This is a genomic window from Leifsonia sp. 10N434 (assembly GCF_056394405.1).
Genome location: NZ_JBFTHV010000004.1, coordinates 57,230 through 113,251, shown reverse-complemented (window position 1 = coordinate 113,251; position 56,022 = coordinate 57,230). Strand labels below are relative to the sequence as shown.

Here is a 56,022-nt window from a genome sequence, read left to right as displayed (position 1 = left end):
ACCCCCATGCCGGCCGTCTACATCGTGAACGACCCCGCGCCGAATGCGTTCGCCACCGGCCGTGACCCTCAGCACGCCTCGGTCGCCGCGACGACCGGCCTGCTCGACATCATGACCGACGCCGAGCTCGAGGGCGTGATGGCCCACGAGCTGGGGCACGTGCGCAACTACGACATCCGGCTGTCGATGATCGTCTTCGGGCTGACCGTCGCCATCGGCTTCATCGCCGACATCTTCTTGCGCATGGCCTTCTTCGGCGGCATGGGCGGCGGACGCGACAACAACAACAGCGGTGGTGGGGGCGGCGGAAACCCGATCATCATCGTGTTCGGGCTCGTCGCCGCGATCATCGCGCCGCTCGTCGCGACCCTGGTGCAGCTGGCGGTCTCTCGGCAGCGCGAGTACCTCGCCGACGCGACGGGCGCGATGACCACCCGCCACCCGGATGCCCTGGCGAGCGCCCTGCTCAAGCTGGAGGCCTACGGTCGTCCCATGCGCAAGCAGAACACCTCGATGGCGCACCTCTGGATCGCCAACCCGCTCCGGCCCAGCCTGATGAGCCGCCTGTTCAGCACGCACCCGCCCATCCCGGAGCGCGTCGAGCGCCTCGAGAAGATGGGCAGCACCTTCTAGGCGACCAGCCGGAGCACGACGAACATCGCCCGCCTCCCTGTTGGGGAAGGCGGGCGATGTCGTGCCGGTCTGGTCAGCTGATCTTGCGCCGGTAGATCGCGATCGCGAACGCGTACGCGATGACCAGGATGCCGACGAGCCAGGCGAGAGCGACCCAGATGTCGCTGCCGACGGGCTGTTCGGCGAACAGGGCGCGGATGGTGTTCACGATCGAGGTCACCGGCTGGTTCTCGGCGAACCAGGCGACCGGCCCCGGCATCGAGTCGGTGGGGACGAACGCCGAGCTGATGAACGGCAGGAAGATCAGCGGGTAGCTGAAGGCGCTCGCGCCGTCCACCGTCTTCGCCGAGAGGCCGGCGATCACGGCGAGCCAGGTCAGGGCCAGGGTGAACAGGATCAGGATGCCGGCGACCGCGAGCCAGGCGCCGACGGATGCCCCGGTGCGGAACCCCATGATCAGCGCGACGCCGATGACGATCGCCACGGAGACGATGTTCGCCACGAGCGAGGTGAGCACGTGACCCCAGAGCACGCTCGATCGTGCGATCGGCATGCTCTGGAACCGCTCGAAGATGCCGCCCTGCAGATCGAGGAAGAGCCGGTACGAGGTGTACGCGACGCCGGACGCGATCGTGATGAGCAGGATGCCCGGGAGCAGGTAGTTGACGTACGACTCGCTGCTTCCCGTGTTGATCGCGCCGCCGAGCACGTAGACGAACAGCAGCATCAGCGCGATCGGGGTGACCGCGGTGGTGATGATCGTGTCGGGACTGCGGAGGATGTGTCGCAGCGAACGGCCGGTCAGCACGCCGGTGTCGCCGAGGACGTGGGTGGTCATCATGATTCCTTTCGTGCGGGGGCCGCGCCTGCGTCCACGCTGTCGGTGCCGGTCGGATCGGTCTGGGTCTCGGAGCCGCCGGTCTCGCCGGTCTCGCCGACGAGGGCGAGGAAGACGTCTTCGAGGGAGGGCTGCTTCTCGACGTACTCCACCTGAGCGGGCGGGAGGAGCTGCTTGAGTTCGCTGAGGGTGCCGTTCTGGATGATCGTGCCCTTGTGCAGGATCGCGATGCGGTCGGCGAGCTGCTCGGCCTCGTCGAGGTACTGCGTCGTGAGCAGCACCGTCGTGCCCTGGCCGGCGAGCTTCTTGACCGTCTGCCACACCTCGATGCGCGCCTGCGGGTCGAGGCCGGTCGTCGGTTCGTCGAGGAAGATGATCGGCGGGTTGCCGATCAGGCTCATCGCGATGTCGAGCCGGCGGCGCATGCCGCCCGAGTACGTCGCCGCCTTGCGGTTGCCCGCGTCCGTGAGCGAGAAGCGGGCGAGCAGCTCGTCCGCGATCGCGCCGGGGTTCTTCAGGTGGCGCAGCCGGGCGACGAGCACCAGGTTCTCGCGACCGGTGAGCACCTCGTCGACGGCGGCGAACTGACCGGTGAGGCTGATCGACTCGCGCACATCGCCGGGCTTGGCGGCGACATCGAAGCCGTGCACGGTGGCCGTGCCGTCATCCGCCTTGAGCAGCGTCGACAGGATGCGCACCAGGGTGGTCTTGCCCGCTCCGTTCGAACCGAGCAGGGCGAAGATGCTCCCCGGCGTGACTTCGAAGTCGACACCCTGCAGCACCTGCAGGTCTTTGAACGACTTCCGGATGCCCTGCACCCGGATCGCGGCGTCGGTGGTCATTTCCGTTCCTCCTTCTCGGCGTCGGCGATCGCCTTGTTCAGGCGGGCGCGCTCCTTGTCGATCCACTGCGTGCCCAGGTAGGCCTGAGCGAATGTCTCGGCGAACTCGACCGGGTCGTCGCCGACGATCTCGCGCACCGGTGTGCCGTCGACCGCCGCCCGCTCCCACAGGTCGGCCAGGTCGCCGAACATCGTCACGAGGGTGTCCCCGTCGGTGATGCCCCCGAAGTACATCAGGTACCGGTGCACGGCTTTCGCCGCGGCGCCGTAGGGCTCGGGGAGCGCGTCGATGCGCGCCTTGTCCTGCTTGTACTGCTTCTTCTGCTCGAGCGACCCGGTGAGGGTCTCGATCCATTTCCCTGCCATGATTACTCTCCGTCTCTCTGCGGGTGTTCGATGTTGCGGTGGAGCTGGTCGATCCGCTCGGCGAGGAAGCTCCAGGAACCCCAGAACTCCTCGAGGTACTCGCTGCCCGTTGCGTTGAGCGAGTAGACCTTGCGCGGCGGGCCTTTCTCGGACGGGACCTTCGCGACGTCGACGAGGCCGCGCTGCTCGATCCTGATCAGCAGCGCATAGACGGTTCCCTCGACGATGTCGGAGAACCCCTGCTCGCGCAGTCGCGCCGTGATCTCGTATCCGTATGCCGGCTGCAAAGCCAGGATCGCGAGCGCCGTGCGCACCAGGCGCACGGCACTTCCCTCGAGTCCTACGGCACGCTCAGGTGCCGGATGCTCATTCCTCCAGTTCGCCCGTCCCCACGTAGCGGTAGGGCACGCGCCCGTCGACCGGGTCGCCGTCGGGGCGCCACACGCTCTCGACGTTCTGGCCGCCGACCGTCGTGACATCGCGGATCGGGTCGGCCGGCCTGCCGTCGACCAGGCTCTGCACCACCTCGGTGTAGACCGAGCCGTCGGGGTTCACGAGCACGGCCGTGTAGTGATCTTCAGGAATCTCATCAGTCATGCTCCGGATCGTACTCCGGGCGTGCCGGGCCCGTCAGGCTCAGCGGAGGGCGAGCGCCAGCGCCGGTGCCAGATCGCCCCGGTCGGCGACCGTCACGTCGCCGAGACCCTGCCAGGCGGCGGCCTCCCGAAGGACGGGGATCAGCCGTTCGACCGTCTCCGCCGGCGCACCCGGCTCGCTCCACGCCGACTGCACCCGGAGCACGCCGGCCTGCCGGTCGCTCTTCAGGTCGACACGGCCGACCACGCGGTCGTCGATGAGCAGCGGCAGCGTGTAATAGCCGAAGATGCGCTTCTCGGCCGGGGTGTAGATCTCGATGCGGTAGTGGAAGTCGAACATGCGCAGGGCGCGATCCCGGTACCAGACCACGGGGTCGAACGGCGAGAGCAGCGCGGTGGCCTCGATGCGCCGAGGGAGGCGCGCATCCCGGTGCAGCCACACCTTCTCCGGCCGGCCGCCTCGCTCCCAGCCGGGCACCGTGACCGGGATGAGCTCTCCCGCGTCTTCGAGGTCGCGGATGGCCGCCAGGGCCGGCGCGCGCTGGATGCGATAGTAGTCGCCCAGGTCGCCCGCCGTGCCGATGCCGTGGGCGACGGCCGATCGGCGGATCAGCTCGCGGACCGCATCCGGGGTCTCGATGCGCGTCTGGAGGATGTTCGCCGGGAGCACGTCGTCGACCAGCGCGTACCGCCGCTGGAAGCGCGTGCGGCCGGCGATCGCGACCTCGCCGAAGATGAACATGAGCTCCAGCGCCCGCTTCACGTCGGACCAGCCCCACCACGGACCGGTGCGCGTGTTCGCATCGTGCTCGATCTCGCCCGCCGTCAGCGGGCCGTTGGCGGCGAGCTCGGCGCGCAGCCAGTCGACCGTCGTGAGGTTCTGCGGAAACCAGGTGCCCGGCTTCGTGTACCGCTTCCGCTGGGCATCCATGCGCCACTGGAAGAGCGGCCAGTCCTCGCGCCGCATGAACGCCGCCTCGTGCGCCCAGTACTCGGTGTGCGGCGCTCGGGGCGTCATGGTGATGTTGTCGAGCAGGGTCTTGTCGTAGCTGCCAAGCCGTGCGAAGGCCGGCAGATAGTGGCTGCGCTCGAAGACGTTGACGGAGTCGATCTGCAGCAGATTGATGCGGTCGATCAGCCCGTTCAGCTGGCGGGTGCCGACCGTGGCGGCGCGCGGGCGGCCGAAGCCCTGAGCGGCGAGCGCGATGCGCCGCGCGAGCGCCGGAGAGACCTTTTCAACCACGATGACGACCCTAGCGTGAGCCTCGGACAGCGGTTCCGCGAGCGTTCACCTCGCGTCCATCTGTCGCTCCTATCGCGGTCGCCGCCGCTGCTTAGCGTGAGCGTTGGTCCGGACGGGAATCCGAAGCCGCCCACCGATCGGGCGACGACCATCCGGGACACCCCACACTGGAGGAACCTTGACCATGAAGCGCACACGCGTCGCCGGCCTGGCCGCCGCGGCCACCGTCGTCGCCCTGTCGCTGGCCGCCTGCTCGGGCGGCGCCAACGCAGCAGACTCCTCGGGCGGCTCGTCCGCCGACGCGGCAACCGCCACCAGCGTCTCCGACTTCGGTTCGATGGACGCGCTCGTCGCGGCCGCGAAGAAGGAGGGGACCCTCAACATCATCGCCACGCCCGGCGACTGGGCGAACTACCAGCAGATCTTCGACGGCTTCACCAAGAAGTACGGGATCACGATCAACCCCAGCCAGGACAGCGCGTCCAGCCAGGAGGAGATCGACGCGGCCAAGAAGCTCAAGGGCCAGGACACCGCTCCGGACACGTTCGACATCGGCAGCTCCGTCGCGCTGGCGAACACCCAGTACTTCGCCCCGTACAAGCCCACCGGCTGGGATGACATCCCCGCCGAGCAGAAGGAGCCGTCCGGTCTCTGGAAGGTCGGCTACTACGGTGTGATGTCGGTCGGCTACGACGCCAACAAGATCAAGACCGCTCCGACGTCGTTCGACGACCTGCTGGGCTCCGCGTACAAGGGCGCGGTCGCGCTCAACGGCAACCCGACCCAGGCCGCTGCCGCCGCCGGGGCCGTGGCCTACGCCGACCTGCAGGCCGGCGGGACCCTCGACGACCTCACTCCGGGCATCGACTGGTTCTCGAAGCTCAAGAAGGCTGGCAACTGGAACGCCGCCGACGGCAAGCCGAACACCATCGCCTCGGGCGAGACCCCGGTGCTGCTCGACTGGTCGTTCAACCAGAAGGGCTACTCGACCTCCGACACGATCAAGGGCGGCGGCATCGACTGGAAGTACGTCGTGCTCCCCGGCACCGCGTATGTCGGCTACTACAACCAGGCGATCAACAAGGACGCGCCGCACCCGGCCGCCGCTCGCCTCTGGGAGGAGTACCTCTACAGCGACGACGCTCAGAACGCGTGGCTGAAGGGCGGCGCTTACCCGGCCCGCGTCGACGCCATGGAGAAGGCCGGAACGCTCGATGAGGCCGAGTTCCCGGGCAAGCTCGACACGGTGGCCGTCATGACGGACAAGCAGGCGACGGATGCCGGAACCCTGCTGAACGCCAAGTGGGCCAACGCGGTCGGCTAGTGACCTCCTCAGCTGACGCACTCGCGCCGGCGATCGACGCGAATGCCGCCGGGGCTGACACCCGGCGGCATTCGCTGTCGCGCGCGGCCGCTGCTCCCCGTCGTCGCCGGCGCGGGATGCCCGCGATCCTCGGGCTCACGCCGTTCGCCTTCTACGTGGTCGTGTTCCTCGCCATCCCGACGGTGGTCGCCGTCGGGAGCGGGTTCTTCGACGGCACCGGCCGTCTCACCTGGGCGAACATCACCGGGCTCGCCGAACCGGCGGTCGCCGGATCGTTCTTCGGCGCGTTCTTCCTCTCGGCGGTGACCGCCGTCGTCGGGGCGATCGCCGGTGCCGCGCTCTGCTTCGCCATGCTGCGTTCACGGCCGGGCGGCGTCGCGCGTTCCCTGGTCGACTCGGCCAGCAGCGTGCTCGCGCAGTTCGGCGGCGTCATGCTGGCGTTCGCGTTCATCGCGACGATCGGCGCCCAGGGACTGGTCACCGTGCTGCTCCGCAACCAGTTCCACATCAACATCTACGAGAACGGAGTCTGGCTGTACACCGTTCCCGGCCTCATCCTGCCGTACCTCTACTTCCAGATCCCGCTGATGGTGATCACGTTCATGCCCGCCCTGGAGGGCCTCAAGCCGCAATGGCTCGAGGCCAACGCGACCCTGGGCGGATCGCGCGCGACCTACTGGTTGCGAGTGGGCATCCCGGTGCTGCTGCCGTCGTTCCTCGGCAGCCTGCTGCTGCTCTTCGCGAACGCCTTCTCGTCGTACGCGACCGCGGCCGCGCTGGTCGGCCAGGCCAACAACATCGTGTCGCTGCAGATCCGCCAGGCGCTGATCAGCGAGACCGTGCTCGGCCGCGCGAACCTCGCCGGCTCGATGGCGCTCGGGATGCTCGTGGTGATGATCGTCGTGATGCTCGGCTACTCGGCCCTGGTGTCGCGCACCGCGCGGTGGCAGCGATGAGCCGCGGCCGCGAGACGCTGCGCTTCGGGCCGGGACCGGTGACCCGCGCCGTGATCTGGAGCGTCTTCGGGCTGTTCTTCCTCATCCCGCTCTTCTCGATGCTCGAGTTCACGCTGCGCACCGCGAAGCCCGGCGTCTACGATTTCAGCCGCTGGATCCTCGTCTTCAGCGGCACCACGACGCGGTACGACCGCATCTACCAGGGGCTCGGCAACTCGCTCGTGCTCGCACTGGTCACGGTGCTCATCGTGCTGCTCGTGCTGCTGCCGACAATGGTGCTCGTCGAGCTGCGCCTGCCGCGGCTGCGCCGCCTGCTCGAGGTGGTCTGCCTGCTGCCGATCATGATCCCGGCGATCGTGCTCGTCGTCGGCCTGGCGCCGACGTACGCCGTCGTCACCCAGATCTTCGGCTCCGGCACCTGGACGCTCGCGTTCGCGTACGGCATCACGGTGCTCCCGTACGCCTACCGCGCGATCCAGAGCAACATCGCCGCGATCGACATCATCACCCTCAGCGAGGCCGGCCGCTCGCTCGGAGCCGGCTGGTTCAGCGTGCTCACGCGCATCCTGGTGCCCAACCTCCGGCGCGGCATCCTGGCGGCGAGCGTGCTGTCGGTCGCCGTGGTCCTCGGCGAGTTCACGATCGCCTCCCTGCTCAGCCGCGTCAACCTGCAGACGTCGCTGCTGCTGGTGTCGCAGTCCGATCCGTTCGTCGCGGTCATCTTCGCTCTGCTCGCGCTGGTGTTCGCATTCCTCCTCCTCGTCGTCGTCGACCGCCTTGTCGCGGCACGACGGCGCCCGGCGAAAGGCAGCCCGTCATGACCCAGACCGAAACCGTGGCGCTCGGCGCCACCGACCTCGGCTCCACCGTCGAACTGCGCGACGTAGTGCGCGACTTCGGCGGGGGAGTCGGCCTGAACGGCATCCGGCTCGCCGCTGCGCCGGGCGAGCTCATCGCCCTGCTCGGGCCGAGCGGCTGCGGCAAGACCACCGCTCTGCGCGCGCTCGCCGGGCTCGAGCGGGTGGATGCCGGCAGCATCCTGATCGACGGCGTCGACGTGACCGACGAGCCGACCAACCGACGCGACCTCGGCATGGTGTTCCAGTCGTACTCGCTGTTCCCGCACCTCACAGCGGGCGCGAACGTCGAGTTCGGGCTCCGGATGCGCAAGGTTCCCGCGGCCGTGCGGCGGGAACGCGCGCTGGAGGCCCTCGAGCTGGTCGGCCTCGGCCAGCACGCCGAGCGGTACGCGCACCAGCTCAGCGGCGGGCAGCAGCAGCGTGTCGCCCTCGCCCGCGCGCTGGTCACCCGGCCGCGCGTGCTGCTGCTCGACGAGCCGCTCTCCGCCCTCGACGCCAAGGTGCGCGTGCAGCTGCGCGAGGAGATCCGGCGCATCCAGAGCGAGCTCGGCATCACGACGTTCTTCGTCACCCACGACCAGGAGGAGGCGCTCGCCATCGCCGATCGTGTCGCGGTGATGCGGGCGGGCGACATCGAGCAGATCGGGACACCAGAGGAGCTCTACCGCCGGCCGGCGACGCCGTTCGTCGCCGAGTTCGTCGGGCTGAACAACCGGGTGGCGGGGAACTTGTCGGCCGGAGCGCTGACGGTCCTGGGCCGTCGGCTGCCGCTGGTGAACAGCGGGCTCGCCGACGGGGAGGTGCTCGCCTACCTGCGTCCCGAGGACGTGCTGCTCGCGTCCGACGGCATCCCGGCCACGGTCGTCTCCACGAGCTTCCTCGGCGCGCTGCGGCGCACACGGGTGCAGCTGGACGACGGCACGGAGCTCGCGCTGCAGCACGCGGCGCACGAGACGCCAGAGGCCGGTTCGCGGGTGCACCTCGAACTGGCGGGGACGCCGGTGACCGCCACACCGGCGCCTGCTGCACGGTAGGTGCGGGGCGGTCGCGCATGTCCGGCTCCCGGCTGAGCGCGCACTGAGCATCTTGCCCAACCGCCGTCAACCCCGGTGCGACGAACGAGCACGCCCATAAACTGGCGAGCATGGCAGACACGGATGCGACTGAGCCGGTTCCCCCGCCCCTCCCGGCAGAGAACCGGGCGCCGGCCCGCGGCTGGTTCCTGAACCGGCGGCGACGCGACGCCGGCGAGGTGCTCGAACCGATCGACGAGGCGCTGCCGCGGGGCATGCGCATCGCCGGGGCGTGGTCGTGGCGGCTGCTGGTGATCGGCGCGGTCATCGCCGTGGTGGTGTTCCTCGTCATCCAATTGCGACTGATCATCATCCCGCTCCTGATCGCCGTACTGATCTCGGCACTGCTCGTTCCGTTCGTCGACGTGCTGCACCGGCACAAGTGGCCGCGCTGGCTGGCGATCGTCGCGGCGATGGTGAGCGTTCTCGTGGTCGTCGGGGGACTCCTCTACCTCGCCGTCTGGCAGGTCACCCGGCAGAGCCACGAGCTCAGCACGCAGTCGGTCGCCGCCTATGACCAGTTCCGCTCCTGGCTGACCACGGGTCCTCTCGGACTGACAGAAGCGCAGATCACCAGCGGCCTCGACTCGATCTGGAACTCCGTGCAGCAGGACAGCCAGGTGTTCATCTCGGGAGCCCTGTCGCTCGGGTCGACCCTGGGTCACGTGCTCACCGGTCTGCTGCTCACGGTGTTCAGCACCCTGTTCATCCTGATCGACGGCAAGAGCATCTGGGGCTGGATCGTGCGGATCTTCCCGCGGCGTGCACGCCCGGCCGTCGACGGCGCCGGTCAGGCCGGCTGGACGACCCTGCGCAACTTCGTCAAGGTTCAGATCGTCGTGGCCTCGATCGACGCGGTCGGCATCGGACTCGGGGCGTTCATCCTCGGCCTGCCGCTCGTGGCGCCGATCGCCGTGCTCGTGTTTCTGGGCTCGTTCATCCCGATCGTCGGCGCGGTGATCACCGGCGCGCTCGCCGTGCTCATCGCCCTCATCTTCAAGGGCTGGGTGTTCGCTCTCATCATGCTCGGCGTCGTGCTGCTCGTGCAGCAGATCGAGGGCCACGTGCTGCAGCCGTTCATCATGGGCACCGCCGTCAAGGTTCACCCGCTCGCGGTGGTGCTGGTGGTCGCTGCCGGTTCGCTCCTCGCCGGCATCCCGGGAGCCCTCTTCGCGGTGCCGTTCGCGGCGGTGCTCAACGTGATGGTGCACTACGTCTCGAGCGGCGTCTGGCGCTCGCAGCCACCCGGCGCGTACAGCGAGCCGACCACCGTGCTCTGGCAGACGGTGCCACGACCCGTACGCAAGCCGAGGGTGTGACGGGAATCCGTTCACATTCGGTTTCCGGAATACGGGCGCGAGTAGGCTGATCGCGTGGCTACGCTGACTGACACGACGCGCACACCTTTCGCAGGGCCCAGCCTCGACGAGATCGAGTCGGCGCGCGCGATCGTGGGCCGCGTCGCAGAGCCCACGCCCATCGAGACGTCGCGGTATCTCACCGATGTGCTCGGCGCCCCGGTCCTCCTCAAGTGCGAGAACCTGCAGCGCACCGGGTCGTACAAGATCCGCGGCGCCTACAACCGGCTCGCCAAGTTGACCGCTGAGGAGCGAGAACGCGGCGTCGTCGCCGCCTCGGCCGGCAACCACGCGCAGGGCGTGGCGTTCGCCGCCCGAGAGCTCGGCATCCACGCCACGATCTTCATGCCCGTCGGCGTCGCCATCCCCAAGTTCCAGGCCACCCGCGCGTACGGCGCCGACGTGGTGCTCAGCGGAAGCATCGTCGACGAGACGCTCCGCGCCGCCGCCGACTTCGCGGCCGAGACCGGCGCCGTGCTCATCCCGCCCTTCGACCACCTCGACGTGATCACCGGGCAGGCGACGCTGGGTCTCGAGATCCTCGACGCCGTGCCGGATGCCGCGACCGTGATCATCCCGATCGGCGGCGGCGGCCTGATCTCCGGCGTCGCCAGCGCGGTCAAGCAGCGTGCCGCCCGTGACGGGCGCGAGATCCGCGTGATCGGCGTGCAGGCGGCCAATGCGGCGTCCTACCCTGTTTCGCTCACCGCGGGGGAGCCCACCGAGATCTCGCTCGTCGCGACGATCGCCGACGGCATCGCGGTCAGCAAGCCCGGCGCCCTGAACTTCGAGATCATCCGCGACATCGTCGACGAGGTCGTCACGGTCAGCGAAGACGACATCGCGCGCGCCATGCTCGTGCTGCTCGAGCGCGCCAAGATGGTCGTCGAGCCCGCCGGCGCCGTCTCGGTGGCGGCGATCCTGGCCGGCAAGGTCGCGCCGAACGGCACGACGGTCGCGATCCTCTCCGGCGGCAACATCGACCCCCTGCTGATGCAGCGGGTGATCAGCCATGGGCTCGCCGCGTCCGACCGCTATCTCAAGCTCACGATCATGCTGCCCGACCGCCCCGGTCAGCTCGCGCGCATCTCCGAGATCCTCGCCGGCGCCAACGCCAACGTGGTCGAGGTGCTGCACACCCGGCACGGTCGCGGGCTCCAGATCAGCCAGGTCGAGCTCGACGTGAGCGTCGAGACGCGCGGCACCGATCACCGCAAGCAGGTCATCGAAGCGCTGCGCTCGGCCGGATACGACCCGGTGGTCGACGACGAGTAGCCACGCGCCCGGCGACGGGCCGCGAGCGACGAAGCGGGCCGGCACCCAGGGTGCCGGCCCGCTTCGTTCGTGCAAGCGTCGGGCTACTGCCCCGCGTAGGTCTCGACCTTGTCGACCGTGACCGCGATCTCCTTGCCGTTGGGCGCGGTGTACTTCGTCGAGTCGCCGACGGTCAGGCCGAGGATGGCCGCGCCGAGCGGGCTCTGCTCGCTGTAGACAGGAAGGTCGCTGCCCGCGGCCATCTCGCGGTTTCCGATCAGGAAGACGCTCTCGTCGCCGGCGATCGTCGCGGTGATGACCGTGCCCGGCTCGACGACGCCGTGGCTCTCGGGCGCCGCGCCGACGGTGGCGTGCCGCAGGAGCAGCGTGAGCTGCACGATGCGCGACTCGATCTTGCCCTGCTCGTCCTTGGCCGCGTGGTAGCCGCCGTTCTCCTTGAGGTCGCCCTCTTCGCGGGCGGCCTCGATGCGCTTGGCGATCTCATTGCGACCGTTGACGCTGAGCTCCTCGAGCTCCGCGGCGAGGCGGTCGTAAGCATCCTGGGTCAAGAACGTGACCTGAGAATCCTGAGACATGATGAACTCCTTTGCGCCACCGGCGTGCGGCCGGTTGTGCAGATCCTGGCCGGTCGGGTGACCGGCGACATAAAGTCGACGCCCTGACGACTCGTCAGGGCGTATCGAAACAGCCTAGGTCAGCCAGCAGCTCGAAATCAATCCCGTGTTGCTCTGCTCCGTGGTGCGGATGGTCTCGGTGTGCGTCGTCAGCCGAGCATCCGATGCCGGGTAGCTGATGATGCGCCAGCCGACGATCGCGAACGATTCGTTGAGCGCCTGCACCGCGCAGGTCACCGGGGTGCCCTCGGGCGTGTTGATGGTGAAGCTGATGTTCACGTGGTGCGCATCGGTGATGGTGAACGCGGTGTCGGTCGCTTCCAGGTTCGCCTGGTCGCCGTCCCAGCCCGCCCAGAAGGTCCAGGCGGTGAAGACGGCGACGAACGCCACCGCCGCTCCGATGATCCACCAGCGCGCGCGCCGCTTGCGATCGGGGGTTCGCCCGTAGCGCTGATCGAGGGTCTCGGTCACCGCCATGCTTGCTCCAGCACTGCTCACTCCTGTGAAATGGTCCGTCGTACGACGACGGTAGGCTTGAACTCCAAGACTAGGAGACGAATCTGAGAATCGTGCTCCAGGCCAGGCAGAAGGAAACGGTACGGTGACGCGGCGATTGATGGCGGTCCACGCCCATCCCGACGACGAGTCGAGCAAGGGTGCGGCGACCTACGCCTACTACACCAGCCTCGGCGACGAGGTCATGGTCGTCTCGTGCACCGGCGGCGAGCGCGGTGACGTGCTCAACGAGGCACTGGCGGACTCCGCGGCCGCGATGGCCCGACGCGATCTGCCGGGGCTGCGACGACGCGAGATGGCGGCCGCCCGGCAGGCGATGGGCATCCGGCACCGCTGGCTCGGCTACGTCGACTCCGGCATGGCGCGCGCCGACGGCACCCTGCCCGTGAACTCGTTCGCGTCCATTCCGCTCGAGACCTCGGCGGCGCCGCTGGTGGCGCTGGTGCGCGACTTCAAGCCGCACGTGATGATCACGTACGACGAGAACGGCGGGTATCCGCACCCGGACCACATCCGGGCGCATGTCGTCGGCGTCGAGGCCTACGAGGCCGCGGGGGACCCGGATCGCTACCCCGAAGGGGGTGCGCCGTGGCAGGTCTCGAAGCTCTACTACGACCGCACCATGAACTCCGCCCGGTTGAACGCCGTGCTCGACGAGCTCGTCGCGTCGGAGCCGGAGTCGCCGCTCATCGCGCAGCTGACCGGCATGCGTGAGTGGATGGGTGAACGCCCGTACGAGGCGACGACCCGCGTACCGGTCGCCGACTTCTTCGACACCCGTGACAGGGCGCTGCGCTCGCACGCCAGCCAGGTCGCCCCCGACAGCCCCTTCTTCTTCTGGCCGAACGACATTCAGCGCCGCGCCTGGCCGACCGAAGACTTCCAGCTCATCGACTCGAAAGTGGAGACGCAGATGCCCGAAACCGACCTTTTCGCAGGACTCGAGGGAGCCGCGTGATCGCCGATGCGCTGCTGCGCGCGTCCCTGAGACTGGACGCAGCCACCCCGAGCCCGACGCCGACCTCCGGCGCGGACCCCAACGACGTCACGCCCGGAGTCTGGGGCTTCGTCGTCATCTTCGTCATCGCCGTGATCGTGGTGCTGCTGGTGATCGACATGGTGCGCCGCATCCGGCGGGTGCGCTACCGCGCCGAGATCGCGGAGAAGCTGGACGCGGAGCAGGCCGAGGCGGAGCGTCGCCCGGACGACCGGGACGACGACGACCGCCCGTAGGGCTCAGCCCGCGTTGTACACGGGATGCATCGCGATGATCAGCGTCGCAGCCCAGTGGCAGAGGAAGGCCAGCACCGTCAGGGTGTGGAAGATCTCGTGGAAGCCGAACCGGCCCGGGAACGGGTTCGGCTTCTTCATGCCGTAGATCACCGCGCCGATCGTGTAGAGCACGCCGCCGACGAGCACCAGCACCATCATCGCGACGTTCGCATCCAGCAGGTCGACGATGTAGCCGAGCGCGCCCCAGCCCATCCCGATGTAGATGGGGACGTAGAGCCAGCGCGGCGCGTTGATCCAGAACACGCGGAAGCCGATGCCGAGCAGAGCGGCGCCCCAGACCAGCGAGAGCAGCAGGATGCCCTTCTGCGACGGCAGCGCGAGCACGGCGAGCGGCGTGTACGTGCCCGCGATCAGCAGGAAGATGTTGGCGTGGTCGATGCGCTTGAGGATGACCTTGGTGCGCGGCTTCCAGTTGAAGCGGTGGTAAAGCGCCGAGTTGCCGAACAGCAGCATCGAGGTCAGCATGAACACCGCGGACGCCCACTTGGCGGGGGCGCCGTGAGCCAGCGTGATGAGCACGATGCCGGCCGCGATCGTGACGGGGAACGTGCCCGCGTGGATCCAGCCGCGCCAGGTCGGCTTGACCTCGGCGACGTTCGCCGGTGACGCGTCGAGGAGCGGGATGTTCGGGAGGTCCGGCCCCTCGGTCTCGTCGGCCTTGACCGCCGCGTCAGCGGGGCCGAGGGTGTCGGCCGGCTCATGGAGCAGCTCGGCGACGTCTTCGGTCTCATGGCGTTTGCGGGGCGTCATGCTGCAAGGGTACTGGCCCGCCGGTGCCCGGATGCTGTGAGTTCAGCCCTGCTGGTCGCGGTAACGTACCTCTGTGAGCAAACGGAGTTTCCCCCTCGGGCGCGGCCTCCTCTACGGGCTCTACCAGACCCGCCTGAAGCGGGGTCTCACCAAAGACGCCATGCCTCGCCATGTCGCGATGATCATCGACGGCAACCGGCGCTGGGCGCGACAGCTCGGTCTCAAGACCGTGGCGCACGGTCATCGCGCCGGCGCCGCCAAGATGCGCGAATTCCTCGAGTGGTGCGACGATCTCGGCATCTCGGTGGTCACCCTGTACCTTCTCTCGTCGGACAACCTCACCAACCGCAACAGCGACGAGCTCACCGCATTGATGGAGATCATCGCCGAGCTCGCCGACGATCTCTCCCGCTTCCGCGACTGGCGCGTGCAGCACGTCGGTTCCACCGCAGGCCTGCCGGAGCATCTCGTCACCTCGCTCGCCGAGGCCGAGAAGCGCACGGCGACCAAGACCGGCATGCACGTGAACCTCGCGATCGGCTACGGCGGGCGCACCGAGATCACGGATGCGATGCGCAGCATCGTCGCCGCCCACGAGGCCGACGGCGGGAGCCTGGACACGCTGGCCGAACTGCTGACGCCCGACATGATCGGCGAGCACCTCTACACCGGCGGTCAGCCCGACCCCGACCTGGTCATCCGCACCTCGGGGGAGCAGCGGCTCAGCGACTTCATGCTGTGGCAGAGCGCGCACAGCGAGTTCTACTTCGTGGAGGCCCTCGGCCCCGACCTGCGCGAGGTCGACTTCCTGCGCGCCGTACGCGACTACTCGCGCCGTCAGCGGCGATACGGCAGTTGAGAGCCGATGACCGCTCCAGCGGCATGGCAGCCCGGCGACGACAGCCCGACGACGACACCAGATGAGGACCACCAGATGACGACGATCGACGAGTTCGCAGCCGGCTTCCGCGAGGAGCCGGGCTACCTCGACTACGGCAAGGTCGGTCCGATCTCGGCGAGCGTGCTCGCCGAGGCGATCGGGCAGTACGAGATCCTGGCGAAGGGCCGCTTCGGCAGCATCGACGGGATGACGCGCGAAGGCGAGCGCGCCCGCGAGGCGGTCTCCGCCGTCACCGGTTTCGACGCGGATCGCATCGTCTTCCAGCCGAACGCCTCATCCGGGCTCATGCACGCGCTGTTCGGCATCACCGGTGGCGAGGTGCTCCTCTCCGCGGCCGAGTTCCCCAGCGTCACCTACGCGGCCGTGCGCGCCGCCCAGGCGATGCACGTGATCACGCCGGCGTGGCTGGAGACCGATCACGGTCGCGTCACGCCGGGCCAGCTGCGCGAGCAGCTCACCCCGAACACGAGCGCCGTGGCCGTGAGCCTGGTCGACTCGCGCACGGGCTACCTCGCAGACATCGACGGCATCCGGCAGGTCATCGGCGACCGCCTGCTGATCGTCGACGCGATCCAGGGCTTCGGCGTGGCCGACGTTCCGTACGAGGTGGCGGACGTCGTGGCATCCGGTGGGCAGAAGTGGACGCGCGCCGGCTGGGGCACCGGCTTCCTCGCGCTGAGCGAGCGTGCTGTCGAGCACCTGACGCCCGTCTTCAGCGGGTGGACGGGGACCGACGCCGGCGCTTCGTGGGACGAGGTCGCCGACCCCGCGAACGGCGCGCGCGCCTTCAGCGTGAGCAACCCCGACCGCGTGGCGGAGGCCCGGTTCGCCGCGGCCCTCGAGGAGATCGCCGCCGTCGGTGTCGCGGCGGTCAGCGACGCCATCTCCGATCGGGTCGAGCAGGTGCTCGAGCTCGCGGACGAGTACGCCATCCCGGTCGCGTCGTCGCGCAACGCCGACGAGCGCGCGGGCATCGTCGTGCTCGAGCCGCGCCCGGAGCAGTTGACGGTGCTCAGCGCGTCGCTCTTCAACCACGGGGTGAGCGCTTCCGCACGGGCGACGAACGTGCGACTCAGCGTCCACGCCGGAACGACGGACGAGACGCTCGGGATGCTCCGCGGCGCGTTCACGTCATACGCCTCCGCGAGCTGACGCGCCACCTCCTCAACTGGGGGCGAGAGTTCACCTGACCGAAACACGACACGCGCGCATTTCGGAGCCGACTGTCGGATGTGCGGCGTAGCTTCGCAGTATCGGGCACGGCGCCCGATCGAGACGGCCACGTAAGTTCGTTTCTATACCCACCGGCCGACTCGCCAAATGGATCCGCGAGCTCTCAGAGCGAGCGGGGTGGGAGTGGTTGTGACCGAACACGTAACCCGACAGCCGGCGTACACGGACCAGACGACGCACCTCATCGAACAGGACGAGCGCACGTACGTGCTCGACACCTCGGTGCTGTTGTCCGATCCGAAGGCGATCTTCCGATTCGCCGAGCACGCCGTCGTCATCCCCGTCATCGTCATCAGCGAACTGGAGGGCAAACGCAACGACCCCGAGATCGGCTACTTCGCGCGGCAGGCACTGCGCAATCTCGACGAGCTCCGGGTCCTCCACGAACGCCTCGACTTCCCGATCCCGGTCGGTGACGGAGGTTCGCTCCGGGTCGAGCTCAACCACTCCAACATGTCCGTGCTGCCGAGCGGGCTCCAGCTGAACGACAACGATTCCCGCATCCTGGCGGTGGCCCAGAACCTGGCCAACGACGGACTCGCCGTGACGGTGGTCTCCAAAGACCTGCCGCTGCGGGTGAAGGCGGCATCGATCGGCCTCGCCGCCGAGGAGTACCGGCACGAGCTCGCCGTCGACTCCGGCTGGACGGGGCTGTCGGAGCTCACCCTCGGCTCCGAGGCGATGAGCGACCTCTATGAGAACGAGTGGATGCAGACCTCGCTGGTCGAGGACCTCCCGGCCAACACCGGGCTGATCATCCACTCCGACCGTGGTTCGGCACTGGGACGAGTGACCGGGGAAGGGTCATTCAAGCTGGTGCGCGGCGACCGGGACGTGTTCGGACTGCACGGCCGGTCGGCGGAGCAGCGGTTGGCGATCGACATGCTGCTCGACCCGGAGGTCGGCATCCTGTCACTGGGAGGCCGTGCCGGAACCGGCAAGTCGGCGCTGGCGCTGTGCGCCGGTCTCGAGGCCGTGCTCGAGCGCAACCAGCACAAGAAGATCATGGTGTTCCGCCCGCTCTACGCGGTCGGGGGCCAAGAACTCGGCTACCTGCCCGGCGACCAGGGCGAGAAGATGAACCCGTGGGGCCAGGCCGTGTTCGACACGCTCGGGGCGCTGGTGTCGCAGAACGTGCTCGACGAGGTACTGGACCGCGGGATCCTCGAGGTGCTGCCGCTCACGCACATCCGGGGCCGTTCGCTGCACGACGCGTTCGTGATCGTGGACGAGGCGCAGTCGCTGGAGCGCAATGTGCTGCTGACGGTGCTCAGCCGCGTCGGCCAGAACTCGCGCGTGGTGCTGACGCACGACGTGGCGCAGCGCGACAACCTGCGCGTCGGGCGGCACGACGGCGTCGCCTCGGTGATCGAGACGCTGAAGGGCCACCCGCTCTTCGGCCACATCACGCTCACCCGCTCGGAACGGTCGGCGATCGCGGCGCTCGTCACCGAGATGCTCGAGGGCAACGAGCTGGCGTAGGACGGACTTCCGAAAGCGCGCGCGGCGCCTGCACCCCGCTCCGGGGGCGGGCGCCGTGGTGCGTGTGTGCTCCGGGTCCGGGTGTTCGGGGTTCGGGCGATGGCGGCGTTCGTGCCCGGTGTGGAGAGGCTATGGGCTGCGGATAACCGGTGGGGCCGCACCGGACGTGGCTAGCGTTGCTGCGTGGGGGGAACGACGGGGGAGCGCAGGCGGCCGGCGCGCAGGGGGCCGGCGGCCGCCTGGACGCGGCGGCGGGCACGGGCACGGGGGAGGCTCGCCGCCGCGCGCGCTCGCGCCGGGGCGGCCGATCCGGTCGGTTCCCGCGGGCTGCTCGGTCTGAGCTGTCTGTGCGGGTTGCTCGGGCTGCTCACGATCACGCGCATCGGTGCCGATCCGCTCGCGATCGCCGGCGCCGGCTACCTGGCGGCGGCGACAGGCCCGCTCTGGGTGGCCGACCGTCGCGAACAACGGCTCCCGAACGCGTGGGTTCTCCCCGGGTATGCGTTCGCTGGTGTGGGACTGGCCTGGGCGGCGCTCGGGATGGGCAGGTCCCCCGGGGAGGCCGTCGTCACGGCCGGAGTGACCGTCACGGTGTTCCTCGCGCTCGGGGCGGCCGGAGGGGTGGGCCTGGGCGACGTGAAGCTGGCCGGCGTGCTCGCCCTCGTGCTGGGAGGGCTGCACGGAGCGCCGGCCGCCGCCACATCTTTCGTCGTGGCGTTCGTCGCAGCCGGCGCCGTCGCCTTTGCAGCGATGGCGGCCGGCCGCGACGGGTGGGCAGGTCGGATCGCGTTCGGTCCGTACCTGCTGTGCGGGTTCTGGGTGGTTCTGCTGCTCTGGTGAGGAGGATCAGCCGGGGTGCGTCATGCTCAGCACATCGAGCGCCGAGTCGAGCTGTTCGAGCGTCACTTCGCCGCGCTCCACGAACCCGAGGTCGATGACGGCCTCGCGCACGGTCATGCCCTGCGCCACGGAGTGCTTGGCGACCTTCGCGGCGGCCTCGTAGCCGATCACCCGGTTCAGCGGCGTGACGATCGACGGGGAGGACTCGGCGAGGGCGCGGGCGCGGTCGAGGTTGGCCTCGAGCCCGGCGACCGTCTTGTCGGCGAGCACACGGCTGCCCTGCGTGAGCAGGCGGATCGACTCGAGCAGCGCGGTCCCCATCACCGGGATGGCCACGTTGAGCTCGAACATCCCGGATGCCCCGCTCCAGGCGATGGTGGCGTCGTTTCCGATGACCCGCGACGCGACCATCAGCACGGCCTCGGGGATGACGGGGTTGACCTTGCCCGGCATGATCGACGAGCCCGGCTGCAGGTCGGGGATGTGGAGCTCACCGAGTCCGGTGTTCGGGCCGGAGCCCATCCAGCGGAGGTCGTTGCAGATCTTGGTGAGGCTGACCGCGATGGTGCGCAGAGCACCGGACGCCTCCACCAGGGCGTCCCGGTTCGCCTGCGCTTCGAAGTGGTTGCGCGCCTCGGTGATCGGCAGCTCGGTCTCCTCGGTGAGCAGCTGGATGACGAGCTGCGGGAAGCCGATCGGCGTGTTGATGCCGGTGCCGACCGCGGTGCCGCCGAGCGGCACCTCGGCCACGCGGTGGAGGGCCGACTGCACCCGCTCGATGCCCAGGCGGATCTGCGCGGCGTATCCGCCGAATTCCTGACCGAGCGTGACGGGCGTCGCATCCATGAGGTGCGTGCGGCCGGCCTTGACTGCGGTCGCCCAGAGCTCGGCCTTCTCCTCGAGCGCGACGGCGAGGTGGTCGAGCGCCGGGATGAGGTTGTCGATCAGCGCGCCGGTGACGGCGATGTGCACCGAGGTCGGGAAGACGTCGTTCGACGACTGGGACGCGTTGACGTGATCGTTCGGGTGGACCGCTCGTCCGAGGCGACGGGACGCGAGCGTCGCGAGCACCTCGTTCATGTTCATGTTCGACGACGTGCCCGAGCCGGTCTGGTAGACGTCGATCGGGAACTCGCCGTCGTGCGTACCGCTGACGACCTCGTCAGCCGCGGTGGCGATCGCATCGGCGATCTCCTGGTCGAGAACGCCGAGACGGGCGTTGGCGAGGGCCGCCGACTTCTTGATGCGGGCGAGCGCGGCGATCTGCGCCGGCTCCAGCACCGACCCCGAGATGGGGAAGTTCTCGACCGCGCGCTGCGTCTGCGCGCCGTAGAGCGCGGCCGCGGGAACGCGGACCTCGCCCATCGTGTCGTGTTCGATGCGGTAGTCGGTGTCCGCCTGGGTGTCCACCACGGTGTGTTTTCCTTTCTGGGGCGTTCGGGCGCCGGCGTCGTGTGCCGGTGTCGTCGCGCGTTCTCTAATCGGTGGCCGGGTCGGCCAGTCCGACGACGACGTCGGGCACGACCCTGCCTTCTTGAAGCCGGTAGTTCGCACCAACGATAGCCAACGATCCGTCGGCGACAGCAGCGCTGATCAACTCGGAGCTCTCGAGGAGCTCGGCGACGGTGTCGCGCAGGTGTTCGCGGCCCACTTCGCCGGCGTCGACCGTCGCGAGATCGATCGGCTGGTCGGCGCGGGTGTGCGTGACCCGGTGCACGGCGGGGACGATCGGCCGGATGAGGCTCGCGATGTGCGGCGGCAGCGGGTCGGCGTCGGCGGCCTGGGAATCGATCGCGGCACGCACCGCCCCGCACTCGTCGTGGCCGAGCACCAGGATCAGCGGGACGTGCAGCACTCCGACGGCGTACTCGAGCGAGCCGAGCACGGACTCGGACATCACCTGGCCCGCGTTGCGCACGACGAAGGCGTCGCCGAGTCCGAGGTCGAAGATGATCTCGGCGGCCAGGCGGGAGTCGCTGCAGCCGAAGATCGCCGCCAGCGGCGCCTGCGCGGCCGCGAGGGTCTCGCGTCGCTCGACGTCCTGACGCGGATGCTCCGGGTCGCCGTCGACGAAGCGCGCGTTCCCGCGCAGCATCTCATCCCATACCCGAGACGGTCGTGGCATACCCATCAGGAGCCTCCCAGCTGCCGGATCTGCGGGGCGAGCGCGCTCGCCACCGTGTGGAACTCATCATTCTCGGCGCTGCCGAAGACGATGATCGAACTCTTGCCGGCGTGCGTGACGTAAGCGAAGTCGACGTTGCCGTTGTCATTGCCGGAGTCGCGGTTGTCGTACACATCCCACGTGACGCCGTCGATGGTCGTCGTGCCCTTGATCATGGTCTTGTTGACCTGCGACGCGACCCACGTGTCGTTGGCGTCGAAACCCTGTGTGATGCCGATGAACTGCTTCTTCGGCGTCAGCAGCCCGATGTACCAGGAATCGACGTTGTCGGGCGTCTTGGTGCGCAGCTCCGCGTTGTTGGACTTCCAGGGCGACGGGAGGTCGGGAACGAGCAGCCGGTCGGGCTCGGATCCCTGCGCCTCGGCGGCGATGGACTGATACGGCACGGGTGCCGAGACGTCGACCGGGGTGCCGCGCGGGACGGCGAGGACGATGATGATGACGAGCCCCACGGTCGCGAGCAACGAGAAGACGAGGTTGTTCACCGTCTGCCGGTTGCGGTGGTTCGCCGAGTTCTCGGCCTTGCGGGCCGCGGTCTCCTCCGGAGTCTCCGGGCGGCCGAGTTCGGCGACGACCGCCGGAGGTTTGGTGCGCGGGGTCATTCGGGGTCAGCAGCTCCCGCGGCCCCGGCCTGCGCTCCCGCGCGGGCGGCATCGAGCCGGGCCTTGGCGCCGATCAGCCATTCCTCGCAGCGGCGGGCGAGGGCCTCGCCGCGCTCCCAGAGCGCGATCGACTGCTCCAGCGTGGACGAGCCCTGCTCGAGCTCGGCCACGACGCGCACGAGCTCGTCGCGCGCCTCCTCGTAGCTGAGGGAGTCGGTGCGCAGGCGCGTGTCCTCGTTGGTGGGCATAGCATCCATTCTATTTGTCGATCTGATCGGCGGCTGAGTCCGAGACGGCGCCGAGCGCTCCGCCGGCGACGGTCACGGTCAGGCGCGTGCCGTGCGGCGCCTCGTCCGGCGACCGCAGTACCGCGCCGCCGGGCAGCTGCACGATGGCGTAGCCGCGGTCGAGGGTGCCCTGGGGCGAGAGCGCACGCAGCTGACCGCGGAGTTCGGCCGTGCGGTTCGCCTCGCGATCGATCGCCCGCTCGACCAGTTCGGCGCCGCGGGAGACGAACCGGGTGAGCTCCTCGGCCCTGGTGTCCACGATCCACGACGATGATGCGAGGGACGGCCGGGAGCGCAGGTGCCCGATGCGGTCGATCTCGGCGCTGATCAGGTGGGTGAGGCGCATGCCGATCCTGACCCGCGCCTGGTGCACGCGCACCATCTCCTCGGCGACATCGGGCACGACCCGCTTGGCGGCGTCCGTCGGTGTCGAGGCGCGCAGGTCGGCCACCTCGTCGAGGAGCGGGCGGTCGGCCTCGTGGCCGATCGCGCTGACGATGGGCGTGGTCGCTGCGGCCGCCGCGCGCACGAGGATCTCGTCGCTGAACCCGAGGAGGTTCTGGAAGTCGCCGCCGCCGCGGGCGATGATGATGACCTCGACTTCGGGGTCGGCATCGAGGGTGCGGATGGCGGCCGTCACATCGGCGACGGTGCGGTCGCCCTGCACCGCGGTGTGGATGGTGCGGAAGTTCACCTGAGGCCACCGCAGCTGGGCGTTGCGCAGCACATCCTTCTCGGCGTCGGAGTCCTTGCCCGTGATGAGACCGATGCGGTGCGGCAGGAAGGGGAGCGGCCGTTTGCGCTCCGGCGCGAACAGGCCCTCCGCCGTGAGCTGCTGGCGCAGGCGCTCCAGGCGCTCCAGCAGGTCGCCGAGGCCGACGTGCCGCATGTCGTACACCTGCATGGTGAGCGTGCCGCCCTTGACCCAGTAGTTGGGCTTGATCAGCACGATGACGCGGTCGCCCTGCTTGAGGTCGGCCGGGATGCGGCCGCGCACCGACGACCAGATCGTGAAGCTGATCGTGGCGTCTTCGTTGAGGTCTTTCAGCTTGCCGTAGACGTTGCCGCCGGAGATTCCCCACTGCGTGATCTCGCCCTCGACCCAGGCGGTGCCGAGGCGTTCGATCCATCCACGGATCTTGCTCGACAGCGTGGCGACGGGCCAGGGCGCGTCGGCTGTGGGTGGTCCCACCTCCATCGAGGGTGCGCTCGCGGTCTCCGTCACCGGTGCCTCCCATCGAGTCCTCAGCGCACTCACCTAGAATCAAGGGGTGAGCGACGCAACCATCAGCCTTCCGATGCCGAGGATTCCCGGCGCGCGAGGCCGGCTCAAGGATACCCCGGTCGTCGGACACAAGAGGGTGCTGCTGGCAGCACCCCGTGGATACTGCGCGGGTGTGGACAGAGCGGTCATCGCGGTCGAGAAGGCCATCGAGCATTACGGCGCGCCCGTTTACGTGCGCAAGCAGATCGTGCACAACGTGCACGTCGTCTCGACCCTCGAGCAGCAGGGCGCCATCTTCGTCGACGAGGTCGACGAGGTGCCGCAGGGCGCTCATGTCGTGTTCAGTGCCCATGGTGTCTCGCCCGCCGTCGTGCAGTCCGCCGCCGACCGCGGGCTGCAGGCCATCGACGCCACGTGCCCGCTCGTCACCAAGGTGCACCGCGAGGCGGTGCGCTTCGCGCGCGACGACTTCGAGATCCTGCTGATCGGACACGAAGGACACGAAGAGGTCGAAGGCACGGCCGGCGAGGCGCCCGATCACGTCACTCTGGTCAACGGTCCCGACGATGTCGACCGCATCACGGTGAAGGATCCGGACAAGGTCGTGTGGCTGTCGCAGACCACGCTGTCCGTCGACGAGACCATGGAGACCGTCCGCCGGCTCCGCGAGCGCTTCCCGAAGCTGCAGGATCCGCCGAGCGACGACATCTGCTACGCCACGCAGAACCGCCAGGTCGCCATCAAGAAGGTGGCGGAAGACGCCGACCTCGTGATCGTGGTCGGATCCGCCAACTCGTCCAACTCGGTGCGCCTGGTCGAGGTCGCCCTCGAATACGGGGCGAAGGCCGCGTATCGCGTGGACTACGCCAGCGAGATCCAGCAGCACTGGCTCGACGGCGTCGAGACGGTCGGTGTGACCAGCGGAGCATCCGTGCCCGAGGTTCTCGTGCAGGAGGTCCTCGACGACCTGCGCGGTGCCGGCTACGGCGATGTCCAGGAAGTGAAGACGGCGGAGGAGGACCTCATGTTCTCCCTGCCGAAGGAGCTGCGCAAAGACCTGACGGGCAAGCAGGACACCCGGGCGCGCGGCGGCCGCGGCCGCTGAGCCGCGTCGCGCCACCGCCTGGTCCGCCCGCCGCGCTAGAAGAACCGGCGCAGCCCGGGCACGCGCCGCGCGCCGAGACTGACCGCGAACGACACCACGACGATCGACGCCCACATCGCGAACGCGACGGCCAGATTGCTGGAGCGTGCGGCATTGAGCCAGGGCAGCAGGGTGATTGCGAGCACGAGGAAGAAGAAGTGCACCAGGAAGACGCCGAAAGCGGCGTCGGAGAGCTGGGCGAGCATCCGGGATGCGCGGGCGCGGAGCCTGACCCGGGCGAACAGGCTCTGACCGACGACGAAGACGCCGATCGAGGCGATCCCGACGATCGCGCCGATGTAGGTGGTGGGTGAGATGGCCTGCAGCAGCGCCGGCCGGGAGAGGTCGGCGAACTGCCAGATCGTCTCGGCCAGGAGGAGAGCGGTGATCACCGCGGTCAGCAGCGTCCATCTCAGGTCGAGCACGACACTGCGCAGCGCCCAGCCGGCGACGAAGTAGCCGACATAGGGCATCCACTGCGTGAGCGCGTTCAGAGCGATCGGATGCGGGTCGCCGTAGAGGCCCGACAGGCCGGAGAGCGCGACGACGCTGAACGTGAAGGCGAGAAGCGACGCCGCGAGGATCACGGCGCGCCGGGGTCCGCCGGCGGCCAGGAACGCAGCCAGGATCGGCGCGACGAGGTACAGGCCGACGATGAGCCAGAGGAAGTACAGGTGGGTGTACGACTGCGCGTCTGCCACCAGACCGAGGATCTGGATGAGGGTGAGCTGCTGGTGGCTCATCACCAGGCGCACGACGATGATGTAGAAGAGCTGCCACGCGACGAATGCGGGACCCAGCCGCAGAAGCCGCTTGCGGTAGAAGACCGCGGGACCCGCAGCGTGTGCGCGCGGCCCGAGGAGCAGCGCTCCGCTGACCATCACGAAGACGGGGATCACCCAGACGTTTCCCACATCGATGATGGTCGCCGCCCACCAGGTGCCCGATCCGCGGATGGCCTGGTTGTTGACGATGCCGGCGAAGACGTGGATGGCGACCACGCCGAGGATCGCGACCACCCGGAGCACATCCAGCGAAACGGAACGGGTGCGGGGCCCCTCGGCGCTGGGAGTCGGCGTCGTCGGAGCGTCGGCGGTCATCCGTTCAGGGTACCAATGCGGCCGAGTCCGTCGCGGTGCCGCCGGTCGCGGCGCTGTCCGGCGTCAGGATGTCGTCGGCATTTGCGGCGATCCAGCCCATCAGCGGCAGCAGGTGCTCGGTGAGATCGCGGCCGCGCGCGGTCAGGCTGTAGTCGACGCGCGGCGGAATCGTCGGCTGTGCCGTGCGGAGCACGAAGCCGTCCTTTTCGAGCGTGCGCAGCGTCTGTGCGAGCATCTTCTCGCTGATGCCCTGCACGGTGCGGCGCAGCTCGCCCCAGCGGTGATCCCGCTGGGAGAGGGCGACGAGCACGAGCACACCCCACGTGCTGGTGACGTGATTCAGAACGATCCGCGACGGGCAGGCCGACGGTAGCACGCCATCGGTGAAGCCGAAGCCGTTCACGGGCGCAAAACTGGTGTCCACGTCAGTAACTTACCAAAAAGTGGGTACCTTCCGTTGGGAAGTATCCCGGGACGGTCGAGGTTGGACCCGATGACCGACCGAAAGGAAACACCACCATGACCATCGTCGTCACCGGAGCAACCGGCCACCTCGGACGCCTCGTCGTCGAATCCCTGATCGAGCGCGGGGTCGCCCCTCAGGACATCCGGGCCCTCGGCCGCACCGAGGAGAGGCTCAGCGCTCTCGCGTCGCTGGGTGTTCAGACCGCCGTCATCGACTTCGAGCAGCCGGAGACGCTCGACCCCGCGTTCGCCGGCGCCGATGCCCTGCTGCTCGTCTCCGGCAGCGAGGTCGGCAAGCGCATGCAGCAGCACGCCAATGCGATCGATGCCGCCGTACGGGCCGGGGTGGGCCGGATCGTCTACACGAGCGCGCCGCACGCGGACGACACCGCACTCGTGCTCGCCCCCGAGCACGCGGCCACCGAGAAGCTGCTGGCGGACTCCGGACTGACCACGACCATCCTCCGCAACAACTGGTACACCGAGAACTACGTGGGTCAGCTCGACACGGCCGCGCAGACGGGCGCGCTGGTCTCCAGCACGGCCGACGGCCGGGTCGCGAGCGCGACACGGGCCGACTATGCCGACGCCGCCGCCGTCGTGCTGACGACGCCAGGGCACGAGGGCGCGGTCTACGAACTGGCCGGCGACGTTGCCTGGACCTTCACCGATCTCGCCGCTGCGGTCGGAGCGATCGTCGGCCGTGAGGTCGAGTACCGTGCCGTGTCGCCCGACGAGCACCGCGCCATCCTGATCGACGCCGGTCTCGACACCGGCACCGCGGACTTCGTGGTCGCCCTCGACGGAAACATCCGCGACGGTGCCCTGGCCGATGCGCCGGGCACGCTGAGCCGGCTCATCGGACGCCCGACCACCTCGCTGGAGGACGGCTTGCGCGCAGCGCAGACCGCCGTCTCGGCGTAGGCCACCCGCAGAATCCGAGCCGGGGCCGCGCAGTCAGGTGCGCGGCCCCGCGTGCCTTCGGCGACCGGCGGCCGGCGTCCGTCACGGAGGTTCTAGCGTGCTTCCATGCAGAATCCGCACGGACCCTCCACGAACCCGGTTGTGCGTCGGCCGGCGGCGGTCGTCCTCCTGATCGTCTCGGGATCCGGCTCCATCCTCGTGGCGTGCATCGTGGGGAGCTGGGCCGCCGCGCTCCTGCGCGACACGGCCGATGGTTTCGCGGTAATCGGGACGCTGATCGCAATCGTCTACCTCGCGCTCGGTTTCATCGCGCTGTTCTGCGCACGTGCGGCGGCGAACGGCGCGCCGAACCGGCGGACTCTCGCCGGGGTGTCCATCGTGGCCGGGCTCTTCTGCGGCGTTCCCATGCTGGGGCTGGCGATCGCGTTCCCCGGTGGAATCTTCGTGTTCGGTCCGCTGCTCGCGCTGCCGGCCGTCGTGGTCGTCGGCGCGGTGCTGGCCTACCGGCAGCCGGTCACGGCGTCGGTGTCGACGACGGGGTGACACCGCTGTAGAAGCTCAGCAGCGCCGGGTCCGTTGCCAGAGCCACGGAGAGGAAGACGATCATGGCGACGAGCGCGAGGGCTCCCGCGATCAACGGCACGTAGAAGGCGAGCCGCCGCTGAGTGAGCAGCCAGATCGAGAGGGCGGCCGAGCCGGCCCAGAGCACCACCATCACGATCGATCCCGTGATCAGGATGCCCGGCACAGCGGGATCGGGCGTGTAGTCGCCGAGGTTCTCCGTGGAGTGCACCAGCTGGATCGCCGACGGGAACGCGTTGATCACGCCGATCGAGTACGACATGCCGAGGAAGCCGACGATGAGCAGGGAGAGCGTCCAGCCCAGGTTCCAGCGCGGCGCATCCCGTCGAAGCTGAGGCGGACGCAGCGCCGGATCGGTCGGAGGCGGGTAGTCGCCGGGGCGGGGGAGGCGCTGCACCGGCTCGGGATGCTCGGCCACGACCGGCTCCGGCTTCCGCGCGGTGTCGAGGCGGTCGGCATCCGCCGGCGGTCGCCAGACCCAGCCCTCGGGCGCCAGCTCGCCGAACTGGGGTCGCGGGCGCTCGTCGGGTCGCTGTTCCTCGTCGGCCATGGTGGCCGTCCTCCCTGAAAAGTGAAGCGGCGGCCGGAGCGCTCGGCCCCGACCGCCGCCGGATGCTACTTGCCGGAGTGTCCGGCCGAGCCGAGCTGCTGGGTGGCCTCGACCACGCGTGCGGCCATGCCGGTCTCGGCGACCTTACCCCAGGCGCGCGGGTCGTAGACCTTCTTGTTGCCGACCTCGCCGTCGACCTTCAGCACTCCGTCGTAGTTCTTGAACATGTAGTCGGCGATGGTGCTCGTGAACGCGTACTGCGTGTCGGTGTCGATGTTCATCTTCACCACACCGTTGGCGACGGCTTCGGCGATCTCCGCGTCGGTCGAGCCCGAGCCGCCGTGGAAGACGAGGTCGAGCGGCTTCGGCCCGTGGCCGTACTTGGCGGCGAGGCCGTCCTGGATGGTCTTGAGCAGCTCGGGCCGCAGCTTGACATTGCCCGGCTTGTAGACGCCGTGTACGTTGCCGAAGGTGAGGGCGGCCATGTAGCGGCCCTGCTCGCCGAGGCCGAGGGCTTCGACCGTCTTGATGGCGTCGTCGAGCGTCGTGTAGAGGTGCTCGTTGATGTCGTGGCTGACGCCGTCTTCTTCGCCGCCGACGACGCCGATCTCGACCTCGAGGATGGCGTTGATGGCCTTGGTGCGCTTGAGCATGTCTTCTGCGATGCGGAGGTTCTCGTCGAGGGGCACGGCCGAGCCGTCCCACATGTGCGACTGGAAGATCGGGTTGCGGCCGGCCTTGACCTCTTCTTCGCTCGCCGCGATCAGCGGGAGCACGAAGCCGTCGAGGGCGTCCTTGGGGCAGTGGTCGGTGTGCAGGGCGACGGTGATGGGGTAGTTCTTCGCAACCTCGGTGGCGAACTTCGCGAAGGCGAGGGCTCCGGATGCGCGGTTCTTGACCGTCTGACCGGCGAAGTAGTCGGCGCCGCCGGTGGTGACCTGGATGATGCCGTCGCTGCCCGCCTCGGTGAGGCCCTGGAGAACCGCGTTGATCGTCTGCGACGACGACACGTTGAATGCGGGATAGGCGAACCCACCGGCCTTCGCCTTGTCGAGCATTTCGGCGTATTGATCCGGCGTGGCGATGGGCATTGCGGCTCCTTGAAGTCGGGGTGCTGAACAGGTCTCATCATACCGAGCCGTCGTCGAGCGCCCTCCCCGGCCGAACCCTGCGTGCGGGCTCTGCGACGCGGTCCGCGTGCGAGTGACCGCGCGTGTGCAGTCCGGATGAACGTTCGTGCGCTTTCCGGCCGTGAACTGATACTCGCGGATACACTGGCAGCGCCGCCGCACGCGGCGCTGACACCGCCGTCCGATTCCGTCCGGGAGGACCCATCATGACCAGCACAGACACTGCTTCGCTCTTTCTCCATCCGGATCGCAACCTGGCCATGGAGCTGGTGCGGGCGACGGAGGCGGCGGCGATCCGAGCGACGCCGTGGATCGGCCGCGGCGAGAAGAACCTCGCCGACGGCGCGGCGGTGGACGCCATGCGCAAGTTTCTGGGCACGGTGAATTTCGACGGCCTGATCGTGATCGGCGAAGGCGAGAAGGACAACGCGCCGATGCTGTTCAACGGCGAGCACGTGGGCAACGGCCGCGGGCCCGCCTGCGACATCGCCGTCGACCCCATCGACGGCACCTCCTTGACGGCGGCCGGTCGTCAGAACGCGCTCTCAGTGATCGCCGTGTCCGATCGCGGAACGATGCTCGACGCGTCGAGCGTGTTCTACATGTCGAAGATCGTGACCGGGCCGGAGGGACGCGGGGTCGTGGACCTGTCGCAGCCCATTGGTGACAACATCCGTGAACTGGCGAAGGCGAAGGGCAAGCCGGTCGGCGAGATCCGGGTCGCGGTGCTCGACCGACCGCGGCACGAGGGGCTGATCGAGGAGATCCGTGCGGCGGGCGCAGGAACGCGGCTGATGCTCGACGGCGACGTGGCCGGCGGGATCAACGCGGCCCGGTACGAATCGCGGATCGACATGTGCGTCGGCATCGGCGGGAGCCCGGAGGGCATCACGACGGCGTGCGCCATCAAGGCGATCGGCGGCTTCATGCAGGGGCAGCTCGCGCCGAAGGACGACGCCGAACGTGCCGCCGGCATCGCGGCCGGCCTGGACATGGACCGTGTGTACGACGCCGATGACCTCGTGAAGGGGGACAACACGTTCTTCGTCGCGACCGGCGTGACCGACGGTGGTCTGGTGGAAGGCGTGCGGCGCAAGGGGCCGATCATCCGGACCGAGTCGATCGTGCTGCGCAGCAAGTCGGGAACGATCCGGCGCGTGGTCGCCGACCACCTCGCGGAGAAGTGGCTCGAGCCCGACCAGCTGTAGAGCGGGCCGGATGCCTCAGGCGGACTCGCGCTCGTCGTCGAGCTCTGGCCGCTGAGCCTTCTCCTTCTCGTCGACCGCGAGCTTGTCGAGCCCGTGCATGTCACGCGGCTCGAGTTCGAGCTCCAGTTCGGTCACGAGTTCGAACGCCGTGAGCTCGCGGGGCGACTCCTCGATGCCGGCGAGCACGCCGATCACCTTCGACTCGTCGAGCGCGTTGAGTTTGCGGGCCGCCGGGAACACCTGTCGCTCGAACGAGCCGACGAAGCCGTTGTAGTCCTTGACCGTGCGCTCCAGCGAGCGGCCGAGCTTCTCGATGTGCGATGCGGTGGTCGAGAGGCGGGTGTACAGCGTGCGGCTGAGATCGAAGAGCTCCTTCGCCTCCTGTGTGAGCACGTCCTGCTGCCAGCTGAAGGCGACCGTCTTGAGCACCGACCAGAGGGTGACCGGTGAGGCGAGCGCGACGCGCTTGCTGAACGCGAACTCCATGATCGACGGGTCGGCCTCCATCGCAGACGAGACGAGCGATTCGCTCGGGATGAAGGCGATGACGAGTTCGGGGGAGGCCTCGAGCCCCGTCCAGTACGACTTGCTGCCGAGCGCCGTGATGTGATCGCGGACGGCCTTGACGTGCTGCTTCAGCAGCGCCTGGCGCTGGGCGCCGTCGACTCCCGTGGCGGTCGCCGGGATCTGGCTCGCCTCCAGGTAGGCGTTGAACGGGACCTTGGCGTCGAGGGCGATGCTCTTGCCGCCGGGCAGGTGCACGATCATGTCGGGGCGTCCGGCGCCGGAATCGGAGTGGATGCTCGACTGCACATCGAAGTCGACGCGCTCCAGGAGGCCGGCCGCCTCGACCACGCTGCGCAGCTGGGTCTCGCCCCACACCCCGCGGGTGCTGTTGGAGCGGAGGGCGGAGGCGAGTGCCTCGGCCGTGCTGCGCAGTCGCTCTTCGGACTCGGTGGCCGACTTCAGCTGCTGAGACAGCTCGCCGTGCTGCTGGTTGCGCTGCGATTCGAGCTCGACGACCTTCTTCTGCATGTCGCTGAGACTTTCGCGCACCGGTGCGAGCGCCTGAAGCACCCGGCTCTCCGCGCGCTCGCGCTGCGCCTGCGCCTCGGTCTCCGCACGGTGCCGGTCGACGAGCTCGCGATACTGCTGCTGGTGGGCCTGGATCTGCTCGCGGAGGGCGTCGACCCTGGCCTCCGTGGCCGCGAGATCGGTGCGGATCTCCGCCTGCACGGCCGCCTCGGCGGCGCGCACCTCGGCGAGCTCGGCGGCGTGGCGGGCGGCCACGACGGCCGGGTCCTCCACGGGCGCCGCGGCTTCCGGGCGGCGTCGGAGGAGCACCGACACCGCGTAGCCGCCGGCCGCCCCACCGACGATGAGGCCGCCGAGGAGTCCGAGGAGAAGAGAGAGGATGGGATCCATGTCTTGAGTGTGGCATCGCCCTCCGACACTCGATGGTTGCGTGGCGGGCACGCCGCGAATAGGCTGTTCATGTCACTATGTCAGGACATATGCAGACGGAAGGCGTACGGCGCAGTATGACGAACACCACGGGCGGCCTCCCCTTCGAAGTCCTCGCCATCGGGCGGGTGGGCGTCGACCTCTATCCGCTTCAAGACGGCGTCGGGCTCGAAGACGTCACGACCTTCGGCAAGTACCTGGGCGGCAGCGCGACCAACGTCTCGATCGCCGCAGCGCGGCACGGGCGCCGCGCCGCGATCGTCACCCGCACCGGGCAAGACCCCCTCGGTCGCTACGTGAAGGCCGAGATCGCCCGCCTCGGAGTCGACAACCGCTACGTCTCCACGGTGGCCGGGCTGAACACGCCCATCACGCTCTGCGAGATCTTCCCGCCCGACGACTTCCCGCTGTACTTCTATCGGGAGCCGATCGCGCCCGACCTGGTCATCGAGCCGGACGAGCTCGATCTCGACGCCGTGCGCTCGGCCGGGGTGTTCTGGGCGACCGTGACGGGATTGTCGAGAGAGCCGAGCCGCGCGGCGCACCATGCGGCGTGGGATGCGCGGGGCCGCATCCCGCTCACGGTGCTCGACCTCGACTACCGGCCGATGTTCTGGGAGACGCCGCAGACCGCGACCGAACAGGTGTCGCGCGCGCTGCAGAAGGTCACCGTCGCGGTCGGCAACCGCGAGGAATGCGAAGTCGCGGTCGGTGAGAGCGATCCGCTGAGGGCGGCCGACGCGCTGCTCGAGCGCGGTGTCGAACTCGCCGTGGTCAAGCAGGGGCCGCGTGGAGTCCTCGCGAAGACCCGCGACGAAACCGTCGAGGTGCCGCCGTTCCCGGTGACCGTGGTGAACGGCCTGGGCGCCGGCGACGGTTTCGGCGGCGCGCTGTGCCACGGGCTGCTGGCCGGTTGGCCGCTCGAACGCGTCATCCGCTTCGCCAACGTCGCCGGTGCCATCGTGGCGACCCGGCGCGAGTGCTCGACGGCGATGCCGACCACCGCCGAGGTCGAGCAGCTGCTGAAGGGGGCGAGCGATGTCGTCGCCGGTTGACGGCCCGATCAGCGCGGCGGACTTCGCGCGGCTGCGGCGGGTGCGCGCCTCCGACCCGAACGCCATCGCGGAGGCGTTCGCAACACGGAGCACACGACCTCTGCTGCAGGGCGACGGACGACTGTTCCTGGTCGCAGCTGATCATCCGGCACGCGGTGCCCTCGGGATCGGGGGCGACGGCATGGCCATGGCGGATCGTTACGACCTCCTCCAACGACTCGCCATCGCGTTGGAGCGACCCGGCGTCGACGGCGTGCTCGGAACGCCCGACGTCATCGAAGACCTGGCCGTGCTCGGCCTGCTGGAGGGCAAGGTGGTCGCCGGCTCGATGAACCGAGGAGGGCTGCGCGGCGCGACCTTCGAGATGGACGACCGGTTCACCGCCTACGACGTCGACACCTTGGTCGCGGCCCGGCTCGACATCGCCAAGCTGCTGCTTCGCATCAATCTCGCCGACCCGGGCTCCGCCGCGACGCTCGAGTCCTCCGCGCGTGCGGTGACCGCAGCGGCCGCCGCACGGCTCCCGATCATGCTCGAGCCGTTCATGAGCACGTGGACCAACGGGAGCGTGGTCAACGATCTCAGCACCGAGGCGGTCATCAACTCCGTTGCGATCGCCTCCGGCCTCGGCGCGACGTCGGCGTACAGCTGGCTGAAGATCCCGGTGGTTCCGCGCATGGCCGAGGTGATGGCCGCGTCCACCCTGCCGACACTCCTCCTCGGAGGCGACCCGGCCGGCGATCCCGCCGCGGTCTACGACTCGTGGGCCGGCGCACTCGACCTCCCCGGCGTCGCCGGGCTCGTCGTGGGCCGTACCCTGCTCTATCCGACCGACCGCGACGTCGCGAGCGCCGTGGACGCGGCTGCCGCGCTCGTCCACTGACCGGCGACCTCACCGACATCCAGCACAGCCGAAGGAGTACCAGCACCATGACCGACACCGAGCTGCCGACCGTCCCGCATTACATCGGAGGACGACGGGTCCCCGGCGCATCCGGCCGATTCGCCCCGGTCTACGACCCCGCACTCGGAGTCCCCGCCGCACGCGTCGGCCTCGCCGACGACGACGAGGTGCGCCACGCCATCGAGTCGGCGGCGGCGGCGTTCCCGCTCTGGCGCGACACGTCGATCGCCAAGCGTCAGCAGGTCATGTTCGCCGCCCGTGAGCTGCTCAACGCCCGCAAGGGCGACCTGGCCGAGATCGTCACGCGCGAGCACGGCAAGGTGATCTCGGATGCTCTCGGCGAGATCACCCGGGGGCTCGAGGTCGTCGAGCTCGCGACGGGCTTCCCGCACCTCATCAAGGGCGAGCACTCCGAGAACGTCTCGACCGGTGTCGACGTCTACTCGCTCAAGCAGCCGCTGGGCGTCGTCGGAGTCATCAGCCCGTTCAACTTCCCGGCGATGGTGCCTCTGTGGTTCGTGCCCGTGGCGATCGCCGCCGGCAACGCCGTGGTGCTCAAGCCGAGCGAGAAGGATCCGTCCGCGGCGGTCTGGCTCGCGGAGCTCTTCACCGAGGCGGGACTGCCCGACGGCATCTTCACGGTGCTGCAGGGCGACAAGGTCGCTGTCGACGGGCTGCTCCAACACCCGGAGGTCCAGTCGATCTCGTTCGTCGGCTCGACCCCCATCGCCCGCTACATCTACGAGACGGCGGCGCGGAACGGCAAGCGCGTCCAGGCCCTCGGCGGCGCGAAGAACCACATGCTGGTGCTGCCGGATGCCGACCTCGACCTCGTCGCCGACAGCGCGGTGAACGCCGGGTTCGGCTCGGCGGGGGAGCGGTGCATGGCGGTCAGCGTCGTCGTCGCCGTCGAACCGGTCGCGGACGCTCTCATCGCCAAGGTGCGCGAGCGGATGTCGACGCTCCGGGTCGGCGACGGACGGCGCGGCTGCGACATGGGACCGCTGATCACGGGCGAGCATCGCGACAAAGTCGCGTCGTACATCGACGTGGCCGTGGCCGACGGCGCAGAGGTGGTCGTCGACGGTCGCACGGTGGACGCCGATGGCGACGCGTCCGGGTTCTGGCTCGGGCCGACCCTGATCGACAGGGTCCCGATCCATTCGCGGGTGTACACCGAGGAGATCTTCGGCCCGGTGCTCTCGGTCGTACGCGTCGAGACCTTCGAGGAAGGCGTCGCCCTCATCAACAGCGGAGCGTTCGGCAACGGAACAGCCATCTTCACCAACGACGGCGGCGCGGCGCGGCGGTTCCAGAACGAGGTGCAGGTGGGCATGATCGGTATCAATGTGCCGATCCCCGTTCCGGTGGCCTACTACTCGTTCGGCGGCTGGAAGCAGTCGCTGTTCGGCGATGCCAAGGCCTACGGCGCCCACGGTTTCGAGTTCTTCACGCGCGAGAAGGCGGTCACCAGCCGCTGGCTCGACCCGAGTCATGGCGGCATCAACCTGGGCTTCCCGCAGACGACCTGACCCGCCCACCGCCAGAATTCGAAACGCACGACAAGGAGAGCACGCGATGCGACGGAGCAACGACGGGATCTTCCGGCCGGGAGACCTCACCGAGGACGGCTGGGAGTCGGTCGTCGACGACAGGATCGACGGCTGGCAGCACACCGGACTCCGCGTGGCGCATCTGGGCGACCATCCGCTCACCCTGAGCGCCGGCGACGTGGAGCGCATGATCGTTCCACTCGCAGGCAGCGCCCTCGTGCACTACGTGAGTGCCGACGGCGAGTCGACCAGACGGCTCGCCGGGCGCCGGTCCGTCTTCGACGGCCCGACCGACGTGCTGTACCTCGGGGCGGGCACCTCGGCGACCGTCAGCGGCCAGGGCCGCATCGCCGTCGCCGAGGCTCCGACGGATCAGCGACGCGACGCGGTCTACGTCGCCGCGGCGGATGTCGCGGTCGAACTGAGGGGCGCCGGCCGCTCGAGCCGGCAGGTGCACAACTTCGGGGTCCCTGGCGCGCAGGGTGCCCCCGATGCTGCGAAGCTCATCGTCTGCGAGGTCATCACCCCGGCCGAGAACTGGTCGTCGTATCCGCCCCACAAGCACGACGTCAACGTGCCCGGAACGGAGAGCGAGCTCGAGGAGATCTATTACTTCGAGACGGCCGTCGCACGCGGGACGAATGCGCCCTCCGAGGCACGGCCGTTCGGGATGTTCAGCACGTACGAGTCCGATGAGCGACCGGTGCAGATCGATTCGCGCGTGAGCTCGGGCGACATCGCTCTCGTTCCGTACGGCTATCACGGGCCGGCGGTCGCGGCTCCCGGCTACGACCTCTACTACCTCAACGTGATGGCCGGTCCCGGTTCGCAGCGAGCCTGGCTGATCACCGACGATCCGGCGCACGCCTGGGTGCGCGGGTTGTGGGAGGAGCAGCAGCAGGATCCCCGGCTGCCCTACACGCCGGAGGCGACGACGCCCGGCTCCTCGACAACGCACGCACCCACAACGAAAGGAGCGGCGTCGTGAGCGGAACGACCCGCATGACCGTCAGCCAGGCTCTGGTCGAGTTCCTGGCCCACCAGTGGACGGTCGACGGCGACCACCGCGAGCGGACGATCGCCGGCACATACGGCATCTTCGGCCACGGCAATGTCGCGGGGATCGGACAGGCGCTCCGGCAGTTCGCCGTGACCGAGCCGTCGTTGATGCCGTATCACCAGGCGCGCAACGAACAGGCGATGGTGCACGAGGCTGTCGGCTATGCCCGGATGCGCCGGCGGCGGGGGACCTTCGCATGCGCGGCATCGGTCGGTCCCGGGGCGACGAACATGCTCACCGGCGCCGCGCTGGCGACGACCAACCGGCTTCCCGTGCTCCTGCTGCCGTCGGACACCTTCGCGACGCGCGTCGCCGATCCGGTGCTGCAGCAGCTCGAGTTGCCGCACGACGCCTCGATGAGCGTGAACGACGCCTTCAAGCCGCTGTCCCGGTTCTTCGATCGGGTGAATCGACCCGAGCAGCTCTTCTCCGCGGCGCTCGGCGCCATGCGGGTGCTGACCGACCCGGTGGAGACGGGAGCCGTGACGATCGCCCTGCCGGAAGACGTGCAGGCCGAAGCGCTCGATGTGCCCCACGAGTTCCTCGCCGATCGCGAGTGGTACCTGCGGCGGCCGGTGCCGGAGCGCGACGCCCTCGCACGTGCGGTCGCCGCGATCGCAACCTCCGAGCGCCCCCTCATCGTCGCCGGAGGCGGCGTGATCTACTCGGATGCCGCCGCCGAGCTGCGCGCCTTCGCTCACTCCACCGGAATCCCGGTCGGCACGACCCAGGCAGGCGGAGGCTCGATCAACTGGGACGACGCGCTGTCCCTCGGCAGCATCGGCTCGACCGGAACGACGGCGGCTAATCGCATCGCGGCGCAGGCGGACGTGGTCATCGGGATCGGAACGCGTTTCAGTGACTTCACCACCGCATCCCGCACGGTGTTCGCGCGCGAGGGCGTGCGATTCGTCACCGTGAATGTGGCCTCGTACGACGCCTACAAGCACGGCTCGACGCTGCCGGTGATCGCGGACGCCCGCGAGGCGCTCGTCGCGTTGCGTGAGGCGCTCGCCGGCTCGACGACGTCGTCCGCGTACCGCGAGGAGATCGCCCGCGAGAAGCGGGAGTGGGACGCGATGGTCGACGACAGCTTCGTCAACCGTGAGCGGGCGCTGCCGTCGCAGGCCGAGATCATCGGAGCGGTCAACGCTGCCAGCGATGCCACCGATGTCGTCGTGTGCGCTGCCGGGTCCCTCCCCGGCGACCTCCACAAGCTCTGGCGGGTGCGCGACGATCTGGGCTACCACGTCGAGTACGCCTACTCCTGCATGGGCTACGAGATCGCCGGCGGGCTCGGGGCGAAGCGGGGTGCGCCCGAGCGGGACGTCATCGTGATGGTGGGCGACGGCTCCTACCTCATGATGCACACCGAGTTGGTGACGGCGGTCGCGGAGAACATCCCGCTCATCGTGGTGCTGATTCAGAACCACGGCTTCGCGTCGATCGGTCACCTGAGCGAGACGGTCGGTTCCGAGCGATACGGAACCCGGTACGGGTTCCGCGACGATGCCGCAAACGCCTTCGACGGAGCCGCGCTCCCCATCGATCTGGCGGCGAACGCGGCCAGCCTCGGGGTCGAGGTCATCCGTATCGAGCCGGGGCCGGATTCGATCGCCGTACTCGGTGCGGCCGTCCGCCGCGCGAAGGAGTCGGGCGTTCGTGGCCCGACGCTCATCCATATCAACAGTGACCCCCTGCTCTTCGCGCCCGACGGCGAGGGCTGGTGGGACGTGCCCGTCGCGGAGGTGTCGGCGCTCGACAGCACACGAGCGGCCCGGGCCGAGTACGACGACCACAAGACGCGGCAGCGGCCGTACCTCGGCGAAGGAGAAACGCGATGACCACGGACAGCACCGGCCTCCGGATCGGTACTGCACCCGACTCATGGGGGGTCTGGTTCGCGGACGATCCGCGCCAGATCCCGTGGCAGCGCTTTCTCGACGAGGTGGTCTCGGCCGGGTACACCTGGATCGAACTGGGTCCGTACGGCTATCTGCCGACCGATCCCCACCAGCTGCAGGACGAACTCGGGTCGCGCGGGCTGAAGCTGTCGGCGGGCACGGTCTTCACCGGCCTGCACAAGGGCGGCGACCAGTACCAGCGCGCCTGGGACCAGGCGCTCGCCGTGGCAGGGCTGGCGACCGCGGTCGGTGCCGAGCATCTGGTCGTCATCCCCGACCTGTGGCGGAGCGACGCGACCGAAGAGGTCCTCGAGTCGCGCACGCTCGACGACGAGCAGTGGGCGCGACTGGCGGCCGGGCACGACCGGCTCGGCAAAGCGCTGCTCGAGGAGTTCGGGGTGCGTCAGCAGTTCCACTCCCACGCCGACAGCCACGTCGGCACGCAGCGCGAGGTCGAGCGCTTCCTCACCGAGACCGACGAGCGCTACACGAACCTGTGCCTCGACACCGGCCACCTGGCGTACTACCTCGGTGATCCGCTCCGTCTCATCGGGGCGTACCCGGAGCGCATCGGCTACCTCCACCTCAAGCAGGTCGACCGCGACATCCTCGCCGAGACCCTCAAGAACGACGTGCCGTTCGCCACCGCGGTCGCGCGTGGCGTGATGACGGAGCCGCCGACGGGGGAGCCCCCGTTCGCCCCGATCATCGAGGCCGTCAGCGCGATCGACCCGTCGATCTTCGCCATCGTCGAGCAGGACATGTACGGCACCGACATCGACCGCCCGCTGCCGATCGCTCGACGCACGCGCGAGCACATCTTCGGCTGCACCCGGCTGGCCCGCCAGGACTGACCCGCAGAGGCCCGAAAGGAATCAGCATGACCAACGAACCCCTCCGTGTCGCCGTCGTCGGCGCCGGGATCATGGGCGCCGACCACATCGCGCGCCTCACCGACCGCACGATCGGCGCCACTGTGGCCGCCGTGGTCGAGCCGGTTGCTGCACGTGCGGCCGCCGCCGTCGCCCATCTTCCCGGGGTCGCCACGCGCACGCGCATCGAAGACGCCCTCGAGCACGACGGTGTCGACGCGGTCGTCATCGCGACGCCCGGGCCGTTCCATGAGGCCGTGCTGATGCCGGCGCTCGAAGCGGGCGTCGACATCCTCTGCGAGAAGCCGCTCGCCCCGAGCAGCGAAGCGGCATGGCGCATCCTCGAGGCGGAGCAGCGCACCAACCGCCCCCGGATCCAGGTCGGCTTCATGCGGCGCTTCGACGAGGAGTACATCCAGCTGAAGCAGTTGATCGATTCCGGCGACAGCGGTGCGCTGCTCGCTCTGCACTGCGCGCACCGCAATCCATCGACGCCCCCGGGATACACGGAATCGATGCTGATCACCGACTCGGTGGTGCACGAGATGGATGTGGTTCCGTGGCTGGTCGGAGAGCCGGTCGCCGCCGTCGAAGTGCGCAAGACGCGCCGCAATTCACTCGCGCCGGAGGGACTCCGCGAACCCCAGCTCGTCCTGTTGGAGACCGAGTCGGGCCTGCTCGCGGATGTCGAGATCAGCGTCAACCTGCAGTTCGGCTATCAGGTGACGACCGACGCGGTCTTCGAGCGAGGCGTCGCGGAGATCGGCAGAACCGGTGGGCTCGCGCGCTACGCCGACGGGGCGTTCAGCCGTGCCGAGCACCAGTCGTACACGACGCGGTTCGCGCGCGCCTACGACTCGGAGGTGCAGCGCTGGGTCGACGCCGTGCGCCGCGGCACGATCGACGGCCCGAGCGCTTGGGACGGCTACCTCGCCGCGCTGGTCTGTGAGGCGGGACTCGAGGCGCAGAGCTCGGGTCGCCGGGTCGAAGTCTCCTACGGGGCGAAGCCGACCTTCTACGACAGCTAGGGAAGGCAGGGCGCGTCGCCCACAAGGCGGCGCGGGTGTGCGCCTACTTGTCGACGAGCGTGATCTCGAACGAGTAGAGATCGGGGCGGTAGCAGTGATGACCGAACTCGACCGCGCTGCCCGAATTGTCGTAAGCCGTGCGATCCATGGTGAGCACGGGACCGCCGTCGTCGATCTCGAGCAGGGCACTCTCGTCTCCTGAGGCGCGCCGGGCTCCGATCGTCTGCCTGGCGACGCGCATCGTGGTGCCGCGGCCGCGCATCAACTGGTAGAGCCCGTGCTCGGCGAGGTCGGCCTCCGTGATGTCGAAGAACGCGTTCGGCAGATAGTTCTCGAGGATGCCGACGGGCACACCGTCCGCGCTGCGCAACCGGCGTACATGCAGCACCGGCGCGTTCTCCTCGAGGTTCAGCGTCGAGGCGACGCGCGGTCCCGCCGGCACGATCTCGTGCAGCAGCACGGCGGTGGTCGGTTGCTGCCCGCCGCCCGCGAGGTCGTCGTACAGGCTCGTCAGCTCGACCTTGCGCGTGACCGGACCGTGCACGACCTGCGTGCCGATGCCGCGCCGGCGCACCAGCAGCCCCTTGTCCACGAGTTCCTGGATCGCCCGCCGAACGGTCGGCCGTGAGAGACCGAGCCGCTCGCCGAGCGCGATCTCGTTCTCGAGCCGGGACCCCGGAGGCAGCTCGCCGTCGAGGATGGCCGTCTCGATGCGCGTCGCGACCTGGAAGTAGAGGGGGACGGGACCGGAATGGTCGAGGTCCATGAACAGCGTGCGCGGCAGGGAGCCGTCCGATTCGGACACTCGTCACCTCGCTCCCGCGGCGGATGCCCGCCTCATATGTCAAGACATTAGCATCCAGTGCGGGTCAGGCGGCTTGAGCGGCTCCGATGCGTCCGACGCGCGAGCCGGTGATCGCCGCGAGCTCGCTCACGGTCATCACGTCGTGCCGGCGTGCGGCGTGCACCATGATCGCCGCGCACGCTTCAGCGTCGGCGAGGGCGTCATGGTGGTGGAAGTCTTCGAAGCCGGCAGCCATCGCGGCCACCGGAAGGCGGTAGGACTCGAGGCTGTACGTCTTCCTGGCGACCTGCAGACTGCAGACGTAGCTGAACTCGGGGCACTCGACGGCGGTCGCGGCGCAGGCCGCGCGGATGACGCCCATGTCGAAGCCGGCGTTGTGGGCGACCAGGTGGTCGCCCTCGGCGAAGGCGATGAGGTCGGGAAGCTGCTGCACCCAGCTCGCGGCGCCGATCACGTCGTCGGCGGTGATGCCGTGGATGCGCGTGTTCCACTCCTGGAAGAAGTCGTGGCCGAACGGCGGCTGGATGAGCCAGCCCGCGCGGTCGACGACGCGGCCGTCGCGCACCTTGATGAGTCCGACGGAGCAGGCCGACGCGGCGCTCCCGTTAGCGGTCTCGAAGTCGATGGCGGTGAAATCCAGTGGCACGGCTTCATGCTCGCATGGCCCACCGACGGCGCCCGTCAGCGCGCCCGCGTGCCGCGCATCCGGACGTGCACGGGAGCGCGGCGTACGATCGGCTCATGCGCGAACGGAACGACAAGGATGCCCACGCCCGCTCGTTCGACAAGGCCGCCGACGTCTACGAGGCGGCGCGGCCCGGGTATCCGGCCGAGGCCGTCGCCTGGCTGCTCGAGGGCGTCAGCGGCCCTGTCCTCGATCTCGGGGCGGGCACCGGCAAATTGACCCGGTCGGCGGTGGATCGGGGCTTCGATGCGGTCGCCGTCGACCCGTCGCCGGCGATGCTCGCCGTGCTCGCGGAGGCGCTGCCGGAGGTCGACACGCGCCCCGGATCGGGGGAGCGCATCCCGCTTGAGGACGCGAGCGTCGGTGCCGTGGTCGCCGGCCAGGCATGGCACTGGGTCGACCCCGCTGTCGCCGTCCCCGAGGTCGCGCGGGTGCTGCGACCGGGCGGGACGCTCGGACTCGTGTGGAACTTCCGCGACGAGAGTGTGGACTGGGTGCGCGAACTGGGTCAGCTCATGCAGACCGAGAAGGCGTACGCGAGCGACGAAGCGCCGCCGGTCGTCGGCGCACCGTTCGGCGAACTCGAACGCCACGACGTGCGCTGGGTGCAGCCGATGACGGTCGACGGGATGCTCGACCTGGCGCGGTCGCGCAGCTACTTCATCACGAAGGACGCCGACACGCAGGCCGCGGTGATCGCCTCGCTGCGGCGGCTCGCGTCCGAGCATCCGGATCTCGCGGGGCGTGAGGTGTTCGAGCTCCCGTACGTGACCGAGTGCTTCCGGGCGCGGCTCGGCGCCTAGGGCACCCGCTCAGCGCCCGGCCCGTAGAATGGTCGATCGTGGCTCTCACTATCGCAATCGTCGGACTCCCCAATGTGGGCAAGTCCACCCTGTTCAACGCGCTCACCAAGAACACCGTGCTCGCGGCGAACTATCCGTTCGCCACGATCGAGCCGAACGTGGGCGTGGTGAACCTGCCGGATGCGCGCCTCGACACGCTGGCCGGCATCTTCAACAGTGAGCGCATCCTGGCCGCTCCCGTTTCGTTCGTCGACATCGCCGGCATCGTCAAGGGTGCGAGCGAGGGCGAAGGCCTGGGCAACAAGTTCCTGGCGAACATCCGCGAGGCCGACGCGATCGCGCAGGTCGTGCGCGGCTTCGACGATCCGGATGTCGTGCACGTCGACGGCAAGGTCGACGCCGCCGGCGACATGGAGACGATCAACACCGAGCTGATCCTCGCCGACCTGCAGACCCTCGAGAAGGCCGAGGCCCGGTACGAGAAAGAGGTCAAGGGCCGCAAGCTCGACCCCATCGTGCTCGAGACCGCGCGCGAGGCCCACGCCGTGCTCGACTCGGGCAAGCCGCTGTCGAGCGCGTCCATCGACCTCGAGCCCATCAAGGAGCTCGGCCTGCTGACGGCCAAGCCCTTCATCTACGTTTTCAATGTCGACGAGGCCGTACTCACCGACGACGCACGCCGTGCCGAGCTCGCCGCGCTTGTCGCCCCCGCTCAGGCGGTCTTCCTCGACGCCAAGCTCGAGTCGGAGCTCATCGACCTCGACCCGGCGGACGCCGCCGAACTGCTCGCCTCGACCGGCCAGGAGGAGAGCGGCCTCGACCAGCTCGCCCGCATCGGCTTCGACACCCTCGGCCTGCAGACCTACCTCACCGCCGGCCCCAAGGAGTCGCGCGCGTGGACGATCCACAAGGGCTGGAAGGCCCCGCAGGCGGCCGGCGTGATCCACACGGACTTCGAGAAGGGCTTCATCAAGGCCGAGGTCATCTCGTTCGACGACCTGGTCGAGACCGGATCGGTGCACGAGGCCCGCGCCAAGGGCAAGGCCCGCATGGAGGGCAAGGACTACGTCATGCAGGACGGCGACGTGGTGGAGTTCCGCTTCAACGTCTGAGCTGTTCGAATCCGAAGTGCCACGTTGGGCGGTTGACTTGAGGCTCCTATTTGTTCTCTGCGCTGGCTTCGGTCTCGGCGCGATCCTCTGTGCGATTCAGTACGCCTTGATACGTCGGGGCCGCTTCCGTCGAAACCCGTTTCTCGGTGTCGCGACCTCCGTTACCCGTGAGTCGGATGACATTTGGAAGCGCGCCCACGAGGCGGCCGCACCATGGATTATTCGAGCGGGGCTTCTGGCGGCTTTGGCGTCTCTCATCGCCGGAGTGGGCCTCGCTGTCGGAGCCGGGGTCGCGGCCGCCTACGGAATCCCGATCGTGAGTGGCCTCGTCGGTACTGGAGGTGCCGCGGCTTTCATGGTCGGTGCTGATGGCGCGGCACGCAAAGAGGCGAGACGTCGTCCATAGACGGCGATAGGGTGGGGTTCCGTCACGGCTAGGTATTTGGGAGCCCGAGGTCGGAGAGGACGTCCTCCCAGGAGCAGGTGTCGAGGCACTTCTTAAACTCAAATGCGCGGAGCGCCACGTCTCTGACCGCTTTCACGACCTCGTTCATGTCGATGGTGTGACCGAGCAATTCCAGGACGAAGTCGTTCTTTCTGAAGTGGCGGACATAGACAGGCGTGATCGGAGTTCCATCACCCCATGTGATGCCCTCTAACTCGCCCGAGAAGGAGATGATCCGGTCAGCCGAGATGCCCGGAATGTCCGTCAGGAATGCATCGAGCCTCGCGGAGAAGTGCTCCAGCCCATTGCGAACGTCCCGCGCTTCGAGTGCGGCCGGTGGCTCCCCCAAGGCTGCCCGGATGATCGCTGCGCGACGCCGTGAAAAATCAGCGACCTGAGCCTGCCGCGAAGGGTCCACCTCTCGGAAGCTCGTCTCCTTCTCCGCGGTGAACACGTAATGCACAGCCGACGCCGCCACAAGAATCTGATTCAGGGTGGCGAACAGCGCGGTTGTATTCGGGCCGGTGTGCGGCTCCCGCACAAGCCTCTCGAACCGAGGGCGTATCTCGTCGATCGTCTCTGCTGCGTAGAGGATCTCCTCCAGGTATCGCTGGATGTGATCGCCTCTGATTGGGATCGGCGCAAATCCTTTGTCTGGCATGGACAGACTGTAGCGGCGTGCTACGTGTGGGTGCTCAGCTTGGAGGTTCTGCGCGCCGACGTCGTTATCCGCAGACCTCCGTCGTAGGGACCACGGTATTGGCGGGGGCCAGCCTTTGCGGAGGGGTTGTCATAACGACACAGCGGAAGGTAAGCCAAAGGAGTTCAGGTCTAACGTCTAGCTGACCCTGGGTTGTTCCGTCACACTCGAAGCATCCTGAGCGACGTGGCGGAGTTCGGCTCCGAGGCGTGGTTGTCCCCGGCGTTCACCAGTTCAGTGACCCGGGCGACCCCTTGAAGGGCCCGACGACGGCACTCGTGATCCAGCCGCCGTAGAAGCCTCCGGGCTGCGGTGCGACGACCTCTCCGTCGACCGTGCACTCGTCCATCTGCTGCGCGTAGACGGCGACGCGGTCTCGGAGCGGCTCGAACCCCGGCGACGGATGCGGGTAGTTCCACGCGCAAGCGGACCGCACCTCGCCTCCGCCACGTACGTCGAGATATCGTGCGGTGCCCTTGTACTCACAGAACGACGAACCGTCGGCGTCGACCAGCGCGCCGGTTGCGAAGTCCGCTATCGGGACGTAATAGACCGGCGGATGGCTGGTCTCGAGCACCCGGAGGACGTCTCGGGTTTCAACGATGAACTGCCCGCCCAGACGGATCGTGACAGGCGCAGTGACGCGCTCGATGCGCGGCGGCCTCGGGTAGTCCCACACAGACTCCTGTCCCGTTCCTGGGATCTCTGGGCGCGGTCGGGGCACCTATTCACTCTATGTCAGCGGTGCTTCACTGGAGCATGGCCGCCTCACCGATGTTCCCGCTCGGATCAGTGCTATTCCCCTGCGTGCCCATCCCGCTGCGGGTGTTCGAGCCGCGGTATCTCACAATGATCGGGCGGTTGCTCGACGAGGACGAACCGGGGTTCGAGTTCGGCGTCGTCCTCATCGAGCGCGGACCCGAAGCCGGGGGTGGCGACCAGCACGCCTCGGTCGGGACGATGGCGCGTCTTGTGAGCGCCGCCGCGGGCTCCGACGACCTGTTTGTCGTCGGCGTGGGGACCCGGCGGTTCACGGTCGCGCGCTGGTTTGAAGAGAGCCCGTACCCCCGGGCCGAGCTCTCGATGCTGCCGGATCTGGAATGGTCTGAGGCGCTCGCACCCCTGCGGGCCGAGGCCGAAGCGGTTGTCCGCCGCTTGATCGCCCGCGTCGCGGAGCCGCAGTCGGATGCCGGCATCGAGCTGTCGGACGATCCCATCGCAGCCGTGTAGCAACTGGCCGCGATCGCCCCGCTGGGCGAGTACGACAGGTACACCCTGTTGAGGTCGACATCGATGGGGAGTCTCCTGCGTCAGATGATCGATCTGGTCCTCGAGGCCGAGGAGCTCTGGTCCGCCGAGTGAGGCATCTGATCACCGTTCACAACCTCTCGTTCTTTCGTCCGCGAGGGGACCGCACCGCCGGCGTAGGACTATCGCTGTTCAGCGGTGTTCTAGTCAAGTGACCTTCGCATTCTTGGCGATCTGAGACCCAACTATCTCGTGAACGACGACGTCGAGCTCCCACAACCATCCTGGGTGCGCGCTTGCGGACGAGATCGTCTTGATTGCCCACGGATACCACTGGACCTGCGTTTGTTGAACTGGATCGGCGGGGAGGAAACGTCCATAGTGTGCGGTGGCGTTCCGCCGCCCGTACACACTGCGAACGAAGTCATAGAGGTCACCACCGTCAGGCCACTCGCGATTTGCGAGCCCAGCTGATCTGACAAGTTCGAACACACGAGGCGCAGCCTGGCTAGTCGTGCCCCCGTTTGGCCACTGCGTGCCGTCATCGAGCAACACCTTCGCGCCCGCAGCGATCTCGTTGATTGCGATCGTCTCGAGGACGCCCCAGAGCTTGAAGTAGCGAGAATCCTCCTGCTTCTCGCGTCGGGCCTCGAGATAGAGGTTCACGTATAACTCGACCTCCGGTGCAGTGGCGATGGCGCTGCCAACGCGGAGAACCTCGCGAGAGCTCTCGCCGCCCATGAATCCGCCGATGAGATTCCCGGTGTAGACGTCGCGATGGCTTCGAAAGCGGATTTGCTGTGGTGTGCGGCTCTCCAGTGCAACCATGATCGGCCGAGGCGCCGCGTACCGCAGGTACGCAAGCGTAAGTATGAGCTTGTCTGTCTCGGCCATCACAAGAGCGTCGGCTTCACCCTCGTCCGCGGCCCAGATGTTCGGGAACTCGAACACCGCGAAATCGTTGCGGCTCATTCGTTGGTTCCACACTTCGTTGTTGACGCGCCCCGGCCACCCGAGGTGCTCGAGGGAGGAGTTCATGAGGTCGCAGAGGTCGCCGTCGTGAACCTCGCGCACCTGTGGATGCACGTCACCATGCGCGGTCGGGATCCGCTGGGTGATCAGTAGCCCTTCCACGAGCACGGCCGCGCGGAACTGTGAGCCCTGACCGGGCGCGCCGAGCGGTTGCTGGAATCGCGCCTCCCTACGCCTCTGAAGGTCGTAGTACAAATCAACGACCTTGTCACTCGCCGTGGCCGGCGAGTTCAGCGCTGTCATCGATACAGACTCGGGATAGATGAACTCTGGCGCACCCGAAGGATGCGGCGACGCGGGATCAAACCGTGGCGGGGCGATTCCGGCCGCCGAAACGAAGACCACGCTCTCTCGGTCGATCTCGAATCCGGAAGCGTGGTGCCAGCTTCCTGTGCCGTCGTCCCCGATCTCCATCGAGAATGACATCACCATCATCAGCGGTTCGATGTCGTCGCTCGAATCGATCTGCACACTGATGGTCTGGTTCGACCACTGCGGCGCATCGTTGACGAAAACCGTGAACGGCTGCCCCGTCTTGAGGACATAGGGCTCGATCCGAGCATTGAAGGTCACTCGGGAACCTTACTGAGCATGGCAAGGCATCCGCGATGTTAGTGGTGCGACTAGCGCCACGGACGCCAATCGACCGAATCGACCACGGTCGAGGTCAGTAAGCCCGAGATCGGCATCGGTTTCTGCCATCGGTCGCTCTAAGGGCAGGGCAGGAACAAGACGCATGCGTATCTTCAGCGAGCGGCTGTCGACGAGCTCTTTCGGTCCGACTGAATGCAGCAGCCGGAAAAACGGACGGACGTGATGCACCTACGTGGTCGAGTTTCGCTTGGATCACAGTCAAACTCCAAGGGCTGATTGGCGCAATCACCGCTCGCCGGGCGGTAGCGATCCGAAGCAGCGGCATTCACTCTTGCCCCGAAGAGGGGGCGCCAAGCGCTAACACACGCCAAACCGAACTCGATACGGTGTTGAGATAGTTTCCGTGATGGGTTCCGGGTGTTGGTAGCGGCGCCGCTTGCCGCCGGGGTGCCTCGCGGCGAGCGGCTGGGACACTGCGCTCGGCAGCCGGCCTCCTCTTCGGAGGAGGGACGTGGTGTAGTTCCGCCACGGTTAGGTATCTGCGAGAGCGGCCCGCATGTCGGACGGACCGCTCCAAGAAAGGGCTTCATGTCAGTGTCAGGCAATATCGAGAAGCAGAGTGACGAACAGCCCCGCAACCTTGTCACTTGGCAGGACGCTGAACTTCTTGCTGCCGGACACATGCGCACACTCGGGTTCACTGATGCCGACCTAACTGGAAGCGGCGCTGACGGAGGAATTGACGTCCAATCGCGCCATGCCGCTGCACAGGTGAAGTTCCACGCGACGCCCACTGGGGCGCCGGAAATACAGAAGCTTCGCGGGGCGGCGTATGACTTTGACCATCAGATTTTCTATTCCGCCGGCGGCTACCACCCCGGCTGCAATTGCCTTCGCTGAACGCGCTGGGGTCGCGCTCTTCATCATCGGACCGTGGTCCTCGATCGCAGCGGCAAATGCAGCTGCGGAGAAGCTTCTCGCCAGCGGAATAGAACCGGAAGGCGGCTCGGGCAGCCCTCTTGCCTCCGACGTTGCTGACCCTCGGGCTGAGGTAACCGCTCAGATGGAAGCGATCTCTACCTCTTTCATGCAGGTTGGCGAAGGTCTCTTGGCTCTGCCCGGCTCGAAACAGATGGCAATTCTGGACGCACTCGGACCCGCCGAAGCCCGGTTCCAGAGAGCAGCCTCCAGGTTTCTAAATGAAGTCAATCGAGCAGATGGGGGGCGACTGGGTTTTTTGTTGGAAATCGTCGACGAGGCTGGCGAGGCAGTCTTGGCGTTCTCGCGCCTGACCGGGATCGAGATAGAGATAGGTGGGTCTGGCCTGGCGGACTGATGGCAGAACAGGACGGCGACGTGGTCGAGTTCCGGTTCGGACGCGTATGACGCCGGGACATCAATCTTTCTCACCGCCTCTGCGCACCGCGGCACGAACGTTGCGCGCTCCGGACTCGTGAGCTCGACCCAGCTGGCTCTAGGCTTTGGTATCGAATACGAACTCAGACTCCCTTTGACTCAGTATCTCGGTCCATCGCGAAAAGCGAGGAATAGTGCTTGCACGTCCCGAATGAACTTCTGGGCTACAAGGGCGACTCGAAGTGGCGCGACATTTCGGACTACTTTGTCCACTTCTGCCCTGCTCACATAACGGCAAGGATCTAAGTCGGATGCATTTCTGCTGAATTTCCGCGCAACAGATTGTCACCGACTTTCTTGACTGATACCGCAATGGGACCGCCATACTTGCGAGATGAGTCAAGCGTCCGTCGCTTCGCGCTTCCGGTGGGTCCTCCCCACGTTTCTTGCGGTTGCCGGGATCGCCTCATTCATCTGGTACTGGAACGCGCCCTCACTTCCCATCAGACTCATCGCGGCTGTCATCACCGCGGCCCTGTGGGTTGCCTCGTACACCATCTTCGATCGCAGTTACGTGTTCGCCAGAAGAGTGCTCACGCGATACTTGGTAGCCGCAGGAGTGGTTCTAGCGCTTTTGATCGCTATCCCCTTCACCGCGCCGCCGCGGGAGAGCTGCTTCGACGCAATTGACAAGAGTCGGAGTCAGGCAGCCGTAGAGACGGACTACCTGTACTGCGAGACCCAGGCCACCAACATCTGGAAGCCGGATCATCCGACCATGCTCACTAGCAACAAGAAGCTCGTGACCCAGAACTATGACCGACTGATGTGGGCTGTGAACGGACAGCCAGAGCCAGGCTTTTTGAAGGCGGCTCTCGACGAGGGTCAGCAGGAGAACATCGGATACAAGCTGTCCCACATCTACGAGAAGTGGCCGCACTACGAGGATCGTCCGTTTATCGTGATCGGGCAGGTGCACGCGAGGAATGAGTTCTCGGACGACGGGAAGAGAGCCGACTGGATATATCAGTTGGGCACGACCAGGGATGCCGGCCAAGTCATGTATGTCCGGATCATGCGGCCCTCCGGTTGGAAGCCGCCCGCCGCCGACGACTGCGCAATCGCATGGGTTGAGATGATTCCTATAGCCCGCGGGTACGTGCCGAGTGCAGTGGAGGACCACAAGCTTGACGCGATCTACGGCCTCGGGACGAAGTTTCTGTGCATGCCGAATATGACCTCGCAAGAAGATGCCGAGCAGTTCTATGAATCATTGTCCCCAGAGGAAAAGAAGTTCTTCGAGCAGGGTATGAGCGACGACTCGCAATGACCGAGCAAGAACGTTTGGGAGAGACCAGCTGGTAATAACTCGCGCCACAGTGCGTAACTGAAGCTGTCAGCCGGGCGGGGGATCAGTTTGGTGACTCATTCCGACCGCCAATTATCGTTCATCCGAAATTGGCTCTGCCGACTTTTGTGGGCGCAGGACGGCGACGTGCTCGAGTTCCGATTCGGACGAGTATGACGCGAGTCGGAGCGAAATCGCTCTGACCAGCTTAAACGCAGAAAACGCCCTCGAGAAAATCTCGGGGGCGTTCGTGTCTGCCGTGTTCAGGCGGCTTTCGCGAGCTGCCGCTGCATTGCGGGGCGAAGGAGGATGCGCACCTGGTCCAGCCGTTCGGTGGACAGCGGCGGCGCGGTGGCGACGAGGGCCTTCGCGGCGGCTTCGAGTTCCCGACATCTTCGCGGCTGAGCGCGTCGGGTCTGGGATTCGATTCATGAAGGGGGAAGGCAGGGACCGAGCCGTGCAAGTCGCGGAGAAGATCAGTGTAGGCGCACCGAACACATTCGAGGGCGACGACCTGCTGGACCTTCTCGATGACCTCTTTCCGCGATTTGCCGCAGACCGCAGCAGCCAAAAGCACTCGTATTCAAACGAGGCTGACAAGACCGGCCAGCACGTTGGCGATGAACGGTACTTCTATCGCAACTTCTCTAGCCGACTTCCGGACGGCGAAGTCTCCGACTTGCAGGTGCGGGCACTCCTAAGAGCCGTAAGCACTGGCGAATCGGCGGAGGCACAGGATGAGCTCATTCAGCTCTTCCGCTCCAGCCCCGAGGACACCCTAATCGCGATCAGCCGTCGTCAGACCAGTTCGGTTGATGCGGATCGGTTGTTCGCCTTTCTCTCTCGTCTCGCGCTGCTTCCGGAGATCAACTACAAATCATCCGGGGCATTCTCGATACCGGGTCACTCGGACCTCAGGATTCTTGCGATGGAGGTCCTGCAGAGAGCGGATGAGGCCGCTCTCAAGTCGATCGCAGAACGCGCGTCGGTTGCTGACGAACTGCTCCTCTTGATGGTCCTGGAACGCGAGAAGAATCCCTCGGGGTCCAGCTTCTATGTCGATTGGGTCGAAAGACAGCGCAACGAGTTCTGCAAGCGTGCGGAAGCAGAGCTCCGCAATGGCCCAATGCCGTTCGACCCCGTAAGCCCGACCAACATGTGGTTGGGCTACCTGTCGTCCGTTGATAAAGACCGTGCCCTCCGACTGTTGAAGGGCCTCCTGAGCATTGGACAGTGGCGCTCTGACGACATTGCATCCGTAGGCCCCCAGTTTCACGTCGATCCCGGGATGCCGCTCACCCTCGGGAGCCTGCATCTGAATGACGCCTTCAGGTCAGACGCAGAGCTAATGGCGCTTCTTCTCGACGGAGATCGGATTCCCTATCCGGAGGAATGGGACAAGGACCCCGATCGCGTTGTGGATGGCAGCGAGGTCGCGCGGGAACTGGGAGCATACGTTTTGGCGAAGGTTGAACGAGATCCAGATTACGGCTCCACCCCGGACGACGAAATTGAGCCTGCCTGACGGCCAATCGGGTTTGCTACTTCAATCGTTCCAAGGCTCGTAGTGAAGATGCCACATCATCTAGAAATGAGGTGCCCGGGCAGCAGCCGCCCACGACGCGCTTCCTCGCGGCTGTCCCGAACTGGGGACAGAATCCGGGAGGCGTGAGCCCGATCTGCCGCCAGCGGCGCCGATACGCTGACGGCATGGTCTCGCCCAACACCCCTATTCTTATGCTCATCGGCACGATTGCGGCTTCGCTCCTTGGCATCGCCCTCTGGATCATCATTTTGTGGGCGATCATCCGCGGGGCCGTGCTTTCCGCTCTCCGCAAGCACCATTCAGAGGTTCACGGTCCGGTGGGGGAGTTCTACCAAGGCGACTAGCACGTTACGCGTCTACGACATCCGTCAGCGACGTCACCAGGCACACACCCGCGGGAGCCAAAGGCGCGAGCCTCCGCCGACACCAGTCACCCACGTGGGGTGCCACCAGATGTACGGTACGAGTGGGTGGAGCCACCAGATATCCGCACCTGCGGCAGTCAAAGGTATGAGCCTCGTGCTGTAACCAGATAACCCACGCGGGTGCCACCGAAAGTGCGGCTGCGCGGGTGTGCTGTCACGCGGGTGCCACCAAATGTAGGACTGCGCGGGTGTGCTGTAAGCAGATACCCACGCGGGTGCCACCAAATGTACGACTGCGCCGGGGGTGCTGTCACCAGATACCCACGGGGTGCCACCGAAAGCATGGCTGCGCGGGTGTGCTGTCACGCGGGTGCCACCAAATGTACGACTGCGCGGGTGTGCTGTCACCAGATACCCACGCGTCGTCACCAAATACCCACGCCTGCCGCGATCCTCTGACCTAGTGCAACGCGGCACCTTGGCCCGCGACGGGACGCGTTCGACACGGCCTCATCGTCCAGCGACGACCCCTTCCATGTCTCACGTCACGCGACGCCGGCGACCCGAGTTCGTGACGTCACTGTCCCACTGCTTGTCCCGCCGGTGACACCCGGGCTGTCTCATAACGAAAGTCGAAGACACGGACGGAGGCTCGGCAGTCGGAAGCGGTATTCGTTAAGAGTCGAGCGCGTGCTGACGCTCGCCATCGATGGGAACTCGCTCAACTAACGCGGCTCATTCCCAACGAGTCAGAATGGGTATAGGTCGGATCGTGATGCGTCAGCCGCCCTTGAGGCGGGTGTGAGCAAAGCGATCCCGTAGGTGCGGGGATTGCTAAACGAGTTGAAGAAGGATACGAACTGCCCGGACGTCCTCCAGGATCTGAGTTTGTGGGCGCAAGTTAGCGGACCGCGATGAGCCGCCGGCAAGACATCTCTGGCTGAAAACGGATGGGGAGCAGTGGGAGCGTGCAGACCATCAGATCACCACAGACACCGACACACGGGGCCGGATCGATGACATCTTCAAGTGGCGGCGTCGTGGCACTTCGTGGAACCGAAGATGTGTGGTCGGCGCAAATGCTTGCGTGGGGCTCGCGTCACATCGTGATCCGCGTTCGCAACTGACGCTTGCGTCGGGGCAAGTTGGCTTCCGGTGGCCTATCTAGACGCGAGTTGAAGTTTCTAAAGCCGGGCGCCCTGCTCCGTTTAGTGCCAGATTGACTTCTAGTTACCGAGCGTTGCCACCCTAGGTGGGCCGATAACACTGAAGATTGTCTGGGAATCTCTTTGGCAATCTGTGCCCGCGCACATGCGACATTCAGCCATTGCCGAATCTGTGCGCCCCCAAACGGGTCACAGTGGGCTGGAAATTATGTGAATTCTCGAAGAAATACTTAGGTTTCGCATAGGGCAAGGTGTGCAGACAGGCGCGTCTACCTAGTGCCGGGATAAGGGGATCCAGTGCAGCCACGCTTTCGCAAATCGGTTCTTGGTTTGGTTTTGGTGTTGGTCGTCGGGGCTCTTGTGCCTGTCACCTCAGAACGCGCGCTCGCGCAGGACGCAGTCGCGGACTCGACTGACGCTGCGACCGCGGCTGAAGCGGCGACGATCGCGGCCGAGTACGGTCACCCGGTCACTGTCGTGAGCGACTCAAACGAGTCGACGCTGGTTGAGGCGATGCCTGAAGGCGGTATGCGCGCGACTATTTCCAATGTTCCGCAGCAGACCATTGTTGACGGTCATTGGAAGCCGATCGATTCCGATCTGACATTGAGCGCCGGCTGGCTGGTTCCGAAGGTTTCGGCGGTGGGAGTTCGTTTCGGGGGCGGCGGGACGAACACTGTCGCCCAGGTTCGGTCCGAGTCCGGCGACTGGATCACCCAGTCCTGGCCGCACGGCGATCTTCCTGTTCCGGTCATCGACGGCGACACCGCGGTCTACCGACAGGTGTTCACAGATGTCGACTTGCGGGTGACCGCCACCGCGCAGGGTATGCGGGAGGTCTTCGTGGTCGGCAACGCTGAGGCTGCCGCGAAACCCGAGCTGGCAGGAGCGACGTTCGAGATGTCTGGCGCTTCGGTGCAAAACGCCCCAGGTACGGGGACATTGATCGCAGTGCCCGAGAGTGGCAAGCCGGTGGAATCCGGGACACCCGTCTGGTGGGACACCTCTTCGTCAGGAGCCGACGCGTCCGGTCCGGGTGCGGGGGAGCAACTAGCAGTACCGGTGACTCACACAGACAGTTCGGTTGCTTTGAACGTGGATGACATCGCGGCCGACTCCTCAATCACCTACCCGCTGTTTGTCGATCCCGATTGGACTCCCACCATGCAGATGTGGTGGTACACCGATCGAGCTGAGCCCACGGTGACATACAAGAACGCGAGCTCGTTGAGTGTCGGGTATGGGATCGAGGACGGCATCGGGTATTTGTCTCGGGCCTACTATCAGTTCGATATCAGCACCTTCAAAGGCTTTGCCGTCTCAGACGCCCAACTCAGCGTCCACCAGGCTTGGGCAAATTCGTGTGACACCACGAACCTCGAGCTTTGGCGGACCAGTCCGATGGCCGCGAATCCGTTCAGTTGGAACAACCAGCTCAACAACTGGTCACAGCGTCTGGACGCGAAGCCAAGCACACGAGGCTGCGGAACGGGCACCAACGCCGCAGGCTTTGTTGGATTCACGGCCACGGCGGGTGTGAAGCAACAACTGGTCGAGGGGCAAAGTCTCATCCAGTTTGGGCTTCGGACCGCGAATGAGGCGAACTCCCTTACTCGTAAGCATTTGGATGGGACCGCGTCGCTCACGGTGACGTACGACCGACCGCCAGCTGTGCCGACGGGCATGTCGATGACGTCCCCTGTTCGCACCTGCCAAACCGACCCGGCCGGGGCCCCCGCATATGTGTACAACGGCACCGGCGGTTCACTGACTTTCCAGGCGCGGGCGAGCGACCCAGACAGCGGCGATCTCGTGAAGGTGGGCTTCTACATCGCAAAGAAGACAGATCTGAGCTCAAACGTCATCGGGGCATGGGGCAACGGAGGCGTCGGTCAGGCGAGCAACACGTGGCAGACCTACACGGTTGGCGCGAACGGGCTAGCGGACGGCGTGTACGCGTGGAAGTCTCGTTCAGCCGACTCGTGGGGTTTGACCTCTGCGTACACTCCCTGGTGCTACTTCACCGTCGACAGCACAGCGCCCGGACTGCCAACGGTGACCTCGACTGGCACGTCGAACGTGGTCGGACAGCCGATGACGGTCACAGTCACATCAAGCAGCAGTGATCCGGCGGCGGGATTTGAGGTCTGGTGGGGTACCGGAACAGTGACATCGCCAGGAGCAACCCCGGCGGGCACGGACTACACTTCGGGCGCCCCGGCATGTGGCAGCACGCTGAGTACCACCACCCGCATAGTGTGCGCCACAAAGGGCGCCGCGACACTGACGGTCACTCCCGACGACCGGCTCAAAACCCTGTGGGTGGCCTCTTACGATCTCGCCGGGAACGTGTCCGCAGAGCTGAAGACCAATCCGGACGGCACCAAAACGCTGGTCAAGTCCTCCCGCGGTCTCGCTGTTCTAGCGGGCGCTGATGATGCGGCGAAAGCGGCCGGTCGCGTGTGGACGACCGCTGACACAGGCGTTGCGAAGATTGATGACGCGCCGGCAGCCACTCTCCCCTTGTTCGTGGGAACACTCGATTCGTCCGTAGGAACAACCTCCCCTGGGTGGGAAGACGCA

At 67.4% G+C, this 56,022-nt stretch carries 58 protein-coding genes (2 of these 58 only partly in view); 34 read left to right on the top strand and 24 right to left on the bottom strand.

Features of this window, described 5'->3' with window-relative positions; translation table 11 throughout:
* Window positions 1-633, top strand: the 3' portion of a protein-coding gene (locus tag AC1DB1_RS11890; RefSeq protein WP_271175235.1) for a M48 family metallopeptidase. It extends 273 nt beyond the left edge of the window; 633 of the gene's 906 nt are visible here — the last part of the coding sequence; the start codon falls outside the window, past its left edge; its stop codon occupies window positions 631-633.
* 73 nt (window positions 634-706) lie between these two features.
* Here the strand turns inward: AC1DB1_RS11890 and AC1DB1_RS11885 are convergent, their stop codons facing one another.
* From AC1DB1_RS11885 to AC1DB1_RS11860, 6 genes are read right to left on the bottom strand one after another with little or no spacing between them, the layout of a single operon-like run.
* Window positions 707-1,471 carry an ABC transporter permease gene (locus AC1DB1_RS11885; protein ID WP_271175234.1) on the bottom strand — a complete coding sequence of 255 codons (765 nt, stop codon included), beginning with the start codon at window positions 1,469-1,471 and terminating at the stop codon, window positions 707-709.
* On the bottom strand, window positions 1,471-2,313 hold the full coding sequence (locus tag AC1DB1_RS11880; RefSeq protein ID WP_271175233.1) for an ABC transporter ATP-binding protein: 843 nt from the start codon (window positions 2,311-2,313) through the stop codon (window positions 1,471-1,473). Before AC1DB1_RS11880 ends, AC1DB1_RS11885 begins: the two co-directional genes overlap by 1 nt.
* Window positions 2,310-2,678: a DUF1048 domain-containing protein gene (locus tag AC1DB1_RS11875; protein WP_271175232.1), complete on the bottom strand. Its 369-nt coding sequence runs from the start codon at window positions 2,676-2,678 to the stop codon at window positions 2,310-2,312. Before AC1DB1_RS11875 ends, AC1DB1_RS11880 begins: the two co-directional genes overlap by 4 nt.
* A gap of 2 nt (window positions 2,679-2,680) precedes the next feature.
* A complete protein-coding gene (locus tag AC1DB1_RS11870; protein WP_477200926.1) occupies window positions 2,681-3,001 on the bottom strand; it encodes a PadR family transcriptional regulator in 321 nt (106 codons plus the stop codon).
* A gap of 43 nt (window positions 3,002-3,044) precedes the next feature.
* Window positions 3,045-3,275 carry a hypothetical protein gene (locus tag AC1DB1_RS11865; RefSeq protein WP_477200925.1) on the bottom strand — a complete coding sequence of 77 codons (231 nt, stop codon included), beginning with the start codon at window positions 3,273-3,275 and terminating at the stop codon, window positions 3,045-3,047.
* Between the two features lie 39 nt (window positions 3,276-3,314).
* Entirely contained in the window at window positions 3,315-4,517 is a 1,203-nt protein-coding gene (locus AC1DB1_RS11860) for a winged helix-turn-helix domain-containing protein (RefSeq protein WP_477200924.1), read from the bottom strand.
* A 184-nt stretch (window positions 4,518-4,701) separates the two neighbouring features.
* On the opposite strand from AC1DB1_RS11860, the gene AC1DB1_RS11855 reads away from it, so the two are divergent.
* The 6 genes from AC1DB1_RS11855 to ilvA all read left to right on the top strand — a co-directional run bounded on the left by AC1DB1_RS11855 (window position 4,702) and on the right by ilvA (window position 11,363).
* The gene (locus AC1DB1_RS11855) at window positions 4,702-5,841 is read left to right on the top strand and encodes an ABC transporter substrate-binding protein (protein WP_477200923.1); all 1,140 of its coding nucleotides are present in this window, start codon (window positions 4,702-4,704) and stop codon (window positions 5,839-5,841) included.
* Complete coding sequence (locus tag AC1DB1_RS11850; protein WP_477200922.1) at window positions 5,820-6,797, top strand: ABC transporter permease; 978 nt, start codon at window positions 5,820-5,822, stop codon at window positions 6,795-6,797. The genes AC1DB1_RS11855 and AC1DB1_RS11850 overlap by 22 nt, the downstream gene beginning before the upstream one ends.
* Entirely contained in the window at window positions 6,785-7,618 is an 834-nt protein-coding gene (locus AC1DB1_RS11845) for an ABC transporter permease subunit (RefSeq protein ID WP_477200921.1), read from the top strand. Before AC1DB1_RS11850 ends, AC1DB1_RS11845 begins: the two co-directional genes overlap by 13 nt.
* Window positions 7,615-8,691: an ABC transporter ATP-binding protein gene (locus AC1DB1_RS11840; protein ID WP_477200920.1), complete on the top strand. Its 1,077-nt coding sequence runs from the start codon at window positions 7,615-7,617 to the stop codon at window positions 8,689-8,691. The genes AC1DB1_RS11845 and AC1DB1_RS11840 overlap by 4 nt, the downstream gene beginning before the upstream one ends.
* A 110-nt stretch (window positions 8,692-8,801) precedes the next feature.
* Entirely contained in the window at window positions 8,802-10,049 is a 1,248-nt protein-coding gene (locus AC1DB1_RS11835; RefSeq protein ID WP_477200919.1) for an AI-2E family transporter, read from the top strand.
* 54 nt (window positions 10,050-10,103) lie between these two features.
* Complete coding sequence (ilvA, locus tag AC1DB1_RS11830; protein WP_271175223.1) at window positions 10,104-11,363, top strand: threonine ammonia-lyase; 1,260 nt, start codon at window positions 10,104-10,106, stop codon at window positions 11,361-11,363.
* 83 nt (window positions 11,364-11,446) lie between these two features.
* Here ilvA and greA read toward each other — a convergent pair whose 3' ends face one another.
* The gene (greA, locus tag AC1DB1_RS11825) at window positions 11,447-11,938 is read right to left on the bottom strand and encodes a transcription elongation factor GreA (RefSeq protein WP_477200918.1); all 492 of its coding nucleotides are present in this window, start codon (window positions 11,936-11,938) and stop codon (window positions 11,447-11,449) included.
* Window positions 11,939-12,052: 114 nt separating this feature from the next.
* Window positions 12,053-12,448 (bottom strand): DUF4307 domain-containing protein, encoded by a 396-nt coding sequence (locus tag AC1DB1_RS11820; protein ID WP_271175221.1) that lies wholly within the window; start codon window positions 12,446-12,448, stop codon window positions 12,053-12,055.
* 145 nt (window positions 12,449-12,593) lie between these two features.
* Here AC1DB1_RS11820 and mca point away from each other — a divergent pair, with 145 nt between their 5' ends.
* Complete coding sequence (mca, locus tag AC1DB1_RS11815; RefSeq protein ID WP_477200917.1) at window positions 12,594-13,451, top strand: mycothiol conjugate amidase Mca; 858 nt, start codon at window positions 12,594-12,596, stop codon at window positions 13,449-13,451.
* Complete coding sequence (locus AC1DB1_RS11810; RefSeq protein WP_271175219.1) at window positions 13,448-13,726, top strand: hypothetical protein; 279 nt, start codon at window positions 13,448-13,450, stop codon at window positions 13,724-13,726. Before mca ends, AC1DB1_RS11810 begins: the two co-directional genes overlap by 4 nt.
* Window positions 13,727-13,729: 3 nt before the next feature.
* On the opposite strand, the gene trhA is transcribed toward AC1DB1_RS11810, so the two are convergent.
* Window positions 13,730-14,536, bottom strand: a complete 807-nt coding sequence (gene trhA, locus AC1DB1_RS11805; RefSeq protein ID WP_271175218.1) for a PAQR family membrane homeostasis protein TrhA — start codon at window positions 14,534-14,536, stop codon at window positions 13,730-13,732.
* Between the two features lie 73 nt (window positions 14,537-14,609).
* Here trhA and AC1DB1_RS11800 point away from each other — a divergent pair, with 73 nt between their 5' ends.
* The 4 genes from AC1DB1_RS11800 (at window position 14,610) to AC1DB1_RS11785 (ending at window position 18,992) form a co-directional block, all read left to right on the top strand.
* Window positions 14,610-15,395 carry an isoprenyl transferase gene (locus AC1DB1_RS11800; RefSeq protein WP_271175217.1) on the top strand — a complete coding sequence of 262 codons (786 nt, stop codon included), beginning with the start codon at window positions 14,610-14,612 and terminating at the stop codon, window positions 15,393-15,395.
* A gap of 75 nt (window positions 15,396-15,470) precedes the next feature.
* On the top strand, window positions 15,471-16,589 hold the full coding sequence (locus tag AC1DB1_RS11795; protein ID WP_477200916.1) for an aminotransferase class V-fold PLP-dependent enzyme: 1,119 nt from the start codon (window positions 15,471-15,473) through the stop codon (window positions 16,587-16,589).
* A 204-nt stretch (window positions 16,590-16,793) separates the two neighbouring features.
* On the top strand, window positions 16,794-18,152 hold the full coding sequence (locus AC1DB1_RS11790) for a PhoH family protein (RefSeq protein WP_477200915.1): 1,359 nt from the start codon (window positions 16,794-16,796) through the stop codon (window positions 18,150-18,152).
* Between the two features lie 183 nt (window positions 18,153-18,335).
* Entirely contained in the window at window positions 18,336-18,992 is a 657-nt protein-coding gene (locus tag AC1DB1_RS11785; RefSeq protein WP_477200914.1) for a prepilin peptidase, read from the top strand.
* A gap of 6 nt (window positions 18,993-18,998) precedes the next feature.
* On the opposite strand, the gene AC1DB1_RS11780 is transcribed toward AC1DB1_RS11785, so the two are convergent.
* The 5 genes from AC1DB1_RS11780 to xseA all read right to left on the bottom strand — a co-directional run bounded on the left by AC1DB1_RS11780 (window position 18,999) and on the right by xseA (window position 23,291).
* The gene (locus AC1DB1_RS11780; protein ID WP_477200913.1) at window positions 18,999-20,405 is read right to left on the bottom strand and encodes a class II fumarate hydratase; all 1,407 of its coding nucleotides are present in this window, start codon (window positions 20,403-20,405) and stop codon (window positions 18,999-19,001) included.
* 64 nt (window positions 20,406-20,469) lie between these two features.
* Entirely contained in the window at window positions 20,470-21,123 is a 654-nt protein-coding gene (locus AC1DB1_RS11775; RefSeq protein WP_271175212.1) for a carbonic anhydrase, read from the bottom strand.
* A complete protein-coding gene (locus AC1DB1_RS11770) occupies window positions 21,123-21,779 on the bottom strand; it encodes a DUF4245 domain-containing protein (RefSeq protein WP_271175211.1) in 657 nt (218 codons plus the stop codon). The genes AC1DB1_RS11775 and AC1DB1_RS11770 overlap by 1 nt, the downstream gene beginning before the upstream one ends.
* A complete protein-coding gene (locus AC1DB1_RS11765) occupies window positions 21,776-22,036 on the bottom strand; it encodes an exodeoxyribonuclease VII small subunit (protein WP_271175210.1) in 261 nt (86 codons plus the stop codon). Before AC1DB1_RS11765 ends, AC1DB1_RS11770 begins: the two co-directional genes overlap by 4 nt.
* A 1-nt stretch (window position 22,037) precedes the next feature.
* The gene (gene xseA, locus AC1DB1_RS11760; protein ID WP_477200912.1) at window positions 22,038-23,291 is read right to left on the bottom strand and encodes an exodeoxyribonuclease VII large subunit; all 1,254 of its coding nucleotides are present in this window, start codon (window positions 23,289-23,291) and stop codon (window positions 22,038-22,040) included.
* 73 nt (window positions 23,292-23,364) lie between these two features.
* On the opposite strand from xseA, the gene AC1DB1_RS11755 reads away from it, so the two are divergent.
* The gene (locus AC1DB1_RS11755) at window positions 23,365-24,396 is read left to right on the top strand and encodes a 4-hydroxy-3-methylbut-2-enyl diphosphate reductase (protein ID WP_477201160.1); all 1,032 of its coding nucleotides are present in this window, start codon (window positions 23,365-23,367) and stop codon (window positions 24,394-24,396) included.
* A gap of 35 nt (window positions 24,397-24,431) precedes the next feature.
* Here AC1DB1_RS11755 and AC1DB1_RS11750 read toward each other — a convergent pair whose 3' ends face one another.
* A complete protein-coding gene (locus AC1DB1_RS11750; protein ID WP_477200911.1) occupies window positions 24,432-25,535 on the bottom strand; it encodes an acyltransferase in 1,104 nt (367 codons plus the stop codon).
* 4 nt (window positions 25,536-25,539) lie between these two features.
* Window positions 25,540-25,959 (bottom strand): winged helix-turn-helix transcriptional regulator, encoded by a 420-nt coding sequence (locus AC1DB1_RS11745; protein WP_477200910.1) that lies wholly within the window; start codon window positions 25,957-25,959, stop codon window positions 25,540-25,542.
* A 95-nt stretch (window positions 25,960-26,054) separates the two neighbouring features.
* On the opposite strand from AC1DB1_RS11745, the gene AC1DB1_RS11740 reads away from it, so the two are divergent.
* Entirely contained in the window at window positions 26,055-26,924 is an 870-nt protein-coding gene (locus tag AC1DB1_RS11740; protein WP_477200909.1) for an SDR family oxidoreductase, read from the top strand.
* 105 nt (window positions 26,925-27,029) lie between these two features.
* On the top strand, window positions 27,030-27,467 hold the full coding sequence (locus AC1DB1_RS11735; protein WP_477200908.1) for a hypothetical protein: 438 nt from the start codon (window positions 27,030-27,032) through the stop codon (window positions 27,465-27,467).
* Here AC1DB1_RS11735 and AC1DB1_RS11730 read toward each other — a convergent pair.
* Window positions 27,439-28,056: a DUF6264 family protein gene (locus AC1DB1_RS11730; RefSeq protein WP_271175205.1), complete on the bottom strand. Its 618-nt coding sequence runs from the start codon at window positions 28,054-28,056 to the stop codon at window positions 27,439-27,441. The two genes, AC1DB1_RS11735 and AC1DB1_RS11730, sit on opposite strands and share 29 nt — an antisense overlap.
* Before the next feature lie 65 nt (window positions 28,057-28,121).
* The gene (gene fbaA / locus AC1DB1_RS11725) at window positions 28,122-29,147 is read right to left on the bottom strand and encodes a class II fructose-bisphosphate aldolase (protein WP_271175204.1); all 1,026 of its coding nucleotides are present in this window, start codon (window positions 29,145-29,147) and stop codon (window positions 28,122-28,124) included.
* A gap of 245 nt (window positions 29,148-29,392) precedes the next feature.
* Between fbaA and glpX the strand changes: the two genes are divergently transcribed.
* Window positions 29,393-30,394 carry a class II fructose-bisphosphatase gene (gene glpX, locus AC1DB1_RS11720; RefSeq protein WP_271175203.1) on the top strand — a complete coding sequence of 334 codons (1,002 nt, stop codon included), beginning with the start codon at window positions 29,393-29,395 and terminating at the stop codon, window positions 30,392-30,394.
* 15 nt (window positions 30,395-30,409) lie between these two features.
* On the opposite strand, the gene AC1DB1_RS11715 is transcribed toward glpX, so the two are convergent.
* A complete protein-coding gene (locus AC1DB1_RS11715; protein WP_271175202.1) occupies window positions 30,410-31,819 on the bottom strand; it encodes a DNA recombination protein RmuC in 1,410 nt (469 codons plus the stop codon).
* Between the two features lie 116 nt (window positions 31,820-31,935).
* Between AC1DB1_RS11715 and iolC the strand changes: the two genes are divergently transcribed.
* From iolC to AC1DB1_RS11680, 7 genes are read left to right on the top strand one after another with little or no spacing between them, the layout of a single operon-like run.
* Entirely contained in the window at window positions 31,936-32,913 is a 978-nt protein-coding gene (gene iolC, locus AC1DB1_RS11710) for a 5-dehydro-2-deoxygluconokinase (RefSeq protein ID WP_477200907.1), read from the top strand.
* Window positions 32,897-33,796 (top strand): Cgl0159 family (beta/alpha)8-fold protein, encoded by a 900-nt coding sequence (locus tag AC1DB1_RS11705; RefSeq protein ID WP_271175200.1) that lies wholly within the window; start codon window positions 32,897-32,899, stop codon window positions 33,794-33,796. Before iolC ends, AC1DB1_RS11705 begins: the two co-directional genes overlap by 17 nt.
* A gap of 47 nt (window positions 33,797-33,843) precedes the next feature.
* Entirely contained in the window at window positions 33,844-35,349 is a 1,506-nt protein-coding gene (locus tag AC1DB1_RS11700) for a CoA-acylating methylmalonate-semialdehyde dehydrogenase (protein WP_477200906.1), read from the top strand.
* Between the two features lie 46 nt (window positions 35,350-35,395).
* On the top strand, window positions 35,396-36,358 hold the full coding sequence (iolB, locus tag AC1DB1_RS11695; RefSeq protein ID WP_477200905.1) for a 5-deoxy-glucuronate isomerase: 963 nt from the start codon (window positions 35,396-35,398) through the stop codon (window positions 36,356-36,358).
* Between the two features lie 14 nt (window positions 36,359-36,372).
* Window positions 36,373-38,274 (top strand): 3D-(3,5/4)-trihydroxycyclohexane-1,2-dione acylhydrolase (decyclizing), encoded by a 1,902-nt coding sequence (gene iolD, locus AC1DB1_RS11690; RefSeq protein WP_477201159.1) that lies wholly within the window; start codon window positions 36,373-36,375, stop codon window positions 38,272-38,274.
* Window positions 38,271-39,188: a sugar phosphate isomerase/epimerase family protein gene (locus tag AC1DB1_RS11685; RefSeq protein WP_477200904.1), complete on the top strand. Its 918-nt coding sequence runs from the start codon at window positions 38,271-38,273 to the stop codon at window positions 39,186-39,188. The genes iolD and AC1DB1_RS11685 overlap by 4 nt, the downstream gene beginning before the upstream one ends.
* A 26-nt stretch (window positions 39,189-39,214) precedes the next feature.
* Window positions 39,215-40,234, top strand: coding sequence for a Gfo/Idh/MocA family protein (locus tag AC1DB1_RS11680; protein WP_477200903.1), 1,020 nt, complete (start codon window positions 39,215-39,217; stop codon window positions 40,232-40,234).
* Window positions 40,235-40,277: 43 nt separating this feature from the next.
* Here the strand turns inward: AC1DB1_RS11680 and AC1DB1_RS11675 are convergent, their stop codons facing one another.
* Window positions 40,278-41,039 carry a GntR family transcriptional regulator gene (locus AC1DB1_RS11675; protein ID WP_477200902.1) on the bottom strand — a complete coding sequence of 254 codons (762 nt, stop codon included), beginning with the start codon at window positions 41,037-41,039 and terminating at the stop codon, window positions 40,278-40,280.
* Between the two features lie 64 nt (window positions 41,040-41,103).
* Window positions 41,104-41,685, bottom strand: coding sequence for an exonuclease domain-containing protein (locus AC1DB1_RS11670; protein WP_271175194.1), 582 nt, complete (start codon window positions 41,683-41,685; stop codon window positions 41,104-41,106).
* A gap of 95 nt (window positions 41,686-41,780) precedes the next feature.
* Here AC1DB1_RS11670 and AC1DB1_RS11665 point away from each other — a divergent pair, with 95 nt between their 5' ends.
* Genes AC1DB1_RS11665 through AC1DB1_RS11655 form a run of 3 tightly spaced genes read left to right on the top strand, consistent with a single transcriptional unit; the run spans window position 41,781 to window position 44,045 of the window.
* A complete protein-coding gene (locus AC1DB1_RS11665) occupies window positions 41,781-42,527 on the top strand; it encodes a class I SAM-dependent methyltransferase (RefSeq protein WP_477200901.1) in 747 nt (248 codons plus the stop codon).
* A 38-nt stretch (window positions 42,528-42,565) separates the two neighbouring features.
* Complete coding sequence (gene ychF / locus AC1DB1_RS11660) at window positions 42,566-43,639, top strand: redox-regulated ATPase YchF (RefSeq protein ID WP_477200900.1); 1,074 nt, start codon at window positions 42,566-42,568, stop codon at window positions 43,637-43,639.
* Between the two features lie 16 nt (window positions 43,640-43,655).
* Complete coding sequence (locus tag AC1DB1_RS11655; protein ID WP_477200899.1) at window positions 43,656-44,045, top strand: SdpI family protein; 390 nt, start codon at window positions 43,656-43,658, stop codon at window positions 44,043-44,045.
* Between the two features lie 28 nt (window positions 44,046-44,073).
* On the opposite strand, the gene AC1DB1_RS11650 is transcribed toward AC1DB1_RS11655, so the two are convergent.
* Entirely contained in the window at window positions 44,074-44,745 is a 672-nt protein-coding gene (locus AC1DB1_RS11650; protein WP_477200898.1) for a hypothetical protein, read from the bottom strand.
* A 265-nt stretch (window positions 44,746-45,010) separates the two neighbouring features.
* Entirely contained in the window at window positions 45,011-45,463 is a 453-nt protein-coding gene (locus AC1DB1_RS11645; protein WP_477201158.1) for a DUF427 domain-containing protein, read from the bottom strand.
* Between the two features lie 56 nt (window positions 45,464-45,519).
* Between AC1DB1_RS11645 and AC1DB1_RS11640 the strand changes: the two genes are divergently transcribed.
* Window positions 45,520-46,014 carry an LON peptidase substrate-binding domain-containing protein gene (locus AC1DB1_RS11640; RefSeq protein ID WP_477200897.1) on the top strand — a complete coding sequence of 165 codons (495 nt, stop codon included), beginning with the start codon at window positions 45,520-45,522 and terminating at the stop codon, window positions 46,012-46,014.
* A gap of 225 nt (window positions 46,015-46,239) precedes the next feature.
* Here AC1DB1_RS11640 and AC1DB1_RS11635 read toward each other — a convergent pair whose 3' ends face one another.
* Window positions 46,240-47,637 carry a hypothetical protein gene (locus tag AC1DB1_RS11635; RefSeq protein ID WP_477200896.1) on the bottom strand — a complete coding sequence of 466 codons (1,398 nt, stop codon included), beginning with the start codon at window positions 47,635-47,637 and terminating at the stop codon, window positions 46,240-46,242.
* A 609-nt stretch (window positions 47,638-48,246) separates the two neighbouring features.
* Here AC1DB1_RS11635 and AC1DB1_RS11630 point away from each other — a divergent pair.
* The 6 genes from AC1DB1_RS11630 to AC1DB1_RS11605 form a co-directional block, all read left to right on the top strand.
* Window positions 48,247-48,558, top strand: a complete 312-nt coding sequence (locus AC1DB1_RS11630) for a restriction endonuclease (protein ID WP_477200895.1) — start codon at window positions 48,247-48,249, stop codon at window positions 48,556-48,558.
* On the top strand, window positions 48,491-48,994 hold the full coding sequence (locus AC1DB1_RS11625) for a hypothetical protein (RefSeq protein ID WP_477200894.1): 504 nt from the start codon (window positions 48,491-48,493) through the stop codon (window positions 48,992-48,994). Before AC1DB1_RS11630 ends, AC1DB1_RS11625 begins: the two co-directional genes overlap by 68 nt.
* 414 nt (window positions 48,995-49,408) lie before the next feature.
* On the top strand, window positions 49,409-50,344 hold the full coding sequence (locus AC1DB1_RS11620; protein WP_477200893.1) for a hypothetical protein: 936 nt from the start codon (window positions 49,409-49,411) through the stop codon (window positions 50,342-50,344).
* A gap of 448 nt (window positions 50,345-50,792) precedes the next feature.
* On the top strand, window positions 50,793-51,887 hold the full coding sequence (locus tag AC1DB1_RS11615; RefSeq protein ID WP_477200892.1) for a hypothetical protein: 1,095 nt from the start codon (window positions 50,793-50,795) through the stop codon (window positions 51,885-51,887).
* Window positions 51,888-52,072: 185 nt separating this feature from the next.
* On the top strand, window positions 52,073-52,252 hold the full coding sequence (locus tag AC1DB1_RS11610) for a hypothetical protein (protein ID WP_477200891.1): 180 nt from the start codon (window positions 52,073-52,075) through the stop codon (window positions 52,250-52,252).
* 1,484 nt (window positions 52,253-53,736) lie between these two features.
* A protein-coding gene (locus AC1DB1_RS11605) for a hypothetical protein (protein ID WP_477200890.1) crosses the window boundary here: on the top strand, window positions 53,737-56,022 show its 5' portion. Its footprint extends 558 nt past the window's final position; only the first 2,286 of its 2,844 coding nucleotides appear in the window; its start codon is at window positions 53,737-53,739; its stop codon lies off the right edge, out of view.

Coding starts and splice junctions, on each gene's coding strand:
- AC1DB1_RS11665 (WP_477200901.1), top strand. CDS start 41,781: ATGCGCGAACGGAACGACAAGGATGCCCACGCCCGCTCGTTCGACAAG.
- AC1DB1_RS11715 (WP_271175202.1), bottom strand. CDS start 31,819: ATGGATCCCATCCTCTCTCTTCTCCTCGGACTCCTCGGCGGCCTCATC.
- AC1DB1_RS11730 (WP_271175205.1), bottom strand. CDS start 28,056: ATGGCCGACGAGGAACAGCGACCCGACGAGCGCCCGCGACCCCAGTTC.
- iolD (WP_477201159.1), top strand. CDS start 36,373: ATGACCGTCAGCCAGGCTCTGGTCGAGTTCCTGGCCCACCAGTGGACG.
- AC1DB1_RS11700 (WP_477200906.1), top strand. CDS start 33,844: ATGACCGACACCGAGCTGCCGACCGTCCCGCATTACATCGGAGGACGA.
- glpX (WP_271175203.1), top strand. CDS start 29,393: ATGACCAGCACAGACACTGCTTCGCTCTTTCTCCATCCGGATCGCAAC.
- AC1DB1_RS11875 (WP_271175232.1), bottom strand. CDS start 2,678: ATGGCAGGGAAATGGATCGAGACCCTCACCGGGTCGCTCGAGCAGAAG.
- mca (WP_477200917.1), top strand. CDS start 12,594: ATGGCGGTCCACGCCCATCCCGACGACGAGTCGAGCAAGGGTGCGGCG.
- AC1DB1_RS11735 (WP_477200908.1), top strand. CDS start 27,030: ATGCAGAATCCGCACGGACCCTCCACGAACCCGGTTGTGCGTCGGCCG.
- AC1DB1_RS11650 (WP_477200898.1), bottom strand. CDS start 44,745: ATGCCAGACAAAGGATTTGCGCCGATCCCAATCAGAGGCGATCACATC.
- AC1DB1_RS11705 (WP_271175200.1), top strand. CDS start 32,897: ATGTCGTCGCCGGTTGACGGCCCGATCAGCGCGGCGGACTTCGCGCGG.
- AC1DB1_RS11795 (WP_477200916.1), top strand. CDS start 15,471: ATGACGACGATCGACGAGTTCGCAGCCGGCTTCCGCGAGGAGCCGGGC.
- AC1DB1_RS11770 (WP_271175211.1), bottom strand. CDS start 21,779: ATGACCCCGCGCACCAAACCTCCGGCGGTCGTCGCCGAACTCGGCCGC.
- AC1DB1_RS11765 (WP_271175210.1), bottom strand. CDS start 22,036: ATGGATGCTATGCCCACCAACGAGGACACGCGCCTGCGCACCGACTCC.
- AC1DB1_RS11885 (WP_271175234.1), bottom strand. CDS start 1,471: ATGACCACCCACGTCCTCGGCGACACCGGCGTGCTGACCGGCCGTTCG.
- AC1DB1_RS11835 (WP_477200919.1), top strand. CDS start 8,802: ATGGCAGACACGGATGCGACTGAGCCGGTTCCCCCGCCCCTCCCGGCA.
- iolB (WP_477200905.1), top strand. CDS start 35,396: ATGCGACGGAGCAACGACGGGATCTTCCGGCCGGGAGACCTCACCGAG.
- AC1DB1_RS11880 (WP_271175233.1), bottom strand. CDS start 2,313: ATGACCACCGACGCCGCGATCCGGGTGCAGGGCATCCGGAAGTCGTTC.
- AC1DB1_RS11640 (WP_477200897.1), top strand. CDS start 45,520: ATGTCAGCGGTGCTTCACTGGAGCATGGCCGCCTCACCGATGTTCCCG.
- AC1DB1_RS11610 (WP_477200891.1), top strand. CDS start 52,073: ATGGTCTCGCCCAACACCCCTATTCTTATGCTCATCGGCACGATTGCG.
- AC1DB1_RS11750 (WP_477200911.1), bottom strand. CDS start 25,535: ATGACCGCCGACGCTCCGACGACGCCGACTCCCAGCGCCGAGGGGCCC.
- AC1DB1_RS11740 (WP_477200909.1), top strand. CDS start 26,055: ATGACCATCGTCGTCACCGGAGCAACCGGCCACCTCGGACGCCTCGTC.
- AC1DB1_RS11755 (WP_477201160.1), top strand. CDS start 23,365: ATGCCGAGGATTCCCGGCGCGCGAGGCCGGCTCAAGGATACCCCGGTC.
- fbaA (WP_271175204.1), bottom strand. CDS start 29,147: ATGCCCATCGCCACGCCGGATCAATACGCCGAAATGCTCGACAAGGCG.
- iolC (WP_477200907.1), top strand. CDS start 31,936: ATGACGAACACCACGGGCGGCCTCCCCTTCGAAGTCCTCGCCATCGGG.
- AC1DB1_RS11685 (WP_477200904.1), top strand. CDS start 38,271: ATGACCACGGACAGCACCGGCCTCCGGATCGGTACTGCACCCGACTCA.
- AC1DB1_RS11625 (WP_477200894.1), top strand. CDS start 48,491: ATGACTTTGACCATCAGATTTTCTATTCCGCCGGCGGCTACCACCCCG.
- AC1DB1_RS11615 (WP_477200892.1), top strand. CDS start 50,793: ATGAAGGGGGAAGGCAGGGACCGAGCCGTGCAAGTCGCGGAGAAGATC.
- AC1DB1_RS11840 (WP_477200920.1), top strand. CDS start 7,615: ATGACCCAGACCGAAACCGTGGCGCTCGGCGCCACCGACCTCGGCTCC.
- AC1DB1_RS11775 (WP_271175212.1), bottom strand. CDS start 21,123: ATGGGTATGCCACGACCGTCTCGGGTATGGGATGAGATGCTGCGCGGG.
- AC1DB1_RS11630 (WP_477200895.1), top strand. CDS start 48,247: ATGTCAGTGTCAGGCAATATCGAGAAGCAGAGTGACGAACAGCCCCGC.
- greA (WP_477200918.1), bottom strand. CDS start 11,938: ATGTCTCAGGATTCTCAGGTCACGTTCTTGACCCAGGATGCTTACGAC.
- AC1DB1_RS11865 (WP_477200925.1), bottom strand. CDS start 3,275: ATGACTGATGAGATTCCTGAAGATCACTACACGGCCGTGCTCGTGAAC.
- AC1DB1_RS11855 (WP_477200923.1), top strand. CDS start 4,702: ATGAAGCGCACACGCGTCGCCGGCCTGGCCGCCGCGGCCACCGTCGTC.
- trhA (WP_271175218.1), bottom strand. CDS start 14,536: ATGACGCCCCGCAAACGCCATGAGACCGAAGACGTCGCCGAGCTGCTC.
- AC1DB1_RS11620 (WP_477200893.1), top strand. CDS start 49,409: ATGAGTCAAGCGTCCGTCGCTTCGCGCTTCCGGTGGGTCCTCCCCACG.
- AC1DB1_RS11680 (WP_477200903.1), top strand. CDS start 39,215: ATGACCAACGAACCCCTCCGTGTCGCCGTCGTCGGCGCCGGGATCATG.